Annotated in this window: 40 protein-coding genes and 1 tRNA gene (1 of these 41 running past the window's edge); 9 read left to right on the top strand and 32 right to left on the bottom strand. The window is 43.9% G+C overall.

What is annotated here, in order from left to right; all coding sequences use genetic code 11:
- Positions 1–108, bottom strand: the beginning of a protein-coding gene (locus tag QZL64_RS06855) for a glutamine--tRNA ligase/YqeY domain fusion protein (protein ID WP_021841272.1). 1563 nt of this gene lie to the left of the window's left edge; only the first 108 of its 1671 coding nucleotides appear in the window; its start codon is at positions 106–108; its stop codon lies off the left edge, out of view.
- A gap of 149 nt (positions 109–257) precedes the next feature.
- On the bottom strand, positions 258–1235 hold the full coding sequence (locus QZL64_RS06850; protein ID WP_021841271.1) for a 2-hydroxyacid dehydrogenase: 978 nt from the start codon (positions 1233–1235) through the stop codon (positions 258–260).
- A gap of 419 nt (positions 1236–1654) precedes the next feature.
- Between QZL64_RS06850 and QZL64_RS06845 the strand changes: the two genes are divergently transcribed.
- On the top strand, positions 1655–1957 hold the full coding sequence (locus tag QZL64_RS06845) for a hypothetical protein (RefSeq protein ID WP_021841270.1): 303 nt from the start codon (positions 1655–1657) through the stop codon (positions 1955–1957).
- Positions 1958–2246: 289 nt separating this feature from the next.
- On the top strand, positions 2247–3176 hold the full coding sequence (locus QZL64_RS06840; protein ID WP_021841269.1) for a fumarylacetoacetate hydrolase family protein: 930 nt from the start codon (positions 2247–2249) through the stop codon (positions 3174–3176).
- 273 nt (positions 3177–3449) lie between these two features.
- Here the strand turns inward: QZL64_RS06840 and QZL64_RS06835 are convergent, their stop codons facing one another.
- The 7 genes from QZL64_RS06835 to thrC all read right to left on the bottom strand — a co-directional run bounded on the left by QZL64_RS06835 (position 3450) and on the right by thrC (position 12051).
- Entirely contained in the window at positions 3450–4286 is an 837-nt protein-coding gene (locus tag QZL64_RS06835) for a nucleotidyl transferase AbiEii/AbiGii toxin family protein (protein ID WP_226974027.1), read from the bottom strand.
- A gap of 8 nt (positions 4287–4294) precedes the next feature.
- Positions 4295–4885 (bottom strand): type IV toxin-antitoxin system AbiEi family antitoxin domain-containing protein, encoded by a 591-nt coding sequence (locus QZL64_RS06830; RefSeq protein ID WP_021841267.1) that lies wholly within the window; start codon positions 4883–4885, stop codon positions 4295–4297.
- A 102-nt stretch (positions 4886–4987) separates the two neighbouring features.
- Positions 4988–6229: a hypothetical protein gene (locus QZL64_RS06825; RefSeq protein WP_021841266.1), complete on the bottom strand. Its 1242-nt coding sequence runs from the start codon at positions 6227–6229 to the stop codon at positions 4988–4990.
- A 98-nt stretch (positions 6230–6327) separates the two neighbouring features.
- Entirely contained in the window at positions 6328–7758 is a 1431-nt protein-coding gene (gnd, locus tag QZL64_RS06820; protein ID WP_021841265.1) for a decarboxylating NADP(+)-dependent phosphogluconate dehydrogenase, read from the bottom strand.
- A complete protein-coding gene (locus tag QZL64_RS06815; RefSeq protein ID WP_021841264.1) occupies positions 7748–9568 on the bottom strand; it encodes an ATP-dependent nuclease in 1821 nt (606 codons plus the stop codon). The genes gnd and QZL64_RS06815 overlap by 11 nt, the downstream gene beginning before the upstream one ends.
- Before the next feature lie 24 nt (positions 9569–9592).
- Positions 9593–10447, bottom strand: a complete 855-nt coding sequence (locus QZL64_RS06810; RefSeq protein WP_021841263.1) for a DMT family transporter — start codon at positions 10445–10447, stop codon at positions 9593–9595.
- A gap of 104 nt (positions 10448–10551) precedes the next feature.
- Positions 10552–12051 carry a threonine synthase gene (thrC, locus tag QZL64_RS06805; protein ID WP_021841262.1) on the bottom strand — a complete coding sequence of 500 codons (1500 nt, stop codon included), beginning with the start codon at positions 12049–12051 and terminating at the stop codon, positions 10552–10554.
- Between the two features lie 325 nt (positions 12052–12376).
- Between thrC and QZL64_RS06800 the strand changes: the two genes are divergently transcribed.
- Positions 12377–12452, top strand: a tRNA-Lys gene (locus tag QZL64_RS06800).
- Positions 12453–12637: 185 nt separating this feature from the next.
- Here the strand turns inward: QZL64_RS06800 and QZL64_RS06795 are convergent.
- From QZL64_RS06795 to QZL64_RS06785, 3 genes are all read right to left on the bottom strand, one after another.
- On the bottom strand, positions 12638–22783 hold the full coding sequence (locus QZL64_RS06795; RefSeq protein ID WP_021841261.1) for a YadA-like family protein: 10146 nt from the start codon (positions 22781–22783) through the stop codon (positions 12638–12640).
- A complete protein-coding gene (locus tag QZL64_RS06790) occupies positions 22726–23625 on the bottom strand; it encodes an ESPR domain-containing protein (RefSeq protein WP_021841260.1) in 900 nt (299 codons plus the stop codon). The genes QZL64_RS06795 and QZL64_RS06790 overlap by 58 nt, the downstream gene beginning before the upstream one ends.
- Before the next feature lie 571 nt (positions 23626–24196).
- Positions 24197–24829, bottom strand: coding sequence for a TetR/AcrR family transcriptional regulator (locus QZL64_RS06785; protein ID WP_021841259.1), 633 nt, complete (start codon positions 24827–24829; stop codon positions 24197–24199).
- A 310-nt stretch (positions 24830–25139) separates the two neighbouring features.
- Here QZL64_RS06785 and QZL64_RS06780 point away from each other — a divergent pair, with 310 nt between their 5' ends.
- Positions 25140–25823, top strand: a complete 684-nt coding sequence (locus tag QZL64_RS06780) for an isochorismatase family protein (protein WP_021841258.1) — start codon at positions 25140–25142, stop codon at positions 25821–25823.
- 150 nt (positions 25824–25973) lie between these two features.
- Here QZL64_RS06780 and larA read toward each other — a convergent pair whose 3' ends face one another.
- A complete protein-coding gene (gene larA, locus QZL64_RS06775; RefSeq protein ID WP_021841257.1) occupies positions 25974–27248 on the bottom strand; it encodes a nickel-dependent lactate racemase in 1275 nt (424 codons plus the stop codon).
- 230 nt (positions 27249–27478) lie between these two features.
- Complete coding sequence (locus QZL64_RS06770; RefSeq protein WP_021841256.1) at positions 27479–27619, bottom strand: hypothetical protein; 141 nt, start codon at positions 27617–27619, stop codon at positions 27479–27481.
- A 227-nt stretch (positions 27620–27846) separates the two neighbouring features.
- On the opposite strand from QZL64_RS06770, the gene QZL64_RS06765 reads away from it, so the two are divergent.
- Both QZL64_RS06765 and QZL64_RS06760 read left to right on the top strand, forming a co-directional pair.
- Positions 27847–29562, top strand: a complete 1716-nt coding sequence (locus QZL64_RS06765; RefSeq protein ID WP_021841255.1) for a sensor histidine kinase — start codon at positions 27847–27849, stop codon at positions 29560–29562.
- Between the two features lie 96 nt (positions 29563–29658).
- Entirely contained in the window at positions 29659–30579 is a 921-nt protein-coding gene (locus QZL64_RS06760; protein WP_021841254.1) for a LytR/AlgR family response regulator transcription factor, read from the top strand.
- 298 nt (positions 30580–30877) lie between these two features.
- On the opposite strand, the gene QZL64_RS06755 is transcribed toward QZL64_RS06760, so the two are convergent.
- The 16 genes from QZL64_RS06755 to QZL64_RS06680 form a co-directional block, all read right to left on the bottom strand.
- Positions 30878–32707 carry a carbon starvation CstA family protein gene (locus tag QZL64_RS06755; protein ID WP_021841253.1) on the bottom strand — a complete coding sequence of 610 codons (1830 nt, stop codon included), beginning with the start codon at positions 32705–32707 and terminating at the stop codon, positions 30878–30880.
- Positions 32708–32984: 277 nt separating this feature from the next.
- Positions 32985–33107, bottom strand: coding sequence for a hypothetical protein (locus QZL64_RS06750; RefSeq protein ID WP_021841252.1), 123 nt, complete (start codon positions 33105–33107; stop codon positions 32985–32987).
- 250 nt (positions 33108–33357) lie between these two features.
- A complete protein-coding gene (locus QZL64_RS06745) occupies positions 33358–34527 on the bottom strand; it encodes an iron-containing alcohol dehydrogenase (RefSeq protein WP_021841251.1) in 1170 nt (389 codons plus the stop codon).
- 110 nt (positions 34528–34637) lie between these two features.
- Positions 34638–35822: an aldose epimerase family protein gene (locus QZL64_RS06740; RefSeq protein WP_021841250.1), complete on the bottom strand. Its 1185-nt coding sequence runs from the start codon at positions 35820–35822 to the stop codon at positions 34638–34640.
- A gap of 114 nt (positions 35823–35936) precedes the next feature.
- A complete protein-coding gene (locus tag QZL64_RS06735; RefSeq protein ID WP_296309421.1) occupies positions 35937–37028 on the bottom strand; it encodes a GTP 3',8-cyclase MoaA in 1092 nt (363 codons plus the stop codon).
- Positions 37029–37177: 149 nt separating this feature from the next.
- Positions 37178–37615, bottom strand: a complete 438-nt coding sequence (locus QZL64_RS06730) for an MOSC domain-containing protein (RefSeq protein WP_021841248.1) — start codon at positions 37613–37615, stop codon at positions 37178–37180.
- 388 nt (positions 37616–38003) lie between these two features.
- Positions 38004–39338, bottom strand: coding sequence for a nucleobase:cation symporter-2 family protein (locus tag QZL64_RS06725; RefSeq protein ID WP_021841247.1), 1335 nt, complete (start codon positions 39336–39338; stop codon positions 38004–38006).
- A gap of 283 nt (positions 39339–39621) precedes the next feature.
- The gene (locus QZL64_RS06720; protein WP_296309417.1) at positions 39622–40956 is read right to left on the bottom strand and encodes a nucleobase:cation symporter-2 family protein; all 1335 of its coding nucleotides are present in this window, start codon (positions 40954–40956) and stop codon (positions 39622–39624) included.
- A gap of 108 nt (positions 40957–41064) precedes the next feature.
- The gene (xdh, locus tag QZL64_RS06715) at positions 41065–43620 is read right to left on the bottom strand and encodes a selenium-dependent xanthine dehydrogenase (protein ID WP_021841245.1); all 2556 of its coding nucleotides are present in this window, start codon (positions 43618–43620) and stop codon (positions 41065–41067) included.
- A gap of 32 nt (positions 43621–43652) precedes the next feature.
- Positions 43653–45341 carry an oxidoreductase pyridine nucleotide-disulfide family protein gene (locus QZL64_RS06710; protein ID WP_021841244.1) on the bottom strand — a complete coding sequence of 563 codons (1689 nt, stop codon included), beginning with the start codon at positions 45339–45341 and terminating at the stop codon, positions 43653–43655.
- Positions 45342–45479: 138 nt separating this feature from the next.
- On the bottom strand, positions 45480–46877 hold the full coding sequence (gene ssnA / locus QZL64_RS06705) for a putative aminohydrolase SsnA (RefSeq protein ID WP_021841243.1): 1398 nt from the start codon (positions 46875–46877) through the stop codon (positions 45480–45482).
- Positions 46878–46891: 14 nt separating this feature from the next.
- Positions 46892–47827 carry a carbamate kinase gene (gene arcC, locus QZL64_RS06700; protein WP_021841242.1) on the bottom strand — a complete coding sequence of 312 codons (936 nt, stop codon included), beginning with the start codon at positions 47825–47827 and terminating at the stop codon, positions 46892–46894.
- 84 nt (positions 47828–47911) lie between these two features.
- Positions 47912–49105: a knotted carbamoyltransferase YgeW gene (gene ygeW / locus QZL64_RS06695; RefSeq protein WP_021841241.1), complete on the bottom strand. Its 1194-nt coding sequence runs from the start codon at positions 49103–49105 to the stop codon at positions 47912–47914.
- 13 nt (positions 49106–49118) lie between these two features.
- Entirely contained in the window at positions 49119–50429 is a 1311-nt protein-coding gene (locus tag QZL64_RS06690) for a YgeY family selenium metabolism-linked hydrolase (protein ID WP_021841240.1), read from the bottom strand.
- 57 nt (positions 50430–50486) lie between these two features.
- The gene (dpaL, locus tag QZL64_RS06685; RefSeq protein WP_021841239.1) at positions 50487–51692 is read right to left on the bottom strand and encodes a diaminopropionate ammonia-lyase; all 1206 of its coding nucleotides are present in this window, start codon (positions 51690–51692) and stop codon (positions 50487–50489) included.
- A gap of 128 nt (positions 51693–51820) precedes the next feature.
- A complete protein-coding gene (locus QZL64_RS06680; RefSeq protein ID WP_021841238.1) occupies positions 51821–52516 on the bottom strand; it encodes a helix-turn-helix transcriptional regulator in 696 nt (231 codons plus the stop codon).
- Between the two features lie 409 nt (positions 52517–52925).
- On the opposite strand from QZL64_RS06680, the gene QZL64_RS06675 reads away from it, so the two are divergent.
- On the top strand, positions 52926–53894 hold the full coding sequence (locus tag QZL64_RS06675; RefSeq protein ID WP_021841237.1) for a YihY/virulence factor BrkB family protein: 969 nt from the start codon (positions 52926–52928) through the stop codon (positions 53892–53894).
- 134 nt (positions 53895–54028) lie between these two features.
- Here QZL64_RS06675 and QZL64_RS06670 read toward each other — a convergent pair whose 3' ends face one another.
- Entirely contained in the window at positions 54029–55219 is a 1191-nt protein-coding gene (locus tag QZL64_RS06670; RefSeq protein ID WP_021841236.1) for a M20 metallopeptidase family protein, read from the bottom strand.
- A gap of 197 nt (positions 55220–55416) precedes the next feature.
- Between QZL64_RS06670 and QZL64_RS06665 the strand changes: the two genes are divergently transcribed.
- Positions 55417–56157 carry a LysE family translocator gene (locus QZL64_RS06665; protein WP_021841235.1) on the top strand — a complete coding sequence of 247 codons (741 nt, stop codon included), beginning with the start codon at positions 55417–55419 and terminating at the stop codon, positions 56155–56157.
- Positions 56158–56308: 151 nt separating this feature from the next.
- Here the strand turns inward: QZL64_RS06665 and QZL64_RS06660 are convergent, their stop codons facing one another.
- The gene (locus QZL64_RS06660; protein ID WP_021841234.1) at positions 56309–56980 is read right to left on the bottom strand and encodes an NAD(P)H-dependent oxidoreductase; all 672 of its coding nucleotides are present in this window, start codon (positions 56978–56980) and stop codon (positions 56309–56311) included.
- A 219-nt stretch (positions 56981–57199) separates the two neighbouring features.
- On the opposite strand from QZL64_RS06660, the gene QZL64_RS06655 reads away from it, so the two are divergent.
- Complete coding sequence (locus QZL64_RS06655) at positions 57200–57586, top strand: winged helix-turn-helix transcriptional regulator (protein WP_021841233.1); 387 nt, start codon at positions 57200–57202, stop codon at positions 57584–57586.
- The last annotated feature ends 85 nt before the right edge of the window (positions 57587–57671 follow it).

Here is a 57671-nt window from a genome sequence, read left to right as displayed (position 1 = left end):
TTCCGGTGGGAAACGAGTATGCACACGTTTGCCGTACTTACCGGATTCGTTATCTTTATTTATAATCGCCTCTATAAAATTAACTGTTTCATTATTTGGAGTTTCCAACAACAATCATCCTCTCTGCGACTTAATGTCCGTTTATTTACATCTCTTTATTTTATCATAAATAGAGACTTATTGATAGCTAAAGTCCGACCGCAACGGACTTCGTATCGAAGTGGCCAAACAATAGTATCGAAGCGGTCAAACACTAATTACCCCTTATAGTTTACTTCCTTATTTACGCATGTTTTAAGCGGTTTTCCCTGCAAGCCCAGAATAATGTTATCGGCCGTAAGCATAGCCATGTCACGACGGGTACGGTCTGTGAAGGAGCCAATGTGCGGTACCACCAGCACTTTACCGGTCTGCAAAAGCGGATGATCAGCCGGTAACGGTTCCGGATCCGTTACATCCAAAGCGGCATAGTCGATTTCCCCTTCATTAAGAGCCCACACGAGCGCATCGGTGTCCACGATTTTACCGCGGCCCACATTGACAAACAGCGCATCATTTTTCATCTTTTTGAACGCCTCTTTGTCAAACATGTGATACGTTTCCGGCGTTAACGGAGCCATAACGAGGACCACATCGCTTTCGGCCAAGAGTGTATCGCGATCACGGTATTCAACCATGTATAAATGCTCATCCGCACGTTTATGACGATTGTTGTAAATAACGGTCATACCGAACGCCCGGGCACGGCGCGAAATGGAAATCCCGATGGCGCCAAGTCCGATAATCCCCAAAGTCGAACGACTTAAATCTTTACCTTTAATATTGGACGGACGTTGTGCCCACATACCGCTTTTGACAAAATCCGCATTTTCCACAATGCGACGGCTCGCCGCTGCCACAAGCGTAAAGGCCAATTCGGCTACCGATTCGGTCAAAACGTCAGGTGTATTGCCGTAAGGAATCTGACGGGCCGTCAAATCATCCACCGTCACATTATCGTAGCCCACCGAAGCTTGCGCGATAACTTTTAAATTCGGTGCATCGGCGATTAAATCGGCATCTACTTTGACAGTATTAATACTCCAGAGAGCATCGGCCTCCTTGAGCCATTCTTTCAAAGTTTCACGGGGCATTGGCGTCTTTTCCGTCCATTGCTTAATCGTCACATGTTCACCTAAATAGGCAAGCGCATCTTTACGAACCAAACCTGGTACAACTACAACTGGTTTACTCATTTGTGTCAACCTCCCGGACATATATAAAATCATTTGTATGTAAAAAATCTAAAACTTCGAAGAGTTATAAAAACTCTAAAAGCTGTTGCAACATATCTGAAAAAAACAGCCGAATTGTCAATCAAGTAAATTGATATCATCTCTCTCTTATTATATACAATTTGAGGCCATAGATAAAACAAAATCATAGATATTTTTAAATAAATAAATCTTTTGGTACTTTAGAATATTTTAATTGCTTTTTCATGGTAAAAAAATATCTCCTTTGTGCTCATGTTTTTCAGGAATATTACAACTATTTACTTTATCTATTCATCAATCTATGTTATAGTTAACTTATCGATAAATACAAACAATTAATCATTCTCCCAAGCTCGTCAATTACGTATTGTGAATTTATTTGAAAAGAGGAACTTCCTATGGCATATATCGACGCATTAACTGAACAAGAAGTTACACTACGTGATTTTAAATCTGTATTAAATCGACTCATGACCAATTACAATCCAAAGAAACCGGTTACGATTACCATCGAAGAAGACGGTGAATCACGTACATTTTCATTAGTACCGAAACGTACGCGCCGGCGCTCAAACGGTGAGGCATTTGCCATTAAGGAAATCCCGTTTGAAACGTTGGAAGAACCAAAAGAACCGGGTACTTACATGGCCATTGATACGTTGAAAACACACCGATTCCGTTTGTATACGGCTTGTATGTAGATTTTGACGGCATTCGGGATTTACGCTTTTTTAACGACCGTGCCAGTTGTCAAAAATGGCTTAACAAGAAGATCAAATTACTTGAAAAATAGGCGATGTATATAAAACTGTTTGATAAATATTCTAATGGATTCACCCGGCTTGAAATCCATTAAATTAGTTTTAAGCACATCGTATTTATTTAATATAAGCTCTTTTATATCGAAAAAAATATATTTATAATATTTACATGATTGTATAAAAACCGGCTTAGGTCGGTCATGAATCAGCATTACACTTGGGAGGACTTATGAAAATCGCAACCTTTACAACGCCATCCGGCTTCCGCCAATGGGGCGTTATCGACGACGAATCACAAACTATTCTCGGCAGTGCCGATTTGGAAGAAGCATACTTCTCCTTCCTACCGGAAACGATTGAAGAGCTCATCAGCTTAGGTGACGAAGGCGTGTTATTATTAGCTACAGCTTTGGAAAAACACAATGAATCACCTGTAGCCGTGCCTTACAATCTCAGCGATGTAACCATCGATACACCGTTCAGCCCACATCGCAACATTATCTGCGTGGGCAAAAACTACCGCGAACACATCGTTGAATTCGACAAAACGGCCGACGAACCGGAGTTCCCTATTTTCTTCAGTAAATTACCGACAGCCGTAACCGGCCCTAACCGCGTAATTCCGTTGCATCCGAATGCAACTTCACAAGTGGATTACGAAGGCGAACTGGCCATCATCATCGGCAAACGAGCCAGCAACATTCCGGAAGATGAAGTATATGATCACATCTTCGGTTACACCATTGTAAACGATGTAACGGCACGCGATTTACAGCGTCGTCACAATCAGTGGTTCTTAGGTAAAAGCCTGGACGGCTTCTGCCCAATGGGCCCTGCCATTTTAATCGGCAACAAACAACCGCGCGACTTTGAAATTCGCACCTATGTTAACGACGAACTTCGCCAATCGGGCTCCACAGAAGATTTAATCTTTTCCATCCCGACCTTGGTTAGCACCTTAAGCCGCGGCATCACCTTGGAACCGGGCGACATCATCGCCACCGGTACGCCATCGGGTGTAGGCGTCGGTTTCGAACCACCTCGCTTCTTGCAGGAAGACGATCTCGTATCCATCACCGTACCGGGCATCGGTACCTTATCTAACACCGTAAAACGATCCGCACCGATTACGGAAATCGAAGATTACGAAGATTTCTAAGACAAGAACTAAACAAAAGGGCTGCAACGAAATATCCCCCTAAGTCATTAACTTGACGCTTATAGCTTATTGCGTTAAGATATACATAAGACGAGCCGTCATAGTGATTAGTACCGCTAGGCTCATCTCTGGTGAAAATAGGAAATTGAGAAATAGCCTAGTCGTTACTTAACGATTAGGTCATTTTTCATGCAGAATTAAGACCACTAAGGTAGATAACTAAAAAATAAATTAAACAAGGTACTGTAACGAATTGATTTTTTATTCAATTCGTTACAGTACCTTTTCTTTATCCATTATAGTTTTTATCAAATCACATATATCATCAAATATTATATGCTGTGCATAGCTATACTCATATTGATATATCTCCCAACGTTTTTGCATTTCTTTACTATGTTTAACAGAATCCAAAATGTTAGGATAATCAGAAAAAATAAACACCGAATTTCTTCTCGTTGCCGTTTTATGTATTGCCTCAAATAATACTGAAAAATCAATCCGTTCCTCAAAGAGTTTTAAAAGTAAAAAGACATCGTAATAATCTCTCGGTCTTGTGCTCTGATCACCTCTGGATAATATGGTTTCAATTTTTTCTGCCAATACAGTAACAAAGCTATACGCCAAAATTGAGATACTTCTATTCTCAAATAATAATGGATATGAGTATTTAATCTCCTTCGGGCTGATACTATCACCGGTTGTAATATCTATTTTTAAATCTACAGCTAATTTCGAATTAGCATATTCTCCTTTTAAGGCTGCTCTATAACCAGCATAATCATCCGTTTCCCGTATTTCCTTAATTGAACTCAACACAAATGCAACTTCATCATTAAGCTGTATATCAATTATCTCTGATATCATAGATTCTATACTTTTTTGAGTAACTGGATATCCTTTAATTGTTGCATCCATATCCATTGTTGATCGTGCTGATAAACCGGCAATAGAAGCAATCAAAAATCCGCCCTTAAGAATAAACTTATCTTTATAAGATGATAAAGACATTCGTTCTAAAAATCGTTCTAACATAAAGTTTTGTAAAATAGATTGAGCTGTTATCTGTTTTTCCTTCGCAACTTTTTTGATTAATGCTTTAAATTTCATAACATTACTCATTGCAATACCTCTAAATAAGGTCTAATTCTCTTATCCACTTTTAGTATTTTGGCATAAAATGACAATAAGGGAATATTTTTAGACTTACTACTCATATATTGTTTGAAGGCATCTGTTATCACTTGAATTTCAACTCTATTAGTGACTTTCACAATATCACAAAGTGTTCTCTCAATATTATACGCTCTGACCAAATTACCTGATGGACTAGTCACCTCTTCAACACCTAACTCAAATACATCTTTCTTTACTTTATTGCATCTAAACCCACTTCTAATGGGGGCCGATGTATTATAACCTTCAGGAAATGTAAACTGTAATTGCATTGGTGTTCTATCTGTAAAACCATGTAAATACAAAGCTGTCCCTAATGAAAAAATTCCTCTTTTATAGCTAACTTGTGCGTTTAAAAACTCATCTTCCCATGCTTCCGGCAACGTATATACACCACGAGATACTTTCTCTAATTTATTATCCTTAACAAGTTGCGATAAATAATTTCTCGATAAATTGGCTTCTGAAACCATAGAGGAAGTAACAATACCATTATTTTCATAGGCCATTTTTATTACAGCACTTTTACTCATATAGCTCCCCCCTTAAAACAAAATAACTTTCTTGCTCTAATTATATAAATTTAGAGCAAGAAAGTCAAACCATGCCCGTATTTAATTTTAAATAAAGCCATCTTAACCGAGTTCTTTCGCCATCGCATCAATACGTCCTAATAAAGTCTGAATCAACCCGGGCACTTTTCGCTCGAGCACTGCCACCACTTCCCTACTCGTATCAACCGCCTCAAAGCGTGCCATCACTTCAATTAATCTTTTTTCAAAAATATCCGGCACTGCCGCTTTCAATGCAGCATAATCGATATCATGAACCCCTGTTACATAAGTAAGTTCACGGTCATGAGTACCGTTTTCAGCAAACGCTTTAGACAAATTATATGGTGCCGGCTGTGCTTCATAATCACCACTAAAAGAGTTATATGCAAAGGTTCGGCCATTATCAAAAATAGGCGCCAGACCTATAAACTCAAGTGTCTCACTGTTCCGTAAGATACCGAAATTCCCCCAATGACGATCATCGTTCATTGTCAGATAATCAATAATAATCATTTCTTCCAGCTGCTTACGAATTTCATCCGTTACGGCACAACCATTTTGTCGTAGAAATTCCAAATAATTATCTAACCCGTTTAAATGATTGGTTCTGGATTTTTCCAATTGCCAAGCCGGTATAAACTCGATGGACGCCGTCGTGAACGCATCACAAGCGGATACGACCGAGCCACCGAATGTTCCCAAACGATACAACACATGGTTAAAACCCAGTACATCCAATAAAACGGAAACCACCGCTTCATTAAAAGGCTCCTGCATAAACGGCTGATTACCTGTTTTATATAGAACCGGCGATTCATCTGTATGCAACCACATCTGCGGTAAAGTACCGTTATTCGAAGTATTCGGCGTATGACTATGAAACGAAATCAGCGTTCTATCGCCAATCTGTTTTTTCAACGTCGTCAAAGATGAGATAAATATCGAATCATCTTCAAATGAATTATCATAGAAGTTTACATCAGCCCAAGTTACTTTACTGTCGGCCGGTTTAATCCAATAATGATCGGACACGCTAAGCATATAGGAGCGCAAGGATAGTTCCAGCGAGGAATCACTGTCAAAGTAATCCTTAATGGCACTGATATTGGGCCGTTCTTTAGGAATAACTCGATGATCCAAAAATTTATTCAAATTATATTCGTAGCCACGGAAGTTATCAATCATATATGGTGGCAAATGAGCAATACTTAACACTTCATTAACCTGTGCCCAAAGCATCATATTATCAAAAGAAAATAAAATACAGGGCACATCCTTATGCATTAATAAACATGTGCTATCCATAAATTTATTATGCTTCATGATGTGCCCCTTTCGTGCAAGTTTTATTCAATTCAAACGAAGCCTAAAATATCTAATAAGAGCATTCGTGTAACGACAAACTTAACCCACCAAAAATTTTATTTCCCTTCCAATTCAGCTTCCCATTCGGTATGGAAAATACCGTCTTGGTCAACACGTTCATACGTATGTGCACCGAAGAAGTCGCGCTGCGCCTGAATCATGTTAGCGGACAAATTGGCACGACGATAGCTGTCGTAGTAATCAAGGGATGCGGAGAACGCCGGAGTCGGAATGCCGAAACGTTTGGCTTCGATAATCGCTTCACGCCATTTAGCCTGATGCTGTTCGATGGCTTCAATGAAGAACGGATCGAGAAGCAAGTTGGTAAGTTCCGGATTGCGTTCGAACGCTTTTTTAATATCTTCCAAGAATACGGCACGAATGATACAACCACCACGCCATAAGAGCGCCATATCACCAAAGTTGATATTCCAGTTGTATTCTTTGGCTGCTGCTTTAATCAACGCAAAGCCCTGTGCGTAAGAACAGATTTTGGATGCATACAATGCGGAATGAATAGCATCAATAAAGGCTTTTTTGTCGCCTTTGTATTCCCCTTCAGGACCTTTGAGCATCTTAGCCGCTTCCACGCGTTCCGTTTTGTAAGCCGACATGCCGCGCGCAAATACAGCTTCCGCGATAGTCGGAATTGGTACTCCTAAATCAAGGGCTTCCTGGCTCGTCCATTTACCGGTACCCTTTTGGCCCGCTTTGTCGAGGATTTTTTCCAATAAAGGCTCGCCCGTTTCTTTGTCACGTACGCGCAAGATTTTAGACGTGATTTCGATTAAATAAGAATCGAGTACGCCTTTATTCCATTCGGTGAACACTTCGGCCATTTCTTCGGCACTCATGTGGAGCAACTCTTTCATCATGAAATACGCTTCGGAGATGAGCTGCATATCGCCGTATTCGATACCGTTGTGCACCATTTTTACATAGTGACCGGCACCGTCATCACCAACATAGCTGCAGCAAGGACCGTCAGCCACCTGAGCGGCGATGGACGTGAAAATTTTTTCCACTTCTTTATAGGACGTTTCGTTACCGCCCGGCATGAGGCTTGGACCGTTAAGAGCCCCTTCTTCCCCGCCGGATACGCCAACGCCTAATAAGCGGAAGCCTTTAGCTTCGAGTTCCTGGCTGCGGCGACGCGTATCTTTGAAATACGAGTTACCGCCATCGATTAAGATGTCGCCTTTATCCAAATATGGCAAGAACGCTTCAATCATGTCATCTACCGGTTGGCCAGCTTTTACGAGGAACATGATTTTGCGAGGTTTAGCGAGCATGTTAACGAGTTCTTCAGGGCTGTGAGCGCCGCCGATGTTGCCTTCGTGACCGAATTTTTGCAAAAACTCATCCGTTTTCTGCGGCGTACGGTTATAAACAGCAATGCTAAAACCTTTGTGTGCCACATTACGCGCTAAGTTTTGACCCATAACGGCCAAACCGACTAAACCGAATTCATATGTCTTATTTTCCATATTTCGTCTCCTCTGCCACAGCCAGCCAGGCGTCCTGTTGTTGCGCCAGCTGCTGTGCTTTTTTTATAACTCTTACAAACGCAGGGGGAATATCCTCCCGCTCTTTTATATTATACGCAATACACTTGCCGATAGTAATTCCTTTTTGAAAAAACAGCCAACTGAAGTAATACACTTCCAATAGGTGTTCTTCCCGATTCGGAATCGAATTTAATTTGCGTTCGTGAAACGCCCGGTTCACCAGACCTTGAGCTGACTCATTTTGCGACTTGGCGTACTTAATCAGCTTATCCACCCCTTGGGTGATGGCTTTTTTGGACACCAGCTGTGAACCGCCTTCAAGACTGACTACCATGCGCACAATATTATCCAAAACGGACCGTTGGCGCCGGCGAATCAAGTGACTGACCAAATCATATTCATAGCAAATTGTATCCGTGAAATATACTTGCTTTTTACCCGCCCGTACGTCGGTACGCACATCCCTATCATATAGGGCAATGACGGGAATGTCAAAACGATTAAATAATTCAGCCAATCGGCTGATAGACCCTTGGCCGCGGGCATTGATAAGCCCGATGCCGTAAAAGTCGAGCGGAATACCGAGCGTTTTGGCAAACTGCCGAAAACTACTGTACTCTGTTTCGCCCTCTACTATCATAACACAACGTGTATAGAGGGCCTCTTTGACCGCTGAAAAATAAGCAATCAAATGTTCTTCCGCCTCCGACGACACTTCAAAGGTCACCCCGCAGGCAATCTTCAACGACCCCGACGGCTGGCGATAAAAGCGAATAATCTGCCGATAATCATCGGACAAAACTTCCGCCGAATGGGTAACGATAAAGACCTGGCCTAAAATACCGTCAATGCCGAACACATCTTTTAAGATGCGCAAAAATCCGATATTCTCATTGGCCATCATTTCTTTAAAATAATCTACCATGGCCCGCTGCATGAGCGGGTTCAAATGGGTTTCTACTTCATCGAGGCTGATAGCCAGCGGTAAATACCGTTTTCCCTTCATCACGACAATACGCGACTCGAGGCGATTTTGTTTTTTCAAACGAAAAATCTTCTGCACCAAGCGAAATACCACCATGGCCACGAGGCGTAGCGCATCAGGCGTATAAAAGCCGGCATAACGCTCGCTCTTATCAATTTTCGTATGCGTCATGGATCCTCGTTCCATAAGCGGCCATTGCGTCAACTGAGCCAATACAATAATCATGTAAATCGGCAAATGAGGCATGACCATTTGAAACTGCCGAATGCGCAGCGCAATGAGCGACATAGACTTCGTGACGGGCGAATCTTTTTTACAAATCGCCACATCGAGGGCCTCGCCCAACAAATCGCGGAGCTCTTCGTAAAAGGACTCCTCCTTCGTGTCGAAAGAATAAATGCCAATATCCTTCAAGGCAAAATAGGCCATGTAAGTGAGCGTTTTAAGCGGTACCGACCGCCGTGCCGTCGTAGTCAACACCTCATAAAGACGCGGCTTCGTCGCTACATTCACCTGCTCCCACTCGAGCAGAATACGACCGTTTTTAACCGCCTTAATCAATAAGGGAGGCAACTCTTCGTGCGGCGTCACCACGATTTCAAGGCGAACCTTGACGGGTTTTACGATATCAAAAAAATCCCCTTCCACCAGCCTTCTGCCGGATGTCATGATCTGAATCAAGGCCAACAAATTAGACTTCCCAATCGAGTTTTCACCAATCAGATAATTACAATGCTCGTGAAAACTCAACTTCGTTTGATTCAAGTTACGAAAATTCTCAATTTCCAAAGTTGCTAAGTACATATCGGCACCTACCTTTGTTAGGGCTTATACTTTGACGTGTTGCTCTTTTAAACGAGCAATCATAACCGATGCGACAAACATCATAATACCGGCCAAGACCGTCAGCCACGATAAGGTTTCGTCAAAAATCACAAAGCCCCACATGGCGTTGAAGAATACGCCGATATATTGTAAAAATTGTGCCACAACTGCATTGGTGGCCACAAATGCACCGGTCAGGAAGAATTGGGCAAATACGGAAATCCCGCCGATAATCCCAAGGATTACCCATTGCCGCAAATCAGGCCATACAAAATCAGGTCCCATCAAGATACCACCGACAATCATGGTGGTCACTAAGAAATAAAACATAATCTCATAATTACTGTGATGTCCCACTTGGCTGAGCTTGCGAATCGTAGTGTAGGCAGCGGCCGCAAAGGCAGCACCGGCGATGGCGTAGAGCGAATACCAATGGAACTCACTAAACGACCAAGGCTTAATCATAAGGCAAACAGCCGCCAAAATCAAAAGAAGCCATTTACCGGCCCCTTTCGGAACTGACTCTTTCAAATAGAGTGTGCTAAAAATAAACACGAAAATGCCGGACAACTGAAATAAAATCGCCGCGTCGGCCAACTTCATGTACGCCAAAGCAATAAAGTTACACAAGTTGCCTAAACCGCCGAAAATCCCGCGAACCGTAAGCATCCCGCGATTTTCCGTGGAAAAGGCAATGCCCTTGACCCGCATATAGATAAGGACTGCCACCGTGCCGATGAGGCCGCGGAAAAAGGTAATCTCCGCCGCCGGCATGGCTTGCCCCAGCATTTTTACAAATAAATTCATGATACTAAACGCCAAAGCGGATGCAATGGCATAGAAAAAAGCTTGTCTCACGTTGTCACTACTTTCTTAATGTATTACTACTATTTTGATTGCTATATAGTATCAACCAACAACTTATATCGTTAATAAGTAGGATGCGTCTGACTCAATATAGCTTATTTTTTAAAAGTATCGACAAAAGCAAGTATTTCTTTCCCCATTGATTCTTTATCAATGACTTTGGTAAAACGCAATTCCTTCGCCTGCAAAGCAGCCAGTTGTTTCGGGAACGCCACGCCCGTCACCGCACTGATGTGCTCAAGGCTTTCATATGGCGTATCGCCGGTCTGAATTTCCAAGGCTTCGCAAATCGGATTCGGGAACTTGAACGGATGGGCCGTCGCCGCAATCACCGTATGACGGCCACCATCTTCCGGATGCGCCTGCAATTCCTTCATGTAGGCCCCCATGGCCACCGCCGTGTGCGGATCCAACAAATAACCGTAGGAGTTATAAACCTGCGCAATGACAGCTTTCGTTTCTTCGTCGGAAACAAATTGACCGCTGAAATCCTTCTGAATGCGCTGTAACTCTTCGGCCGTTACCGACAAGGAACCGTTTTGTTTTAAATCCTTCATGCGGCTGTTGGTGGCTTCGTAATCCTCGCCGCTCACATAATATAAGAAGCGTTCAAAGTTGGAACTTTCCAAAATATCCATGGACGGTGAAATGGTCGTGTAGAATTCACGCTTCATATCATAGGTGCCCGTTTTGAAAAAGTCCGTCAACACATTATTACGATTGGAAGCACAAATCAACTTACCGATTGGCACACCCATCTTTTTCGCATAATAAGCGGCCAAAATATTGCCGAAGTTGCCGGTAGGGACCACCACATTAAACACTTCATCGCGATGAATAGCACCCTGGTTTACAAGTTCTGCATAGGCTGCCACATAGTAAACCACCTGCGGTGCCAAACGACCGACATTAATGGAGTTGGCACTGGAGAAACGAACTCCCTTAGCCGCCACTTTTTCAGCCATCGATTCGTCCACAAAGAGGCGTTTTAAAAATTGCTGCGCATCGTCAAAGTTACCGCGAATAGCCGTTACATTAACATTATCGCCCTCTTGTTTCTGCATCTGTTCTTGCTGCATCGGACTCACGCCATCGGTCGGATAAAAAACCTGAATGTGAGTGCCCGGCACATCTTTAAAACCTTCCAGCGCCGCTTTACCGGTGTCACCGGAAGTGGCCGTCAAAATAAGCACCTCATCCGTTTCTTTTTCCGCTTCTTTGGCGGCTACCAACAAATACGGGAACAAGGACAATGCCATATCCTTAAACGCCTGCGTACGTCCGTGGAACAATTCGAGCACCGATAAACGTTCCAAAATAGAATGCAACGGTGCAATTTCAGGCGTACTGAAATTTGCTTTGCTGTAAGCCGACGCAATCATGGAACGTAATTCCGCTTCATCAAAAGTTGTGAAAAGATTTTTTAATACGGTATACGCAATGTCCTCGTAGGATTTCTCCGCCACCATGTCATAAGTCAGACAGCGTTCCGGAAATAAGGCCGGCACATATAGACCCCCGTCACTTGCCAAGCCATGAAGCAATGCATACGTTTCACTTACCGTTTCTTCACTTCGTGTACTTCGATACTTCATCTCTCTACCCTCATACTTCTACTAATCTAAAATAATAATAGAAAATTTCTCTATTACTTCTTTCAATTAATTATACCGAAAATACACATTTTTTTCTACCTACCAACAGCGACGCTTTCCCCCTTAATTACGGCACCGTTATAAGTTATTACATTATTTTTACAAAATGTTGTAAAAAATAAAAATCTCCCGGCCCCTAAAAATAAACGAATATCGGAAACTTTTAAAAGCTTATGTTTTCTTTAAATTTTACATAATTTTTAAACTTTACTGCTATAAGGGTTTACATTTCGAAACAATAAGTATATAATAGCTATGTTGTTATGGACCACTAGCTCAGCTGGCAGAGCACCTGACTCTTAATCAGGGTGTCCAGGGTTCGAACCCCTGGTGGTCCACCATTTTTATGTCCAAAATTTGATATATTGCACTTAAAATCAAATAAAGAGCGATAGTAATACTAATCCCGGTGATCCGGCTATAGTTAGTACTATCGCTCTTTTTAATTATTCAGTTGTAAGCTCTATGCAGTTATAATGCAACATTTAACCTCTACACACTATTTAGCTGCAAATGTTCTCTACTCTTATTTGTTAACCAACGAATTTACGAGCTGAGTCAACTCTTCTATACGTTGTTTCTGTTCTTCCAATTGAGCGCTTTGCGTATCCAATTTTTGATTTTGCGACTGAATCATGGACTGCTGATCGTTAACTACACTACGGAGACTATCGATTTCCTGAGCCATCGCTTGGCTAGATCCGTAGTTAGTTGTCTGACCGGCACCAACACGCCAAGTTACACCGGCGTTAACCATGTTTTCACCGCCACCAAAGGAACTGCCGAGGCTGAACATCATGTCGCTATGTGGACGATAGAACGCACCAACTGCTACTGCATTCGCACCTTTGTAGTTACCCACACCGGCTGCAAATTCCCATCTTGTCGTCGGATTGTAATCTAACGGATGTAAAGCTGCAAGAGCTGCTGCACCGGCACCGACACGGTTCACACGGTTATCCAGTTTGTTAATCTGATTACCTAAATAGTTCATATTGGAACCGATATTCGTTACCGCACTATTTAACTGACCAACATTGACCGCATCAGTTTCAGCTTCACCGGCTACTACATCATGAATCTGATTTTTACCCATGCTGATAGTATCACTAGTGAGCTTAATATCTGATTTAGCTGCATCAGTAGTCTTAATCGTTACACCATCCGTATTAACCGTAGTATTACCCGTTACAAGTTCCGTAGTCGTTACACTATCAGTACCGATAACAGTTGCTGTATCACCAGAACCTACAGTAACACGTTCTAAACCGGAAAGTTTGGATGATAATTTAACTTTAAAACCTTTAGTTCCGTCATTCACGACACCAATATTGCCCTCAGTCAGAGGTTCCATCGCTCCACCGGTGATACTTAAGGTTTCAGCATTACCGACTTCAATTTTTTCTTCGGTATCGCTGATAAACTCACGTTTAGCATTTTGAATGGCCTCAATATCGGTATTAATGTCACCGATTTGAGTTCCAATATTATTTACCGCATCACGCAATTGTCCTTCAGTTGCGGCACGGTTTTCCACGATACCGTTCGTTTCAGGCTTCCAAGTCGTATTGTCGAGACCTGTAATATAGTGACCTGTCTTATCCGGATTAATCAGATTGCCCTCTTTGTCTTTCGCCGTATCACCTTGCTTACCAATAGTGAGCTGACTACCTTGGGCACCAATTGTTACTTGCCCATTAGAGCCATTAACTACTACTTGATTATTGCCTGTACCGGCAGTAATATTCGATGTCGTACCATCAACTACTACTTGTTGCCCCGGTGCAGCTGCGTTATTCAATGTAATTTTATCATTCAAATCAATAGTATTTGTCTTAACTCCATTATCATCAGTTGTTGTGTTAATAGTAATATTTTTACCGGAAGATAATTTACTGTTGGTAGCCTCTTGAGTTAATTTAGAAGATAACTCTTTAAGCTGTGCCACGTTAACGGCATCATAATCATCAGCACCACCGGCCACATTCGTAATACGACGACGATTAGCTGCTACAGTATCATCACCGATTGTGTATTCAGCATTGCCTACGGAAACCACACCATTTTCCGCTGCAAAAGCTTCGTTTGTTAAGTAGGCTTCCGTTTTCACACTATCAGGAATATATGCTAAAGAATTTTGCCCCAAAGCGACTGAATTATTAGAGGCAACACGCGCTTTCTGACCAATAGCAATACCATTATTTACCGTGCCTGTTCCATCCAAGGTATTAGTAATTGCATAGGATCCAATAGCAATTGCATTATCGCCGTACGCACGCGCCCAGTGCCCAAGTGCCGTTGCTTCATTACCATTAGCATACGCCTGTTTGCCTAATGCCGTTGCATAGTTACCTTTACCAATAGCCATTATGCCGACTGCCAAGCTATTCGTATCATGTGCTTCAGCTCCGGCACCTAAAGCAGTCGTCTGATAGCCAAATGCTTTAGCCGAGTTGCCAAGAGCAATTGAGTTCATTTGTTCTTTGCCTGCTTCAACCACAGTGTCATCATCTACAACTGATGTACTATTACCCGGCACACCTTGCACTGGGTCAGTAGAACGTATAGGACCCACATAAGCACTTACACCAATTGCTAAACCATTATTAGCACTACGTTCAGTAAGGGCTCCATAACCTAAAGCCATACTTTGATTGCCGTTAGCTTTTGTTTGAAGACCAATAGCTACCGTATTTAATTCATTTGCCTGCGTTTCACGCCCAATCGCTATCGAGTCATTTCTCGTTACTTTAGCCGAATAGCCGATTGCGACGGACTGATTAGCAGCCGCAGTAGCACCATACCCCATTGCTACTGCAACTGTGCCTGAAGCGTTGCTCCCAGCCCCTGCAGCAATACTCCAGCTGCCTGACGCACTCGATCCATTACCAATAGCTGTATCAGCTGACTTAGTAGCTTTAGCATTTACACCGGCAGCCAAAGCACCTGCCCCTGTAGCACCATCATTACCTCTATTTCCCGCATCAGTAGAATTTACCGAAAAATATCTTGTTTTATTAGTATCTAGTGCACTAGTTGATGCTAAACCACTTACTTTATAAGTCGTTCCATCATTACGAGTAAAGGTAATCGTATCGCCACTCAATGTAGCACTATCAGTTATTGTATCTTTTGCATTAACTTTGTACTGAGTATAACCCGCACTCGTATCTTTATCTATGCTGCTGATATTAGTGCCTGCAAGCACTTCAACTTTGGCAGCTTTAAGTTGGGCTATATTAACTGCGTCAGTATCAATTGTCCCGGCTGCCACATTAGTAATCTGACGGGTAAGACCTTCTTCACCATTACCAAGCGAGAGTGACCCCATGCCGGCCATCCACGGTGCAACCATCAATCGATACTTCATACCGGCATCCTTAGCCGCCTGTGCATTTTCCGGAGTTGGGTTCTGATAATATACAGCAGCCGCCGCATTCCATGCGTCTAACGCAGTCTGCATTTCAGGTGTAAAGTTAAAATTAGTTTCTGTAAGAGGATCATAACTAAGAATATTCTCTCTACGATCAGCAACAGAATAACTTCCCAAAGCAATGCCATTAGGAACTGTATTTCTCGTTTCTCGTCCAATACTTACACCGTTATCGGCCATCTCTGTTGCCGATGCCAAGTACCCAATTGCAATACTATCTATATTAGCAGCCTCAGTAAATCCACCAATTGCAATGCTCTGATAGTGCTTCGCCTTAGCTCCTCCACCTATGGCAATAGACTCTACACCGGTAGCACCATCATTATCTTTATTGCTTTCTGTTGAAGAATTTACAGAAAAATAAGAAATTTTATTAGCATCAACCTTACTATCTATCGCCTTCAACTGCGCTATGTTAACAGCATCCGTATCTTCGGTACCGGCTGCCACATTTGTAATTTGACGAGTTTCCTTACCTTTTATACCAACACTGACCGCACCACGATTACTGTTCCAAATAACAGAACCTGCGTTATCCGTCTGGAATTTAGTCAATTCATCACCGGTTAAGCCTGGTACATAGCCAAATAATTCACCGGCACCACGATCAGTTTTAGCATACGCACCTAGAGCAACAGCTGTATCTTTACTTGCATTGGCATAACTACCTAGACTCAGCGCATCTTCAGCAGACGCAATCGTACCTTCTTCAGCATTGCCTTTTGAGGTGCTTACAGACTGGTTAGCAATGTAGATGCCTTTACCATTTTCAGTTGTACCACCAATACGAACACTGTTGAGGTCTTGCAAGTCTTTGGCTAATCTTACTTTTAAGCCACTGTCGCTTGCTACAACACCGATATTATCTTCCGTTGTAAGTTGATCTGCCTTAGTGATGCCACCGGTAATTGACAAGGTTTCATTAAGCTTCTTAGCAATGGTTACATTTTCTGTGTCACCTGTGAAATTTAAACCATCATCCATGGTTGCAATTTCATGATCTGTACCGTCTTCATCTTTGTAAACAATACGTGTGATTCCATCTGTACCATCAAGTCCATTTTTCCCGTCTTTAACGGTAATATTGGCACTTGTGTTCTTTCCATCAGCACCATCTTTACCAGGTTCACCAATAATAGTAATACTACCGGCTTCGCCGTTTTTACCATCTGCACCAGGCTTAGTACCAGCTACTAGGTCTTTACTCATCTTCAAGTCGTAAACCTTCTGGCCGTCAACATCTTGCACAGCCATAGTAAGGTTGCTAGATCCGATGTACTCACCTAAAGCACCATTTGCACCTGCAGTCGGAGCATCGCCATTGAGGGTAACTTCAGTATGTTTTGCACCTTTAATAGCACTATTCAACTGACTTACGTTGACAGCATCTGTATCATCTGTACCCGCTACTACATTAGTAATCTTCTTGCTACCTGCATCAATGCCTGTTGTAGTAACAGATGGACCATTAGTGATTATCAAGCCTGTTGTACCAAGAGTTACCGCATTACCAACTTTAACACTATTTAAGCCTGTAAGGTCTTTAGCCAACTGTACTTTCAGTGCATTATCGCCGTCTTTTACAACGCCTATATTGTTATCAGTCAATAAGCTGTTGCCATCGGCATCAGTTGCTGTTGCACCACCGGTAATATTCAAGGTCTGACCATTGCCACGAGCAATAGTAGCTGTGGTATCATCACCTGTGAAGTTCAAAGTTGTCTTACCGGCATCTTCAGCAGCTTCAGCCACTTGTTTTAACTGTGCCACGTTAACGGCATCAGTATCAGCAGTACCAGCTGCCACATCAGTAATTTGACGGGTGATTCCTTTAGAAACATCGCCCACCGATACCGATCCGGCTGTGGACTGCCATGTATACAAAGCTTTACCTGCTTCAGCCAATGCACTTTGTTTGCTGTCCAAATCTGCCTGAGCTGTAGCTAACTGAGCCTGTGTTGATTCAAGAGATGCTTTTATTCCCTGATATCCCGCATCTTGTTCATACGAATTATCCGGATACATGGAAACAATCATATCAATATTAGCTTGATATTCAGCTGCCTTAGCGGTTAAATCATTTACCGTTGTTTGTGCATCAGTTACTTCCGTCTGTAAGCTCTGATACTGTGTATTACTACCTAAAATACTATCCGCATCGGTAATTCTACCGGATGGGTCATAACCTACAACACCCTTATCTGTACGAGCCACAGAGTTAGCACCAAGAGCTACGCCACCCTTAATAGTAACATTAGCATTTCGACCAACAGCTACTGCATCACTAACAGTTGTTTCAAGTGCGGAATCTGCGGATCCAATAACAACATTATTATTGACACCGGTTAATGTACGATTATCACCAATTACAACAGCAGTCGTTGTATCTTTTACAGTATTATTAGAACCGGTCACAGTTACGTTATCTACATTAGTTGCTGTATTATGATAACCGGTCAACGCATTAAACTGACTAATGTTGCTACTTGTCCCCTTCAAGGTATTGTTCACACCAATGATAGAAGATGTACGGGTGTAATCAGCCGTGTTAGCACCGCCGATAGCTAAGGTCGCACCACCACTTTTAGAGTCTTTAATCACAGTTTGGAGCTTATCCACCATAGCATCTACGGAATCAGCGCCACTCGTTGGCATAGAAATAGAGGTAATAGAGTTTGTGATCTTATTCCCGGCACCAAATACTAATGAACCGTTAGTATTATCCGTAATATTGCCTAAGCCAACAATAGTATTTGCAATACCCTGATAAGACGAACCTATTGGTACACCAAAAAATTCAGGTAACTTTTCATTAGATCTAACACTATTTAAAGAGCCCAATACAGTAGCACCAAAGTTTTGTGCCCCATAAGCACCGGTATTCAACCTACCACTACCATCAAAACCACCCGTAGCAATAGAGTAAGAGCCCATCATAGTCGAAAACAAGCCTTTATTATAGGTATTCGTACCCAAGGTAGTCTGATTTACATGAAAACTGGTGTTGTTATCAGTAATTTGTTTACCACCCATGGTGCCTCGGTATACACGATCCCCAATATCAATCGAACCCGTACGGCCAAAAGCATTTGTGCCGATAACGATAGATGTAGCTACTCGGCTAGCATCAGTCGGATTATCATATCCACCGGAACCACGCTTAGGCCAATTCGTTGGATCCATTCCCAATAAGGCTTCTTGTTCACCGCCACCGGTGAAGGCTACGGCTCCTTTACCGATAACAATGCTACCATCCAAAGCAATATTTTCCGAAACTTTAGCATCACTACCGATGACAATACTGCCCTTGCCGCCGGAATAGACATTGGTCCCCAAAGCTATGCCATTTTCACGTTGAGCTACAGCATTCGGGCCAATAGCAATTGAGTTTGTGCCTTTAGCTCCGTCATTATTCTGGTTAGCTGCTAATTCAGATTTTACAGAGAAGTATTTAACTTTATTAGCCGCCAATTCAGCTGTTGTAGCAATACCGGTTACGGTAATAGGAGCCCCTTCATTTTGAGTAAGTGTTAAAGTATTATTTTCTAAAGATGCTCCCGTAAGGTATGTATTTTTTAAACCGGTCACGGTAATTGGATTATTATCAGAGTCAGTCAAAACTAATGTACCATCGGCACCAACATATGTTACTTCGCCTTTAGCTAAAACTGTATTTGTATCTGTTGATTTAATTGTATACGTTGTTGCACCATCATCAGCCACATCAGTAGTAATCGTTACATTTTCGCCTTGTTTCAAGGTTACTTTATTTGCTTTCAACTGAGCTACGTTAACAGCATCTGTATCTTGAGTACCGGCTGCTACACCTGTAATCTGACGAGTAATATCATTGGCTGCATCACCAACAGATACGGAACCAACTGTAGAGGTCCATGTAGAACCGGTTAACGCTTTAGTGCTAGGATTATATCCATCTACGCCTTTATCAACGCTTGCCACAGAATTAGAGCCTAAAGCTACACCACCATCAATAGTTGTATTTGCATTTCGACCGATAGTAACCGCATCACTTGCACTCGATGTCATTACAGAATCAGCCGAGCCGATAACTACGCTATTAGCCGCATCAGATACCGTACGATTTGTGCCGATAATCGTTACATTATCTACATTAGTACCGGTATTTTTAAAACCTGTAATGTAGTTGTATTGGCTAATATTGTCACTAGCACCGGTCAAGGTGTTATTAACACCAAGGAGGGCAGATTGTTGAGTATAATCAGCCTTGTTGCCGCCACCGATTGCAAGAGTCGAGCCACCACTATTGGACGACTTAATAGAATTCATCAATGTTGTCTGTAAAGCTTTAGCAGAATCTCCTGCAGAGCTTGGTGCTGCTATTGTTGTAATGGAGTTAGTAATTTCATTACCAGCACCAAAGATTAAGGAACCATTGGAGTTAAAGGTTCTATTAGCCACACCTACAACACTATTAGCGATACCGGATGAATTAGACGCAGTAGCAGACTCTATGCTATTCAAAGAACCCATAATGGTAGCACCAAAGTTTTTCCCTGCACTAGAAGAAAAACCACCGCCATTATAGTTACTACTGGCAATCGAATAAGCGCCCGTAATCGTTGCAAATGCACCACCATTATAACTATTCGTACCTAATGTAGTACTATTAATATTTACACCTTGTGCTTTAGTATCAGCACTATCAACCGTTACATCACCTAATAATCCACGATAATTATGCGAACCAACCATAAGACTACCTGTACGAGCATAGGTATTTTCACCTATAGCAATACCAGTTGCTTCTTTGGATGGATCATTCGGTATTTGAAGAGTACCGAGCCAATTACCTGCAGTGAACGTTGTTTGTCCCATAGAGAATAGATACTCTTGCATACCTGACATGTTTTCAATTTTCGCATTTTGACCGATAGCAATACTTCCGCTTTGATCAACGTAGTTATTAATATTGGCACCATTACCGATAGCAATATCACCGCTACCTTTTTTACCATTACTATCTGAAATACTTGCTTTACCGATAGCAATACTATTATTAGCAGCTGTAGTCGATTGACCGATAGCTATACTATTAGCACCGGATGTACTGGATTTACCGATAGCAATTGCATCTGTACCGGTTGCGCCATTATTATTATAGTTAGTGCCATTAGCCGCAGAATTTACCTGGAAGTAATGAATCTTATTAGCTTCAACTTGAGCGGCTGTTGCTAAACCACTTACGGTAATAGGTGTACCTTCAGTCTGAGTGAGAGTTAATGTCCCATTGTCAAAAGCTGCACTAGTAAGATATATATTTTTATCTGTAGAAGCAATCTTATAATCTGTAGATCCATCAGTGCCAGTTGTAGTCGTAAGTGTGACATTATCACCTGCAGTTACCGTTACTTTATTAGCTTTCAACTGAGCTACGTTAACGGCATCTGTATCTGCAGTGCCAGCTGCTACGCCAGTAATCTGACGAGTGATATCATTTGCTGCATCACCTACAGATACCGAACCTATCGTAGAAGTCCATGCAGTACCGGATAATTCTTTTGTACTAGGATTATAACCGTCTACACCTTTATTAACACTAGCAACAGAATTAGATCCTAACGCTACGCCATCATCAACAGTCGCATTAGCATTGTAACCCATAACAACAACGTTATCTGCTGTTGTAGTTAAAGTAGTATCAGCTGCGGCACGAAGCGCAGTCGTAGTTTCTTTATTAGCACGACCTAAGATAACGCTATTATCGGAACCTGTTACAGTACGATTATCGCCAAGAAGAATAGTATTGTTAGAGTCTGCTACCGCATTTTCATTACCTAAGTTAACAATTGATGTAGAGCCACTAACCGTGTTATTACTACCTGTTACAGTTACATTAGTTACACCGGTTGCCGTATTGTTAAAACCGGTTAACGCGTTATATTGAGCTACGGAATCCTCAGTACCTTCTAAAGTATTATTAACACCGACGAGGGCCGATTGTTGCGTGTAATCTGCCTTGTTGCCACCACCAATCGCCAACGTGGATCCGCCACTATTAGCATTCTTAATACCTTCTATTAAACCAGTTTGTAAATCTTTTGCCGAACCATCAAGCGAAATATCTACCCCTTCAATTTTGCTTACAGAGTTAGTAATCTCGTTACCCGCGCCAAATATTAAAGATCCATTTGAATTAAAGGTACGATTTGCAAAACCAACAACGCTATTGGCTACACCTGATGTAGTATTTTCAGCAGTAGAGGATTCTACACTGTTCAAAGAACCTACAATAGTAGTTCCCAGATTTTTGCCGGCATTATTCTCATCACCACCGCTGGCATAGTTACCGCTTGCAATAGAGTATGAGCCTACAATAGTGGCAAAAGCTCCGCTGTTATAGCTGTTTGTACCTAAAGTCGTACTATTAACATTAACACCGGTAGCACGGATATTGGCACTATCTACATCAACATCGCCTAGAGTTCCACGATAATTATGCGTACCAATCATCAAACCACCGGTACGAACGAAGGTGTTTTCACCAATCGCAATGCCGGTAGCTACTTTCGAAGGATCTTCCGGAATAAATGCCATACCGCCACCAGGTCTATCAACTATATTATAATTAGTTTGTCCTAGCCCAAACATAAATTCTTGCATACCGGCCATGTTATCAATCTGCGCATTTTGGCCTATTGCAATACTAGCACTTTGGTCTACATAGTTATTGATTTTTGCACCGTTACCGATGACAATATCGCCACTACCCTTACCACCATTACTATCAGAAACGCTTGCACCGTTACCGATAGCAATGCTATTATCTGCAGCTGTGCTAGCTTTACCTATAGCAATAGAGTCTATCCCTTTAGCTCCATCGTTATTATAGTTAGTACCACTAGTGCCTGAATTAACTTGGAAAAAATGTACCGAACTTCCGCCCGAACTATTACCGGCAACAGCCATAAGCTGTGCCACGTTAACAGCATCAGTGTCTTTCACACCGGCTGCAACACCTGTAATCTGACGAGTTGCAGTTGCTGTTCCATCACTACCAAGTACACCAACAGATACAGCTCCCAAAGTAGATTTCCAAGTCGCTGATGTATCCGTAGAAGCAGCTTTTGTGGACGGATCATAACCTGCAACACCATAATCTACATTAGCCAATGAGTTAGAACCTAAAGCTACGCCATTATCTACGGTTGCATTAGCATTATGTCCAAGGATAGTTGCGTTGGATACAGTTGTTGCCATTTCTGCATCAGCAGACCCGATGACAACGTCATTAGTCGCCCCGTCAATTTACGTTTATCCCCAATTACAATATTGGACGTCCCATCTGACACAGTATTGCTGGAACCGATTACATATGTGCCATCCGTATTGGTCAAAGTATTTTTTGCACCGGTAATAAAGTTATAATCACTGGTATTGCCGTCTGCACCATTCAACTTATTGCTAACACCGGTAACAGCCGAGAAACGAGCATAGTCTACTGTATTAGCACCACCAACAACCAAAACTTGACCACCACTGTCACCTACCGAAGCAGCTAAAGCTTTAGCCGTAGCGATTGGATCAGTCGGATCAACATTACCAACATTAAAGGTTACATTACCATAAGAATTAGTTACCGCATTACCGGCACCAAAAATAAGTGTCGCATTGGCATTCTGCGTGGCATTAGCTGCACCAACAATAGAATTAGCAACTCCATCAAATTGTTGAGTTCCAGCTGCTACAGTATTCAAAGAGCCTACAACGGTAGCCATAGCACCTTGGAAACTACCGGAAGCAGATTCAACCTTAGCACCTGCACCGGCAGCTACAGAGCCAACACCTTGGGCTCCGTCGTTACTTTTATTCCCAAATTGTGATAATGCACCATTCATATCATTAACACTGTAATACTGATCAGCCGCACTTACCCCGGCTGTCATCCCAGCACACAGTGCCAACACAGAAAGAGCCACGCCAATTTTCTGGCCTGACTGGCTATGTGTAGATCCGGCTTTGCCATTACGTTTGGCCAACTCAGATACTACTACGTAACTGTTTTTTACTTTACTCCAAATGACTTTGTACTGCTTATTCATTACAGAACCTCCCCATGATAAAAAACTCACAGTAAATTCATTTTAAAAACCTTATTAATACCTCAAAAAAAGCAAAAAATATCACTTTTATTTATCTTAATTCTATAATTTGTGTTTATAACTGTCAATTCAATTCGTATATTTTCAATATTATTTTTTCATTTTAAACTCATTAATATAGTTCTTATTTCAAGTTTGATATAAGAAGGTTTATTATGTCCATCAACACGCAATATAAAAGGATTTATTTATTTTTTAGTTCCAATTTATTATAATCAAATCGCAATAATACGTCACAACTTTTATTCATTTACTACTTTAATCAGTAAATACGCATGAAAACTTCATGTTTTTAAAATGATAATTTTCAGAAAATATATTAATAAATAGTTACAATATATATTAATGAAAAGTTTTTACTATAAATTCACTAATCCATGTTAATTTCATTTTATTCATATTAATTCTCTATGATTTTTTCACAACAAAAAAACTCAATGTATAGCTTATAAATACGCTGGCTATACATTGAGCTTGTACACACACTATTTAATTGAATACTCCGAGCTTTTTAACTCCACTGGTCACATTTCAAACCGCCCAAAATAAATTGCAAAATCTTCTTTTGCAGGCGATACCACTCGTTCTCTTTTAACTCTAACAAACTGCGGTTAACCGAGCTGCTGCCATTAACGATAAATTTAAAAAGCAATTCCGCTTCATCCTGTTTCATATTTAGCTCTTTCATGAGCACCGGAACGATCTTAGGGCTTTCATACTGGTGGATTTTTTGAGCGATAATCGGAGCCACATCCGCATCTTTTACGAGGAATCTGTATTTTTCAAGTTCCAAATATTTATGACACGGCGGAAATAAAGAGCTGTCCTTCGGTAACTCCTCATCCCCCGTCTGATTTAACATAATTTGCAACTTCTTAAGCGATCCCTGCTTTTCTTTGGGCGTCATGGAATTGATAAGTTGCAGGCTATCGTTAATAATATCCTCCAACAAGTCATCAATGGTGTTGTAGTATAAATAAAACGTTCCTCGCGCAATATGCGCTTCCCGACAAAGCGCGGTAATGCGGATGGTCCGAAAATGACTGGTTTTCAGCATAAGCAGCAGTGTATCTTTTATATGTTCGCGAGTATCCGTTGATACGTGTCGTTTAGTTCCTGTTTTTTCATTCGAGCTTTCAATCAAGGTAAATCTCCATCTCCTTACTGTTGAAATCATAGCTATATTATTATCTCTTATTTTATCATGGAGACTATTATTTCTGTGAAAAACCCGGTCAACTATAAACACATTTCAATTTCTGTATATTTTTTACAAAAAACGCAATTTATGTACACTTTTTATTTTCTGTTCATTGCTTTCTAACAATCAGCCAAAATATAGACATATTTAAATTTCTGCATATTATTTCTAAATAGCCCGCTCACTATAATAGGATACACAAGGTACACCAGAGATGTACCAAGGTTTGTATTCCTTGAAAGGAGATTTCAAAATGGAACTTTACAAAAATTTTGACGGCAAAGCCCCTATGATTGACGTTAATGACACAGCTATGTTGCTTATTGACCACCAAAGCGGTCTCTTCCAATGTATTAATGACATTGATTTCTTGCGTATTCGCGACAGAGCGATTGCGTTAGCTGAAGCAGCTGCATTAGTAAATATGCCTGTTATTACGACGGCTTCCGTACCCCAAGGTCCAAATGGTCCGTTGATTCCGGAAATCCATGAAGTGGCTCCGCATGCAGTATATGTAGCACGTCGCGGCGAAGTAAACTCTTGGGATTGTAAAGATTTCGTAGATGCTGTAAAAGCAACCGGTAAAAAGACGTTAATCATCGCCGGTACGGTAACAAGTGTATGCATGGCATTACCGGCTATTTGTGCTGTTAATGAAGGCTATCGCGTATTTGCAGTGCCTGACGCATCCGGTACGTATTCCAAAGAAGCTGCTATGGCCACTATGATGCGCCTCACCCAAGCAGGGGTTGTGGTAACTGACGCCGGTGCTGTATTGGCAGAATTACAGCGCACATGGCATACACCTCAAGCCGACAAATGGGCTCAAATTTGGGGTCGTATTTTTACAAATTATCGTCTTCTTTTAGAAAGCTATGCTAAAGCTGTAGAAGTAACAAAATCCGGCGAACCAATGGACAACGAACGCGAAGATTAATTTTGCGCCGCCCCACTTATTAATCTATAGCAAGTATAAAAACACCTCCTCGTTGATTAATATATGGTAAGTCTAAAACAAAGTAAGGAGCAGTAACGAAATCGAGTTTTTAAACTCACATTTCAGTTACTGCTCCTTATTAATTTCCTTTTATTTCACTACAACCGATACTCCATCAGGAATGACAGTTATTGATGCATTCTTCCCTTTTATCTCCATAGCACGATTTAAAGCTTCCGCAAATGTAAAGGCATGTTCAATATGCATGTCTTTTAACATTTGAGGATCACACTGATCAGTCACAACAATGACTGTAAATTGGTCAAGAATTCGTGCTAGAATTTGCATTTCCCACTGATCCGGAATTGTTTCATTCCGTGGCACCTTAGCAATGCGGTCAAGCAGTTCTCTAGGGGTTTTGACCGCCTTTAAATTATCATATAGGGATTGACCGCCGTGCCCATCATTGCAGGCCGCAATCATAATAATAACGCCATCTTTATTGCATGTTGCTTCAGCGGCCGTCATCCCTTTAACCGCTTGATAAATATTCTGGTCCAACGGATAGCCGCCATTAGTGGTAACAACAATATCAGCGGGTGCCTTTGGTACGCTGGCAAGTTTTGAAACAAATTCACAGCCTACTTCATGGGCTTTTTCAGAATCGCCGGCAAAGGCATTGATAATATGCTTTTCAGAATCGATAACAACGTTTAGGATAAATGCTAAATTAGCAGCTTTAGCAGCGTATTTCATATCTTTATGAATAGGGTTGTTTTCCAATATACCGGTCCTGGCATTTGGGCTATTTATAAATTCAGCACAGTGATTGGCCATGACTGTAACCGCTGAGGCAATCCCCGGTAAAATACTCTTACGACCTCCGGAAAAACCGGCAAAAAAGTGCGGTTCAATGAAACCTTCGGCTATGAGTAATTCTGTTTCTACAGCTAATTTATTGATGATACACGCACCGCCTGACGGCAAAGTACCAATTCTCGCCATTTGCGAGTCATCACCGGATATATGATTTACAATCTTTTCATGGGCTACGATGTCCGGACCGAATTTATCGATCATTTCTTCCTTGGTTGTGGGTCTGTGAAAACCGGTAGCCACGAGAATTGTAATATCAATGGCAGGATTCACCTCACGGATTCGACGCAGCAAAATCGGCATGGTAATCTTACTTGGTACCGGTCTGGTATGGTCACTGGTGATGATGACCATGTTCTTTTTCCCTTTAACCAGGTCTTCTAATTTGACACTGCCAATCGGATTATCCAAGGCTTGTTCCACTAATGCTTCTTCAGGTGCCGTAGCCTTATATTCGGCTGAGCCGGATTCTAAAACGCCTTTGAGATTTGCTTCCGGCACCTGGATTGAAATGAAGTCTTTTGAGTATGGTACTTTAAATGTGCGCATATTATAGCCCCCTAATAGATATAAAACCTACGCCCTAAACCTCCATGTGATATGAGTGACAAATAATTTTTGAAAATATATTCATTTTTCTTATCACGAGTTAAATATATCACTCGTCAATCAAATTTGCAATAATTAAATCAAGTTTAGACCATAAAAATAAGCCCAATATACATCATTTCAACGAAATGAATATATTGAGCCTATGCAAAGTTTAAGTTAAACCGTTTTTATAATCCGAAAATCCAGAACACGCCCAAGCGCACAAAGCTGAGTGTGAGCACCCAGAACGCCAAGAAATGAAGGGTACCTTCGAGACCCTGACCTAAACGGTTTGCCCCGGATTTAAATACGATATCGCACCAACACATACTATGCCTCCTATCAAACTAAACTGTCACTGTGACAGGTAATCAATCATTCAATCTTGCCTAATCTCACCTATGTTTTAGATGGTTTTATTTTACTAAATTCGTCATCGTTTCACAATCGAAAAATGACCATTTTGCAATCTTAATATAACCCTATGGCTATCCTTTAGTATTTTGCATCTGTGATATAATAATAACAATAAATTGCATTAACGAAAGGATTTTTCATGGCTATCGACATACTTTTACTTGAAATGATAAAACGCATCAGCTATGCCGTCATACTGGGGCTCATCGTTTCAAGGCTCAAACTTTTCGACCGTCTCATGGTCAACAAACTATCGTGGTTCGACCGCATCGCCTTTACGGTCATTTTTTCCAGCATCGCCATCCTCGGCACCTACGGCGGGATTCCCATTCAGGATGCCCTTGCCAACTCGCGCATGATTGGTATCATGGCGGCCGGTCTCATTGGCGGCCCGTACCTCGGCACGTCCGTCGGTATCGTGTCCGGCTTGCACCGCTATTCGTTGGGTGGTTTTACGGCCCTTGCCTGTGCCATTTCCTCCATCACCGAAGGGTTCTTGGCCGGTCTTTTTCAAAAATACTACAAAGGCAAGCTCATTCCGTGGCCGATTGCCCTCGGTATCGGGTTCTTCGGCGAGATTCTGCAGATGCTTATCATCTTGCTCGTCGCTCAGCCCTATGACCAAGCATACGCCCTCGTAAACAGCATCGCTGTACCGATGACGATTGCCAACTCGTTAGGCCTTGCCCTTTTCATGTATATCATCAAAGCAGGCCTCTACCAACGGACGCAGCAAAAGGCGAATCAGAGTCAAAATATCTTGTCCATCGCCCGCGAAACGGTACGTTATTTCCGTAAAGGTCTTAATCCGGATTCGGCCAATGCGGTTGTGCAAATTATTAAAAAGCACAGCCCCTACGACGCGGTGTCTATTACGGATACGAAGCAGGTTCTCGCCTATATCGGGGCCGAAAGCAATCACCATGCGCCCGGCATGAATGACCATTTGACGCATGTAACCATCGATTCGTTGACGTCCGGTACGATTCATATCGCCTACTCGCCAGCTGAAATCGGTTGTACCCACCCGAACTGTACGCTCAGCAGTGCCATTGTGGTACCGCTCATGATAAAAACGCGTATCATCGGTACGTTGAAGATGTATTATACATCGCCGTCCTATCATCCGGATTCGTCGGATATTGCCTTCGCTCAAGGTCTGGCTGACTTATTTTCAACCCAGCTGGAGCTGACGGAAATCGACTACCAACGTCGTTTGACCGAGGCAGCGAAAATGCAGGCATTACATACCCAGATTAATCCGCATTTTCTGTTCAATACGCTGAACACGATTTCATCGTTGATTCGTACGAATCCGGAATTGGCACGCCGTTTGCTCATTAAATTCTCGCAAATGTTCCGTTTTACCCTGCAATATACGGGCCGTGTCATTACCATTGAAAAAGAATGGGCCCAGGTCAGTGGTTTCCTCGAAATCTCCATTGCCCGCCACGGCGATAAGTTATTCGTAACGCATAATTTGGACCCCGCTATTTTCAGCTACGGCATTCCGTCCTTAACGCTTCAGCCGATTATTGAAAACTCCATCAAGCATGGTCTCCAACCGCGCGAGGTGGGCGGTTCCATCGCCATCGAAGGAACCATGACGGACACGGATATTGTAATCACCGTTACCGATGACGGCGTCGGTTTCCAAGGCGATCCGGATTATTATCTGGAACATCCGCCCCAAGGTCACATCGGGCTAAGCAATGTGCATCACCGTTTGCGCGGTCTCTACGGGGCCCCGTACGGCCTTGAAATCACTTCGGTTCCTGAAGAAGGCACTACCGTTGTTATCCGTATTCCTAAAGTTCAACCGGAATCAGATCCGACACCGGAACGAACGGAGTAGACAATTAGTTCACCAGCCATTAAGCTAATAAAAACACACTTATACAAAATATAGCTATCCAGCTATATTTTGTACATCCCCTAGAAAGGAGATTCTATGATTCGCACCATCCTCATCGATGACGAGGCGCCGGCCCGCGACGAGCTGCGCTATTTGCTCACCACCAATCACAGCGATGTCATCGACATTATTGGCGAGGCCGACAACGCTACGGCTGCCATTTCTTTGATTACCCGTGAAAAACCGGCGTTAATCTTCCTGGATATTCACATGCGTGGTCTGTCCGGTTTGGAACTAGCCCAAGTCATCCACGATATTTCACCGGATAGTAAAATCATTTTTGCCACGGCCTATGATGAATACGCCCTCAAAGCCTTTGAATTACAGGCCTTAGACTATGTGGTAAAACCGATTGAAGATGACCGTTTAGCAAAAGCGGTTCAGCATGTGCAAAAATTGGTGGGAGACACCGGCCATACGCAGTCACACGGTACCGGAGGCGCCGGTAACACGGCCATAAGTAATGGTGCAGCCGCTAACCATGCAGCTACTAACAATGCGGCTTCAGTTGTGACCACCGGAGCCAAAAGTGCTCCCGAAGCTATCAGCGTAGCCGGTGCAATGCCAAACGACGCAAACGATCAAAGCATTAAGCCGGTTATCCGCACCAATAAACTGGCCGTTGATGACGGGGCTCACATCATGCTTATCGACATCGACAGCATCAACTACATCACCGGTGAATCGGGCCGTCTCGACGTTCATACCGACACCGGCAAATACGGATCCAACAAGACGTTGACGGAACTACAGGAACGCTTAAAAGGCACGTCCCTCTTCCGCGTTCACCGCAGTTACATCGTCAACTTAAACAAAGTACAGGAAGTCATCCCATGGTTCAAAGGCACTTATTGGTTACGTTTGCCCCAGCAGACTGCCAAAGGCCAAGAGCTCGTAGATATTCCGGTGAGCAAGGCACAGGTTAAGCTGATTAAAGAATTGTTGGGAATCAGCTAAGAAAACCTCAGACTATAAGACAAAGCCTTTGACTATACGACAAAGCCACGAATACTTAATAAGCTAGCACCAACAATCAGCTTCAAACATTTAAACAATATACGACAAATGCCATAGGCATCGTTACTGCGGTTTTCACCGAGCAACGTGTCTATGGCATTTTTTATCTGCTTAACAGCATAATTTAAAGGCGTACATTTATGTTTGTAAGCTATTAGTCGTTTACTTTTACCCTGATACTTCAGTCTTAACTTTTCAGCATAAAGCTTAAGTTTTACTTTTAGCTATTAACGTTCAATTAAACGTTTTCAGGTTCCATATCTTCGAGAGTTTCCTCTTCGATATCAGCTTCGGTACGGAAGTCTTGCGGCTGTTTTGCCAAACGAATCCAGCTGCGAACCGCTTCAACCATAACGACCGCTACCAAGATGAACATAACTACGCTAACGCCAACGAGCATCCACTGACCTTCCGGAATGTAGTTGCCGAATACGTTTTGATAGTCAGCCATAACTGTGATGATGGCGATGAAGAAACATGGAATCATCGTTACCCATGCATAGCGTTTGTGGCCAAGGTGCATGATAACCGTTGTGCCGATGGCGAGACCCATAGTCGCTAAGAGCTGGTTGGATACGCCGAATAATGGCCAAATGGTACCGATGTTACCTTGCAATACGAGGTAACCCCAAGTGAAACATACGAGGAAGGACGCGATGTAAACGCCCGGTAACCAGTGAGCGTCTTTCATTTTTGGCCAAGCCATACCCAATAATTCCTGCACCATGTAGCGGCTTACGCGAGTACCGGTGTCGATCAAAGTCAAGATGAACAAGGCTTCGAACATGATACAGAAGTGGTACCAGTAGCTCATCAAGTGAGACATGTTAGGAATTTTGGAGAAAATGTGAGCCATACCAACTGCCAAGGATACAGCGCCGCCCGGACGGTGCATCAAGTCTTCCCCTACCATCTGGGAAAGCATTGGCAATTCTTGAACTTGAAGACCCAATGCGGAGAACGTTTCCGTAGTGGAGTTAATTGCAAAATAATCGTTTGGATGTAAGCTGGTTGCTGCGATTAAAGCCATCATAGCGATGAATGCTTCAGTCAACATTGCCCCGTAACCGATTGGAAGCATTTCTTTTTCATTAGTAATCATTTTAGGAGTTGTACCGGTAGATACGGTCGCATGGAAACCGGACAACGCACCACAAGCGATGGTAATGAATACGAATGGAACTGCGGAACCGCTAAGAACAGGGCCGCCGCCGTTTACATAATCGGAGAAAGCAGGCATTTGAAGAACCGGCATAACAAGAATAATACCTAAGGCTAATGCGCCGATTGTGCCGACTTTCATGTAAGTGGATAAGTAACCGCGCGGAGCTAATAATAACCAAACCGGTAAAGCGGCTGCGAAGAAGCTGTAAACAGCCAACATGATTTGAATGGATTTACGATCCCAAGTGAAGTAAGGGGCCAAAGAAGAATGAGCGATGTCAGGACCGTATACAACAGCGGCCATGATAAGAGCTACACCGATAACAGTGGCTTCACGAATTTTGCCCGGGCGAATCCAACGAAGGTAAATACCGATGAATACGGCGATAGGAATCGTAGCACTTACTGTGAAAAAGCCCCATGGGGAGTTTTCAAGGGAGTTGGCAACTACGGCTGCCATGCCGGCCATCGTGATGATGAGCAAGAACAAAGTAGCAAGCAACGTGCCCATGCCGGCAACGCTGGAAATTTCAGATTTGGCAATATCCGCAATGGATTTACCGTTATAACGAACGGATGCAAAAAGCAACACGAAGTCGTGAACGGCACCGGCTAATACGGAACCGATCAAAATCCAAAGCACGCCCGGTAAGTAACCGAACTGAGCGGCAATTACAGGACCAACCAAAGGACCGGCACCGGCAATCGCTGCAAAGTGCTGACCGAAAGTCACCCATTTGTTGGTTGGTACATAGTCTACCCCGTCATTAATCGCTACCGCCGGGGTTGTGCGATATTGATTTACTGTTAATACTTTAGCCGCTACGAATGACCCGTACAAGCGATAGGCAATTACGAGTATGAGGGCCGAAGCAATGACTAAATAAAGCCCGTTCATTTCCATAAACATAAACCTCCTAAAATAAATGCAATAAACTATGCTGTAAGATATTTTATAACCTATCTTTATCTGATAGCATTGTATGTTATTTTAGAAAAGGCGTAAACGAGTTTTCGATGAATGGAACAAAAGAGGCGGTCAATAGAAATAAGACCGCCTGGAAGGAAATAGAATTTATTGAGTTTTATCTTTTTACAAACAGCTATTGTATTTACCATAAATACTTTCTGCCGCAAAAAGTCTATTTAATACTACATCTGCTCAAGCGAATTTGCTTTCGCTACTCCCCTTTATCTTTTAAATGGCGTGTCGCAATCTCAGCCAGCTTTTCTATCAATTCCATATTTTCCCGATCTTCATCACTAAGCGATTTTACGTAATCTTTGTAGTCATCCCATGTCATAGCTAATTCCCCTTACCCAATAATATCCGATTTGAATTTATCCCAAAAAAGCGACACTTTCGTGCCGCTTTCGGGTAGGTGATGCCGCCATCACCAAGAGCTCTTAAGAGCCATATGCTACTGTTATACTAACACTTCTATTTATTAATAGCAATGAACAAACAGTTCATTTATGTAAAGTTTCGGTATATATATTGTAATTTTCTTTAAACACTTGAAAAGCTCTTATCAATTAATTATCGAAAATTAATCATAACGCGCTCTGATAAATCGCCAAAATATCTTCCGTCGTAAAGTTGGTATAGGATGTCGGATATCTGTTAGATTTTTCAGCAATCTTAGGCAACGCTTCAGCCGGAATACCCACTTCGGTAAGAGTTGTGGGAGCCCCGATGGATTTGAAATAAGCGCGCAACGCATCGATACCGGCCAAGGCCAAGGTGGCTTCGTTGGCGTATTCGTCTTCGCTGAGACCCCATACATTTTTAGCAAAGCGAACAAAACGAGGTAAATGATCTTTGTAAATATAACGAAGTAACATTGGATGTACAATGGCGAGGCCCGCACCATGCGGAATGTCGTAAAAAGCGGACAACGCATGTTCAATCTGATGGGCCATCCAATCCTGTTTTTTGCCAAGCCCCATAATACCGTTCAAAGCTAACGTTGCACCCCACATGAGGTTGGAACGAGCTTCATAGTCTTCCGGATTTTTAATGGCAACAGCTGCGTTAGCCATGATGTTTTTAAAAGCCGCTTCAATGAGGGCATCGCTCAAGTTGTTGGTTTCCGGCAAGGAGAAGTACTGTTCCATCAAATGGGAGAGCATATCGCAAATACCGTTAATCATCTGATTATGCGGCATGGAATAGGTGTAGACCGGATCTAAATAGGAGAACTGAGGGAACAGCGCATCGCCGTAACCGCCCATTTTCTTCTGCGATTCCCAATTGGTCACAACGCCGCGATTGTTCATTTCACTGCCTGTGGCTGACATGGTAAGCACAACACCAAACGGTAACGCATCGGTTACGTTTTCACGCTTCATAAACATGTGCTCCCACCAGTCATAGCCGGGCTCTGTTTTAGCCACTGCCGCAATGAATTTGGAGCAATCAATAACGGATCCGCCGCCTACCGCCAAGATGAAATCTATCTTATGTTCACGGCACAAATCAGCCCCTTCCTGCACTTTTTCAGTACGCGGATTGGACATAATACCGCTTAGTTCAATGACGTTTTTACCGGCCGCTTTAAGTTGCGCCATGACGTCGTCATAGATGCCGTTGCGTTTAATACTGCCACCGCCATAGGTTAACAGCACGTTTTGACCGTATTTTGCCAAATCTTGCTCTAATTGAGCTACACAGTCCTTGCCAAATACGATTTTGGTCGGATTATGAAATGTAAATGCGTCCATAGGTCTTAACCTCCTTGGTAAACAGGTATATCAATATAAATAAAACCGGCTGTGCTTGGCACAACCGGTCAAGTATCATACTTTAATTGTAAAATATATTATCGTTTTTGTCAGCCATTGAGTAAATCTACTCTATAGGTAATATGCCGCTCATAAATGGTCCCCGCTTTTGTCAGCGATTCGCCGAAATTAGGCATGTTCACATCATTCGGGGCAAATTGCGGCTCTATGCACATGCCGCTGTAAGGCCCGTAATGCACGCCGTCACGGCCGGTCTCATCGAGCCAGTTACCGGTGTACAATTGAAAGCCCGGCGCATTGGAATATACTTCCAGGGCTAAATCAGCTACGTGCATAGTCCCACACAAAGCCAGGTGTTTGGTCATATCCTCCCTATCGCTGAAACGGTGATTAACGGGTAGCGCAAACATTTTGCTGGTCGTAGGCAGGCGCAAAACATACTGATGATCATAGCCTCTATATTCCGCCAATTCTTCCTTATAGGCATTCAAATTGTTCCCTAAGGTACGCCATACACTGAAATCAAAAGGTGTTCGTTCTACCGAAGCAATATGACCGGTAGGGATTTGGTTTTCACCAAACGGCATGTAACGAATCGCGTCTAAGCGCAATTGGTGATTCGTTATCAACGGCTGTTCTTTAGGGCCTTCATTAGTGGTCGACGCCTCTGGTGCCTCCTGCAGAGCGGCAAAATTACGATTCTTGGTCACGCTCGCTAAATCGGTGCCGTTCAAATTAAAATAACTGTGCCCCGTAATATTAACTACGGAATTACGGGATGTCATATAGCGATACGTTAAATTCACGTCCGCCCCATTGACGATAATATCCAGTTGTACTCGCAAGTCGCCGGGAAAGCCGTCTTCTTCACTGCGCAACATCGTGGCCAACGTGATTTTATCATAGTTAAAGGCCTGTTTGGCGCTTTGCGGCACTAAATGCCACACGTCAAAACTCAAGCTGTTTTCACCGCTATGAAGTAAGTTGGGCCCATTATTCGGCTTCCAATGATACTCGGTGCCGTCAATTTCGCAGCGGGCGCCGGCAATTCGATTGGCAACCCTACCAACTGACGCACCTAAATAGGCCGTTCCTTCTTCATAACCTTGTAAGGAGTCATAGCCCAACACAATGTTGCGCTCTAAGGGTTTTACAATAAAGTCGACGATGGTGGCCCCTCTGTCGATTACGCGCAGCTTAATTGTATCCGATTCCAATTCATACATAGTAACAGGTTCACCATTAGCCGTTGTGCCCCAATCAAATCGTTTCATTACACCACCTCATTTACTCTATTCAGGCTGACGACACCCTACAGTCAAGCCTAAACCGCATTTTACCTCATATAATGATTAAGTCTTGCCTTTTACACCCAATAAAAGCAATGACTAACCGCCGATGCGCCACATGGCACGCTTAGGCGCTGCCATATCCGGCTCTTCATGCTGCTCACGACGCAGCTGCAATACATCTTTAATGTGCTCAGCCAATTCTTCGGAAGATTTACCCTGTCGCACCAAGCTGACCAAATCTGCTTCATCGTCACGCAATAAGCAAAGACGCAAACGCCCGTCCGATGTGAGTCGCACGCGGTTGCATTCATGGCAATAGCTGTGGCTCATTGGGAAAATAAAGCCCACCACCGGACCTTGCGGCAATGCGTAATACGTAGCCGGACCGAAGCCGGTTACCGATTTGGATTTTTTAGCAGCGGTCGGTTTATCGGCATTGACTTTATCGGCGTTGACTTCATCAGCGTCAAGAGCATGACCGTTTCCGCTTTCAGCGCCCTTTTTAGCATCCTTTTTCGCTCCGTTCTTTTCAACCGGAATCAGCGGCCCCCCGCAGATTCTGGTTAATTGAGCCTGCCATTCTTCAAAAGTAGGGCCTCTAAATGTCTGGCCTTGGAACGGCATGTATTCAATAAAACGCCAAATTACGGGCCATTTTTCCATATATGCCAAGAGGGATCGCACCATGTCATCGGACATGGGCTCCATCAACACGGTGTTTATTTTAACGGACGTAAAGCCCGCGGCAAGTGCCGCTTCAATACCTTCTATAACGGCCGATAACTCACCGATTCGTCCGGTTCGTATGTCAAAGGTATCTTCATCAACCGCATCAAGGCTGATGTTTACGCGATTAAGACCAAGCTTTTGAAGCTCCTTGGCACGCTTCCCCAGCAAACTGCCGTTGGTCGTCATGGATACATCTTCAAACCACTGACGCTCCTGCAATTTCTGGAGTAATTCGTCTAAATGCGGATAGAGTAGCGGTTCACCGCCCGTAAGACGCAAGGCTCGCACGCCCAGTTGATGAAACGCTCCCAAAACGGTGAGCCATTCATCGGGCGTCAATAAGTTCGTCTGACTTTCCGGCGTAATCGCCTCCGGCCGACAATAAGGACAACAAAAGTTGCAGGCTTCGGTCAGCGAAAGACGCACATATTCAATTGTCCGTTGCCAATTATCCTGCACCATACAATTCTCCTTTACACACTTCTGTATTATCCGGTACCGAATCATTCGGTACAGACTTATTAACTACCGATTTATTAACTACCGATTTATTAACTACTGATTCGGTAGTTTCTGCTTGATTCAAATCTGATTTATTTAAAATAAAATTAGTCGTTACTGACGGTCACTTCATCGCCGACGCGAATCTTGCCGCCTGTAAGCACGCGGGCAAAAATCCCTTGAGTCGGCATAATACAGGAACCCACCTGTTTTTGGATTTCACAACCGGAATGACATTCCTTGCCGATTTGTGTCACTTCAAGGACAATACCGTCGCCCACATTGAGCTTCGTGCCGACCGGCAACTCGTATAAAACGAGACCTTCCACGGTGATGTTTTCAGCAAAATCGCCGGGATTCACATCGGCCCCTTTAGCGCGCATCAAGTCGATACTCTGAATGCCGAGCAAACTAATCTGACGGTGCCATTTGCCGGCATGGGCATCACCGGCCATGCCGAAATCGGTCAACAATTCCGCTTCCGGAATGTTGTGTTTTTTCTGACCCTTTTTTTCACTTATAGAAATAGCAATAATCTTTGCCATATATATGTAAATCCTTTCTGTTGCATACAAGAATACGTCTATCATTAAAACCATAGCCACCATAAATCTAAACATGCACCGGTTCTAATAATCTATGTCTAGTATGCCACTGCAGGCGCCGGTTTGTATGTTGCACCGGCAACGCCCGCATTGATTGTTTTCAATATTCTAAACTTTATTATAACATGCTATAATTGAATTTAATACTGTTTAACAAAATAATGCCATATTTATTCAACATAATACCATCGAGTTCGAAACCATGCTGAATACCACGTAGCGTTGAATAAACAACAAGGGACCACAAAGCAATGTGGTCCCTTTATTATGCAAAAATTCAGACGATTTTAACCATCATCTTTTTATGATTGCTCAGCCAATTAACCGATTAATCTTCCTCTTCCACCGCTTCTTCGTGGCCCACGCCGTTGAAAATAAGGTTCAACACAACGGCGGTCAAACTGCCAAGGGTGATACCGCTATGAAGAATAACGGACGTCCAGCTTGGGAAGTTATGATAGAAGTTCGGTTCGGTCAAGGTTACCATACTCATACCGATACTTACGGCTACGAGCATCAAGTTATAGTTGCCATCGAAGTTTACTTTGGAAAGTGCACGAATACCGCTGGCAATAATCATGCCGAACATGGCAATGCCGGCACCGCCCAACACGGAGTTCGGAATGCACGCAACAATGGCCGCCATCTTAGGCACTAAGCCGAGCACCACGAGGATAAGACCGGACGTTGCCACTACGAAACGGCTTTTTACACGAGTTACCGCCAAAAGGCCTACGTTCTGAGCAAACGCCGTGTATGGGAAGCTGTTAAAAATACCGCCGAGCATGGTGGATAAACCGTCGGCCCGCAAACATCTGGCGAGTCCTTTACGCCCCATCGGCTTCCCTACAATTTCACCGATAGCCACACAGTCGCCGGTCGTTTCTACCATAACTACAAACATAACGATAATCATGGAGATGATGGCGCCCACATCAAAGGTCGGATAACCGAAGGAGAATGGTGTAATAAATGCCACCCAATCCGCTTGACCTACTTTGCTGAAATCGGCTACGCCCATGATGGTGGCAATAATAGTGCCGCCAATGAGCCCGATCAACACGGAGATGTTACTCAAAAAGCCTTTACAATAACGATATACGATAATAACAATGGCTAAGGTAATAAAGGCCAAAAATAAACTCATAGGACTGGCAAATTCAGGTGATGTCGGCTTGCCATACCCTGTAATCCAACGCACGGATACCGGCAATAAAGTAATACCGATAATCGTGATGATTGTACCGGTTACCACCGGCGGGAATAAACGAATTAAACGACTGAAATACGGCGCTATCAGGAAGGTAAACAGGCCGGCCACGATTATGGCCCCATAGATGGCCGTCATACCGCCTTGCGTACCGATAACAATCATCGGTGTAACTGACGCAAAGGTAACGCCTTGAATCATCGGAATACGAGCGCCCACTTTCCAAAAGCCCAAAGTCTGAATCAGTGTGGCAATCCCACAAGTAAATAAATCCGCGTTAATTAAGTGAATTAACTGTTCCGCTGACAAATGCATGGCCTGAGCCACAATAATCGGTACGGCTACGGCACCGGCGTACATGGCCAATACGTGCTGCAAGCCATAGGCAAATAGTTGCGTAGGCGGCAGCATTTCATCCACGGGATGTAATGACCGTTTTGTTTCTTCGCTCATGAGAACCTCCTCATACTAACAACCTGCTTAATACCTACTGATAATTATATACCCTCTTATATAATTATATTTTATACAGTTTCTATCAATAAGACAAATATCCGTACAGCAAATTCATAACTATTTTATGTTGTTTAATAATTTATTCTTATTTAATGTTAACTATATATTTACCCTATTTATTAAACAATGATTGTTCCGTTTTGTCAAAATTATTTTTTTGAAAAAACAAAGCATCTCATATGAAAGTAATTTTGATAGCGGTCTCAAAAGAGTAAAGAAACTATTTAATCTTATCCGGCCGATCTGAAGGATGTCCTTCGCTGCCGTTCAAGAGCACGTTCATAAGCACGGCTACCAAGCTGCCCAAGGTAATGCCGCTATGCATTACGGTCTGAGCCCATTCAGGGAAGCGGGCAAAAAAGCTCGGATACACTAGTGTAATCATGCCCACGCTGATGCTGACTGCTACAATCATCAAGTTATAATTGCCTTCAAAGGATACTTTACCTAAGGCGCGAATCCCGCTGGCAATAATCATACCGAACATGGCAAGACCGGCTCCGCCGAGAACGGCACTCGGAATGGACGCAATCAAGGCCCCCATCTTAGGGAATAAGCCCAATACCAATAGAATAATACCGGAGCAAGCCACTACATAGCGGCTCTTAATGCCCGTTACCGCTACAAGCCCTACGTTTTGAGCAAACGCAGAATGTGGGAAGGTATTAAGTACACCCGCCAAAGCGGTGGAGATACCGTCAGCCCGGAGGCAGGCGGCGAGGTGCGGTTTATTGATCTTGCGCCCTACGATTTCACCGATAGCAATGCAGTCACCAGTCGTTTCCACCATAATAACGAGCATTACAATCAGCATGGACAAAATGGCGAACCATTCAAACCGTGGGAAGCCGAAGTAGAGTGGTGGCACGATGCCGACCCAGTCAGCGTGGCCAACGGCACTAAAATCGGTATAGCCCATAAAATACGCCACCATAGTGCCGCCCATGAGACCGATTAAGATTGATAAATTACTGATAAAGCCTTTAAATACCCGGTACACGAGCACCACGATAGCTAACGTAATTATGGCTAAGCCCAGATTATGAAGGCTTGCAAAATCCGCTGAATTCGGGTTGCCCCCGCCGGCCCAGCGAACGGCTACCGGTAAAAGCGAAATACCGATTAAGGTAATAATTGTCCCCGTTACAACGGGTGGGAAAAAACGAATCAATTTACTGAAATACGGCGAAATCAAGAACCCGATTAAGCCGGCCACGATAACGGCTCCGAAGATGGCCGTAAGGCCGAATTCTCGGCCGATAACCAGCATTGGTGCTACCGAGGCAAAACTAACACCTTGAATCATTGGGATTCTGGCCCCTATTTTCCAGACACCCAAGGTTTGAATCAAGGTAGCAATGCCGGCCGCCATGAGGTCGGCATTGATTAAACATGTCAAAAGTTCTGTGGAAAGGCCCAATCCTTGGGCGATAATAATCGGCACGGCTACCGCGCCGGCATACATGGCCAGTACGTGCTGCAAGCCGTAAGTAAACATCTGCCCCACCGGCAAAATTTCATCCACCGGATTCACGTGCTTGTTGCCGCCCGGCATTGTTACTTCAACCTCATCCGTTAGTGTTTCCGTAAGTTCGTCAACGCCTACAGCGTTCGACTGTACTACTTCGGTTCTATCCGTTGTCATACCCCTTCAACTCCTTGCCTATCGTTTATAGCCTGTATGTTGCAAAGGAAGTCGCCGACGTTCTTCTTTATCGATATGACGGTATGCATTGGATATAGCCGGAGCCATCGGAATGCTGGCAATTTCGCCAATCCCTTTGGCTCCGTACGCCATTTGGTCCGGCGTACCCTTTTCAACAAAATGTACGGTAATATCCGGCCGTTGTTTCGCTCTGAGTAAACCCAAAGTCCCATATTTAGTTACTGCACGACCGTTATCCATTTTAAAATCTTCGGTTACACCGTAGCCCATGCCCATCAAAGTACCGCCCTCAACCTGCCCCTCACAGGCTTTCGGGTTAATTACACGTCCTACATCAAAGGCTACGTCCATTTTACTTACAAAATTTTTCTCATCGATTGTGGCCACGCAGGCGCCATAACCATACGCCACATGACTTACCGGATGCGGTTTGTCACTGCCCATCGGGTCGGTAATACCGTGATATTCACCGTAATATTCACAACCTTCAAGGTCTTTTAACGTTTTCCCCGAATCAAGCACAGCTTTAAGCTCTTGGGCTGCCACATGCGTTGCCTCGCCGGTGAAAACCGTCTGTCTCGATGCTGTGGTAGTTCCCGAATCCGGCGTTCTATCCGTATCCGGCGCTTCAACGATGACATCATCCGGCGAAATTCCGGTTGTTTCACAAAGAATATGAGTGGCTACGGTGCCCAAACCTTGACCGATACAGGCGGCGGACGTACGAATACGCACTTTACCGTCCCGTACTTCAAGGCGAACACGGCCCGTATCCGGCAAACCTACGCCGATACCACTATTCTTCATACATACGGCGAGACCCGTTCTAGGCGAAGCATAGTAGGCCTCTTTTACCGCTTCCAAACATTCAACGAGCCCCGTTTCCGGTCCCGCCAATTGCCCATTCGGTAAGGATTCACCGGGGCGAACGGCGTTTTTATAACGGAACTCCCAAGGATCCATGCCCACCATTTCGGCTAATAAATCAATGTTAATTTCCTGACCGAATACGCTTTGCGTTACGCCAAAACCGCGGAACGCACCGCCCGGTACATTATTGGTATAGTAGCAGGTACCTTCCACCGAGAAGTTTTCATAGTGGTAAGGTCCGCCCGAGTGGGTGCAGGCCCTTTGTAAAACCGGACCGCCCAAGGATGCATAAGCACCGCCGTCTGACACAATGACAACCTTGCTGGCTACCAAATTGCCTTCTTCATCACAGGCCGTGGTAATATCCATTTCCATAGCATGGCGTTTCACATGAATATCCAGGCTTTCCTGGCGTGAAAACTTCACTTTCACCGGCCGCTTGGTATGCCAAGCCATGAGCGCCGCATGATGCTGCACGCTCATGTCTTCCTTGCCGCCGAACCCCCCGCCTACCAGCATGCTGTGAACATGAATTTCACTTTGATCGACTTTTAACATACGGCTTACTTCGCGCTGCTCATCATACACGCTTTGACCACCTGTATACAGGTTGAGTCCGCCGTCTTCACGCGGTTCCGCAATGGCACATTCCGGTTCCATGAACGCATGGTCCGTCTGTGGCGTCGAATAGTGACGCGTTACCACATATTTAGCCGCTTTAATGGCTGCGTCCGCATCACCGCGATTAAGCACTTGATGGGATAACATATTGCCGCCGCTATGAATAAGCGGTGCATCCGGTGCCATAGCCGCTTCCGGCGTTAGAATCGGGGTCAGTTCCGTATAGGTAACGTCCACCAAATTGCACACTTCATCAAGCGTGTCCTTATGTTCTGTCGCCACGAGGGCAATGGCATCGCCTATATAGCGCGTCGTATCGCCTTCGGCGATGAGCACGTCCCAATCCTGAATGATATGCCCCGTTTTATTGAATGGCACGTCTTTTGCCAATAATACCGTTACGCAATCGGGATGGGCTAAGGCCTTGGAAATGTCGATATGTTCCACCACGGCTCGCGGATATTTACTGCGCACCGCTTTGGCATAAATCATGCCCGGCAACACCATATCATCGGTGTATAAACCGGTGCCCAAGGTTTTTTCCTTCGCATCGACCCGATGAAGTAAAGTGCCGATTTTACCGGATCTGTCGCTCTCGGGAATGGGACTGTTTTCACGAAATAGTTTAGCTGCCAACAAAATGGCGTCTTCAATTTTTACATACCCCGTGCAGCGACAAATATTACCGTTAATCGCTAACTTTACATCGTCGCGGGTAGGATTTAAATTCTCATCTAACAATGCTTTGGCGCTCATAACCATGCCGGGAATACAAAAACCGCACTGCACGGCCCCACATTCGCCAAAAGCATACACATACACGTCTTTTTCTCGCTCCGTCAAGCCTTCGATGGTCACAACCGGCTTATCCGCCAACTGCGAAACCTTAAGTACACAGGCTTTTACCTTTTTCCCGCCGGCAATGACTGTACAAGCCCCGCAAGCTCCGGCTGCGCAACCGTCCTTCGTCCCCGTTAAGTGAAGGTCATCGCGCAAATATTGAAGCAATGTCTTGTCCGTTGCTGTTTCATGCCATTGTCCGTTAATTTGAAATTTAAACATAGGGTAAGCCTCCCTCCTTCAACATTGAAGGGTTATAGATAATAAGGCAGCTCCTTACTGAATGCACTTACTATCGACTGTAACGGGCTCGGTAATTTTTCAAGCGGAAGCACGGCTTCCTGCCCCTTAAAACGGAACCCCCATTCCTCACCGACTTTGTAGAAGCCGTCATTTTCACTTGCCTGTAACCGCGCTTTGTCTAAAAAGAAGGTCAATCTATCTTTGTACGGTTGGCAAGGTTCGATGCAATTACATGCACAGTTACCGCATTCATTGCACGCTTCATCAATGTGAATAATCAGTTTCTGACCATCCACCGTAACGAGTTCATTGGACCGGTTCGGGCAAACACGAACGCAAGTACCACATGTCACGCGACAGTGATAATCTTCACTGTGAGCCGCCTGAAAACCGGGTTGTTTCGCTCTTTTTACGCGCATAGCCTCGGTTTTGTGGAATTCCGGCGATAACGCCACGGTTTGAGCCAACTTTTCGATGGCCGGTACATTTAACGCGGTAATAGAATCATAGTCTTTACTTTCTACGCGTTTTGCCAAATCATCGAGTTGATCGTAACCGGCGCCTTGCAGCAAGGTAGTACATACCGTAATCGGCCAAATACCGGTTTCAAAAATATCCCCGATGCTCTTGCGGTCGGCACCGCCGCTATAGGAAATAGCAAGTTTACCGGCTAATGCGCGGCTGAGCTCGGCCGCCAAGGTAATCGTCAATGGCAACAAGGCTTTGCCGGCCATATACATTTGCTCGCCCGGCAGTTCTTTTTCAAGAATTTGAACCGGGAAGGTATTGGTGAGCTTAACGCCGAATTGCTTGCCGCACTTTTGACCTAACGCTTGTAAGCGCTCTATCATCGGCACGGCGTCAGCCATGGTGGGATCTACTTCAAATTGATGTTTATCAAATTTTACATAGGCAAAACCGGCATCGTCCAGTAAAGTTCGTACACGGTCATAGCCGAGTAAAGTAGGATTACATTTCAAATATAAGTTGAGACCTTTTGTTTCCAACAAATAACTGCAAATGGCTTCAATTTCATTGGCCGGGCAACCGTGCATGGTAGATAAGGTAATGGACTGACAAATATCTGAATTAATGTTTGCCACATAGGCTTCATCAATCTGTTGGAATTTATCTAAATTAGCCAGTATCCATGCTTTGCAAGCCTGCCAAGTTTCAGTCTTACCGGCGTCTTTTAAGTTTTCAATAAAAGCATCGATTAGAGGGTCTTTGATACCCGCTAAATTGTAGCCCACACTCATATTGAAGATAAAGCCATCCGGACTGCCCAAACCAAATTCTTTACTGATTAATTTGAGGGCAAACCAGGCTTTAATATATTCCGCCATGGCTTCATCCGCTCTGTATTCAGCGGACCATTCCACGTTGTACGATTCATCATTGGAGTAGATGCATGGTCTCGGAATACCGAGTTCTTCGCCGTACAGGGTTTGCACGGTTTTCAATTCGATAAACCGTGCGCCGCCCACATAGGCGGCAATAATATTCTGCGCTAACTGGGTATGCGGCCCGGCTGCCGGTCCCAATGGGTTTTCCAAGTTTTTGCCAAATAATTTAAGCCTCTTGGTTCCTTCGTAGCGGTGAATTTTAGTTACATTATAAATACGCTGATGAATGGCATATTCCTGAAGAATATGATTCATTAATTTATCAAAACTTACCGGGTACATAATATCGCTCATGAGGACTCACTCCTTTTTGCGAACATCGAATAAATTACACCTGTAATTTATACTTCTTATTTATGTCTGTAGTTTATGACTATAATGTCTGCTATAGCTTTCTGCCTATGATGTCTGCCGGAAGATTACGCTTCCAATTTAAGCCTTTAGTTGATGCCACAGTTCTTCGGCTATCTCACGTACTTCGCCGAGCAACGCCTGTTTATCGAGGCCCTGCCATTGGCGATCTTGGTACCGCACCACGCCGTTACTGATTGTCGTCACTACATTCATGCCGTTGGCACCGAATAGGAGATGACCGTTAATATTATCAGCGGTTAAGCGTGTCGGCGGTTCATAATCCATTACAATTACATCGGCTGCTGCGCCCGGCGCCAAAATACCGGCGGTGATGTTGAAAAACTGTTCTGCCATCTTGCGGTTCGTATCAAAGAGCATGGTCGGAATTTCAACCCACCCTTGATTTGGTAAACCACTGCGATGTTTAACGAGGCAATTGGCCGCTTTATAGGATTCCAACATATCGCTGGTGTATCCGTCTGTGCCGAGGCCTACGCGTAAACCCGCTTTAGTCATGGCCAAAATATCCGGTGCCCCTACGGCATTGCCCATATTACTTTCCGGATTATGGACAACCATGGTATCCGTCTTCTTAAGGATTGAACGTTCATCCGCATCAATATGAATACAATGGCCGGTAATCGTAGTCGGTCCTAAAATGCCTTCATCATAAAGGCGATTGACCACGCGTTTACCGTATTTAGCGAGGCTGTCTTCTTCATCGCTTATACCTTCGGCGACGTGAATGTGATAGCCCAAACCGTCCGTATTTTGCGTCCGTACATAATCAAGCGTGGCCGGACTCAATGTAAACGATGCATGGAGACCGAACATAGCCGCCAGTTCAACCGAATCCGCTGTTTTGTCAGCCTTTGCCGAACTGTCATCGGCTGCCCCGCTATGTGCGGTCTGCTTTTCGGCTGCTGCCTTAACGGCGCGACCGAAGCGCACATTTTCCGCTACGGCTGCTTCCATGGCTTCTTGTCCGTTTCGATCACTCACTTCATAGCAGAGACAGGAGCGAACACCAAACTCTTTGGCCACATCGCCGATAACACTGAGGCTGCCGGCCGTTTCACCATAACTGGCATGGTGGTCAAAAATCGTGGTAACGCCGTTTTCAATACAGGCCATATAAGTAGCCACCGCACTGGCCCACACGGAATTTCTGTTTAGATTATTGTCTAAATAAAACCACATGCCTTCCAAAATCTCGTTAAAGTTAGTAGGATTGTAATTCGGTAGTGCCAGCCCGCGTGCCAAAGCGGAGTAAATATGGTGATGGGCATTAATAAATGCCGGCATAATCAACTTGCCATGTGCATTAATTACGGTAGCGTCAGGATATTTCGCCTTCAACTCATCGTAAGCGCCCACCGCGATGATTGTCTTGCCGTCCATCACGACGGCACCGCGTGTAATCATAGGCTGAGCCGGATTTCTCGTAATAACCGTACCTTCGCCAAGTAATAACATAGTTAGCCACCTTTCTACCGGTGTATACGTGTACCGGTTTTGCCTTCAAGCCCTTCTTTGGCTTTTTCCAATAAGGTGATAATGGCTGTGCGGCCCGGTTTGCTGTCAGCAAATTGAATGGCCGCTTCTACCTTCGGCAGCATGGAACCGGCGGCAAATTGGCCGTCGGCAGCATATTGTTTAGCTTCCGCTACCGTCATTTCATCGAGCCACTGTTCATTCGGTTTGCCGAAATGAATCGCTACTTTTTCAATGGCTGTCAAAATTATAAATACATCCGCATCAATGGCCTGTGCCAAGACGCTGCTGGTCCAATCTTTATCAATAACCGCGGATGCACCGCTTAAATGATTGTCTTTTTTCACAACCGGAATACCGCCGCCACCGCAGCAAATCACCAATTGATGACCTACGAGTTGCTTAATGGCATCCAGTTCCACAATTTCCATAGGTGCCGGCGAAGCGACTACACGTCGCCAACCGCGCCCCGAATCTTCTACGCATTTGTAATCATAATGTTCTTCTGCGTAGCGCGCTTCTGCTTCACTCATGAAGTGACCGATAGGCTTGGTCGGATTCTTGAAGCCCGGATCGTTTTCATCGACCCGGACCTGCGTCACCATGGTGGACACTGCCAAATCACGAATGTTGCGATTTAACAGTTCTTCTCTTAGCGCATTCTGAAGGTCATAGCCGATATAGGCTTGACTCATGGCTACACAAACCGATAACGGTGTATTCGGTTGTTTCGGATTTTCTCGCGATAATGCAGCCATAGCGTTATTTATCATCCCCACTTGAGGACCGTTGCCGTGTGTGACAACAACTTCGTACCCCATTTCAACCAAATCAACGATGATTTTTGAGGTCCCTTTAACTGCTTGCATTTGTTCCGGTAGCGTATTGCCCAATGCATTGCCACCTAATGCAATAACTGCCCGTTTTGCCATACTGTATACCTCTGAAACTTATACCTTAGTACCGGGCTATAGGATAGTTTTGCTATGCTATAGCCACAGTACCTATGCTCCTGATTAACGATCGATGCGCGCTTTACCTTTAGCCTGTAAATCTTTCAATTTTTGTACAGGGTCTTTGAATTTGCTAAGGAAAATCATAGCGGCAATTACGTATGGTTTGTAGCTTGCTTCTTTATAAAGCGGTACACGATAGCGGTCAAATACAGTGGCGTCTACTTCACCGGTTTCACAGCTTACGCCGGTAATATCGGCCGGTAAGCAGTGTAAGTATAAGGCTTTGCCGTCTTTAGTGAGCTTCATCATCTCTTCGGTGCAAGCCCAATCTTTATGATTCGCATTCTGTTGTAATAATTCTTTTTCTAAGGTATCAATTCCTTCTAAATCGCCATCGCCATATAATTTGGTGCGTTTTTCCATGGCGGCGAACGGTGCCCAGCTCTTAGGATATACAATATCGGCGTCTTTGAAGGCTTCTTTCATGTCGTGGGTCTTTTTAAAAGAACCGCCCGATGCCGCTGCATTCTTCTTAGCTACTTCTTCCACTTCCGGCATTACTTCATAGCCTTCAGGATGGGCCAAAACAACTTCCATGCCGAGGCGTGTAAATAAGCCGATAACCCCTTGCGGTACGGATAAAGGTTTGCCGTAAGATGGGGAGTAAGCCCAAGTCATAGCCACTTTTTTACCCTTTAAGTTTTCAATGCCGCCGAATTCTTTAATGATGTGAGCTGCATCGGCCATAACCTGAGTCGGATGGTCGATATCACACTGTAAGTTCACAAGATTCGGACGCTGTTCCAACACGCCGTCTTCAAAACCTTCTTTAACCGCATCAGACACGGCATGCATATACGCATTGCCTTTGCCGATGTACATATCATCGCGAATACCGATTACATCGGCCATAAAAGATACCATGTTGGCCGTTTCGCGAACTGTTTCACCATGGGCAATCTGCGATTTACCTTCATCAAGGTCCTGTACTTCAAGGCCCAAAAGGTTACAAGCGGAGGCGAAGGAGAAGCGTGTACGGGTCGAGTTATCGCGGAATAAGGAGATGCCGAGACCGCTGTCAAACACTTTCGTGGAGATATTCTGTTCACGCAAGGCACGAAGCGCATCAGCTACGGCCCAAACGGCTTTTAATTCATCATCACTTTTTTCCCAGGTAAGGAAGAAATCCTCGCCGAACATATTTTTACAATCCAATTTGGCTAATTCACTAACTACTTTATTGAAATCTGTCATGATACTATCCCCTTTATTTACAATACATAGTTGGTAAAGCTGCATATACAGCGGCACAAGTTACGAGGTCCTGTTTCCAAGTCTTTTCATTCGGTGCATGAGCCTGTGCTTCTGCGCCCGGACCGAAACCGATACATGGAATGCCGTTACGGCCCATAATGGAAACGCCGTTAGTGGAGAATGTCCATTTATCCGTTAACGGACGTGCTTTACGCATGTCAACAGTCGTGCTGTCGCCGATGCGTTCCGTGCCGTATAAGCCTTTATACGCTTCTTCAAGAGCAACCGTTACCTTGTGGTCTTTAGGAATAACCCAGGTTGGGAAATAGCATTCAATCGGATATACAAGTCCTGTGTACGATGGCCGATCATATTGGTACATGGATACGGTCACATCATCGCCGTATTTCTGTACGGCCGGTAAAGCTCTGATTTCATCGAGACAGCTTTCCCACGTTTCACCGGCTGTCATGCGGCGGTCCAAGGATACGGCACAAGAGTCAGCTACGGCGCAACGACTTGGGGATGTGAAGAAGATTTCCGAAGCGGTAACCGTACCGCGACCGAGGAACCTGGCTTCTTCCCATTGATCGTTATATTCTTTATCGAGCATTTTTACGAGGCCTTTAATCTTCGTTTCTGCGGCCGCATCATTTTCATTAAGGGCTCTGATATCTTGTAAAATATCGGCCATTTTATAAATTGCATTGTCGCCGCGTTCCGGTGCGGAGCCGTGGCAGGAAACGCCTTTTACGTCGATGCGAATTTCCATACGTCCCCGTTGACCGCGGTAGATGCCGCCGTCCGTAGGTTCCGTAGATACTACAAATTCAGGGCGAATTTTGCTTTCTTTAATCATGTACTCCCAGCAAAGGCCGTCACAGTCTTCTTCCTGAACAGTACCGGTTACGAGCACGCGGTATTTATCGTTCAAAAGGCCTAAGTCTTTCATGATTTTAGCGCCGTAAATAGCGGAAACGATACCACCCAACTGGTCCGATACACCGCGACCGCCAATTTCGGTAGCCGATTCAAAGCCTTCATACGGATCAAAGGTCCAGTTTTCACGATTGCCGATACCTACCGTATCAATATGCGCATCATAGGCGATTAACGTTTTACCGGATCCCATATAACCCAACACGTTCCCTTGCGGATCAATCAGCACTTCATCAAAACCTACGGCTCGCATTTCCTCCGCAATGCGATCGGCATGGCCTTTTTCATCAGCACTTTCACCGGGAATTGCCACGATGTCACGCAAACATTTCGTCATAGCCGCTTCATAGCTCTGCGCTGCTTTTTTGATAGCTTCAAAATCCATAATACAACCTCCTCAATACCTACACATTCTTACTTATAATCATTTAATTGATTAACCCTATTTAGTCCCGTACCAAACGATGTCTTTATAGCGAATCGGATCGGTGTCGCCTTCGGTGGAGAAACATAATACCTTCGATGTTTCATCCAAACCTAGGATTTCTTTTAATTCCTTATATTCCGGACAAGTCATGATGGCTGCTACCGTCCCCAACGGTGCTGCGCCGGATTCTCCGGATGTAATCGGCGTATCGCCTTTTATCGGTGCTGCACTGATACGCATGCCCCACTCGGCTACCCAATCCGGTGCGGATACAAACACATCAGCGTGATTTCGTAAAATTTCCCAACTTATCGTATTCGGCTCGCCGCAAGCAAGACCGGCCATAATCGTCTGCAAATCGCCACCTACCATGCGCGGTTTGCCGTCACCGGCTACAGCCCCTTGATATAGGCAATCCGCCGCTTGCGCTTCCACTACGATAATTTTCGGTTGTTGCGCCTCATTTTTATATAAATTTCTAAAATAGCCTGTAACGGCACCGGCTAACGATCCTACGCCGGCTTGAACAAAAATGTGAGTCGGCATAGCACCGGCCGTCGCCAATTGTTCACCTGCTTCTAAGGCCATCGTACCGTAACCTTGCATAATCCAGCTTGGTACCTCTTCATACCCTTCCCAAGCTGTATCTTGCACAACTACGCCGTTTTTGACCTTAGCCGCTTCGGCTACCGCTTTACGCACACAATCATCATAATTGAGATCTTCAATGGTTACCGTAGCTCCTTCGCGCTGAATATGTTCCAAGCGAGATTTGGTGGTGCCTTTTGGCATAAATACAACGGCCTTTTGACCTAACTGACGAGCGGACCAGGCTACCCCGCGCCCGTGGTTACCGTCCGTGGCGGTGAAAAAGGTAATGTCGTCCATTTGCTTGTGCAATTCTTCGGATGTCATTACGCTATACGGCAAATCCGATACGTCTTTATGGAGCTGCTGCGCTACATATTTAACCATCGAATACGAGCCGCCCAATACTTTGAAAGCATTTAAGCCGAACCGATATGATTCATCTTTGACAAAAATGCTGCCCAAGCCCCAGAATCTGGCCAACTGCGGCAACTGCGTTAACGGTGTTGTTTCATACTGTGGAAAACTCTGATGAAACGCACGGGCTTTTTTGGCTTCCGCCACCGACATGATAGCTAAATTATCATCATTACCTTTAGGTAATGTATTAACTTGCCACTTCAACGAATCCATGTTATACCTCCCATACCTAATAACCTCTAAATCCATCCTATGTGTATCGGCTAACAAATTGTCAGACTGATTATTATCCCCTTAAGTGAGCGAATCAGCCGGTTCTGTAACCGATGTTTATGTCCCCATTATTTAGCTTTCGCTTTAATTTGCTCTTCCTTCTCTTTATCTTTAACAACGTTTAAATCGCTGTATAAAGTAAATCTTGAAATGCCGAAGTATTCCCCGATTTTGTCGGCCGCTTTAGATATTAAAAAGGCGCCCGCATCGTTTAGATACTTCAAGGCTTCACATCGTTCCGCCTTCGTCATGAGCTGCGCCGGCTTACCTACCTTAGCCACCGCCTGCTCAATTAAATCATCCAGCAAATCGGTTACGCTCGTCGTAATTCGTTCAGCTCCGTCGGCTTCTTTACTTGCCGAAGTGCTCGTCGCGAGCCCCACCGGTTCAGTGAGTTGATTTACCATTTGCTGCAAATGAATCAAATTGGTAATATCTGAATTAATACAGAACACATACGTAATTTGCCCTTTATCATCACGCATGTACATGGTACTGGAACGAAAAACGCGACCGTCTTTGGTTTTGGTTAAATAACCGTATCGGTCTTCCAAATCTTTACCGTCATTCTTAAGCGCATCGAGCACCACATGAGACGGTCCGTCACCTAACTTTCTGTTAGATATCTCGCCGTTTTCAATACAAACAACGGTACCTTCCATTTCCGGCGTCCGTACGTCGTGAATTACAATTTCACAAGTTTCGCCAAACTGCTGAGCTAACCCGTGAGCAATTTGTTTCAAATTTTCCAATTCATTTTTCATAAAAACCGCCCCTCACTTTTCACGCATATTGGCGTTATACAAACTAACTGTTTGGTGTCCCAACCAATTGTCTATTCAAATCGAATGGCCTCAACACCAACTTCCACCGGCATTTTGATTATTCATTCTTCATTTCCAAAATCTATTATGCTAACTAATTTTCTGTTAGCCTAACAATTTGTTTTGTTTCTATGATTAAATAGTATCATAACATTTCAAAATATGCAACTGTTAAAAATAAAATAATTAGAGTTATTTATAATTTATCTATTTTCATCTAAACACTATAATTTTCTTCGAAAATATGTTATAAATAAGTATATCGATAAAATCTAATATATAGATACATTGGCTCTTTGCCATATATGGGCCAACGCAAAACGAAATTATTTATAAGGAGTTAATAACTATGAAGTCATTTATTAATGGGGCAAAGCGCGTCGCCAAGGATTACAGCGAGCACAATATCGGTCGCCTGTCCGCGGAAGCAACGTACTATATTATTCTTTCCATAGCGCCCTTCTTAATTATTGCTTTAACGGCTATTTCCGTATTTCTTAGTCACAATACGGACATCCTCGATCAATTTTTGGCTCTCTTACCACCGGATTCACAACATACTCTGGAAAATCTTATCGATGATTTGACCAAAAACCAAAGCGGTACGTTGTTCTCCATCGGTATTATTACCGCTTTTTGGACTATGTCGGCAGGTACGCGTGCCTTAATTAATGCCCTTAACACCATGCTGGGCCTCGATCATGTGGAAGAAGGCATGATTAAGATGTACAGTAAAGCCTTCTTCTTCACCATTATCGGTACCGTAACCGGTCTCTTAGGGCTTATCCTTTCGGTGTATGGCCCGGCCTTCTTACAGGTGGCTCAGCGTTTTATCTTTATTCCAAAAGAAATTGTGAGCCTCGCCACTATGGCGGCTACCTTATTGCCGTTGATTTCTTTTACCCTTGTGCTCACCTTGTTTTATCACTATGCACCACGCAAAGAAACTGACAAGGACACGCCTGAAGCTACCAAGGAAAGTATCAACAAACTTATTTCTTGGAAGCGCTCCTTCGCGGGCGGGCTCTTAGCTACGATTCTTTGGTTAGCCCTTACCTATGGCTATCGTTTCTATGTTACGAATTTTGCAGGCAGTTCCTCCACGTACGGTCCACTGGTTGGTATCATGATTCTCTTCGTATGGATCAACTGGTCTGTCCAGGTTATCCTGCTCAGTGCCGAAATCGTACGCGACCGTTCCTTCGATGCTGAATTAAAAGCGGAAGCGGTTAAACTTAAAATGGAACAAATCGAGCAACTCAATAAAGAGGAGCAAGAAAAAAAGAGCAGAAAGAGCTTGAAGAAAAGAAAAAATTAGAAAAGAACAAAGCGTAGCATAAATTTTAAGCGGCAACGCAAAAGAGCTGCCACAAATGTCGGTCTGACATCTGTGACAGCTCTTATTTTTTACCTCGCAACTCTAGAGACGTTGCCTATCATTGCCTTATTATACTATTCGGCATGTTCTTCCAGCCATTGCAACGCATACTGCGCATACATGGCGGAGCCGATTGGCAATGCGCGTTCATCAATTTTGAAGAAATTGCTATGATGGGAATGAACCGCATCAATGTCAGGGTTAGCAATACCGAAGAAAGCAAAGCAGCCCGGTTTTTCTTCCAAATAGTAAGCAGAGTCTTCACCGGCCATTGTTTTTTCCATCAAGACCACATTATCTTCACCAACGAGTTCAGCGCCTACGCGATGAGCGAGTTCCGAGCTGGCCGGATCGTTGATCGTCGGCGGTACCATTTGACGGAAGGTTACCTTCGCCTTAGCGCCGTAAGCGGCGGCTGTTTCGTTGACCATATGAGTCATCGTCTGTTTCAAATCATCGCCGATGGCGTGTTTGAAATAACGCGCCGTGCCTTCCAAACGGGCAGAGCCGGAAATAACATTATAACGCGTGCCGCTGGTCATCTTGCCGATGGTAAGCACCACAGAATCGAGCGGACTGAAGTGGCGAGACACGATGGTCTGCAAATTCATCACGATGGCTGAAGCCACAACGGTGGCATCCACGGTCAAATGAGGCTGTGCCCCATGACCGCCCTGACCTTCAATATCGATACCGATTTCAAGCGCGGCCGCCATGCGTTCGCCGGCTTCGACGGAAATCTTGCCAACGGGCAAATCAATCCAAATGTGAGCGCCGAAGACACTATCCGTTTCTTCAAACCAGGTACCAAACTGTTTCATGTACTTAGCGCCTTCACCGCTTTCTTCGGCCGGCTGGAACACGAGGAATACCTTGCCTTGAATTTTGTCCTGCAATGTTTTCAGCATTTTAGCGGCACCCAATAAAATGGCCATATGTGCATCATGACCGCAGGCGTGCATCTTGCCGTCATGTTTGGACGCGAAGTCATACCCCGTCTGTTCATCAACGGTAAGTGCATCAATATCGGCACGAAGCATAATCGTTTTGCCCTTTTTAGGACCTTCAATCCATGCCACAATGCCCGTGTTTTTTTCAGGATTTATCACATAGGGAATACCCAATTTATCCAGTTCACCGGCTAAATATTTGGTCGTTTCCTGTTCTTCAAAACTAATTTCCGGATATTGGTGCAAATGACGGCGCCACGCAATAATCTCCTTCGTATATTCTTCTTGTAGTTTTTTTATTTCAGTTGAATTCATACATTCGCCTCCCAATCTCTTTGTTTTCATGGTAGTGTACCGGAAATGGTTTGTCAAGGTTTCCGGGGTAAAATTCCTATTTTATTACTATGATTTTAAAAATCGTGTGATTCTGCGTTTTTTCTTCTATGGCGAGTTTTGAAAATAATATGTTATACTGACTGTATGCATTTACCGATTGAAGGGAGTTACTCTATATGGATTTAGCCTTATTTCCTTACTTTTTAGTGTCATCAATACTCTTAACCCTGGCTCCGGGGCCGGATAATTTATATCTTTTAACAAAAAGCCTCGCCGACGGTGCCAAGGCAGGCATTACGCTAGCAGCGGGACTGTGTTCAGGTATTGTCTTTCACACGTGCCTCGTTATCTTAGGGGTGGCCGCACTGGTTAAAAGTTCACCAATCGCCTTTGCAGCCTTAAAATACGTAGGTGCTGCATATCTTTTCTATCTTGCTTACGGTGCCTTTACCGCTAAAGTTGCGGAACCACAACCGACTGAAGCAGCCGCCGGTCAAGCTACTGCTGCCGATTCAAACAGCACAACAAACGACACGACAAACAGCGTATCAAGCAATGAAACATCCAGCCAAGCTTCAAACGGTAAATCGTCAAGTCAAACTTCAAATGGTGAGTCATCAGCCTTGTCCATCTATCGCAAAGGTCTCATTATGAACATCTTGAACCCAAAAGTTCTGTTATTCTTCCTCGCATTCTTGCCACAGTTCGTGGATCCTAATAATGAATCACCGGGCCTGGCCATTGCCATGCTCGGTGCCGTTTTTAGCTTACAAGCATTCATCTTATTCTCCATCATCGCTCTTTGTGCCGGTAAACTCCGTGGCTTTTTAAATCAGGGACCTAAATCACAACGTATGTTAAATCGTATTCAAGGCGTAGTGTTGCTGGGCATTGGCGGATTGTTATTAGTCTTCTAAAAATATATATCCCTATAGCTTCCGGAATGGCTAGCGCTATACTTTGTCGTTTATGCTTAACAAAAACAAATGCTGAGGTGACTTTTAACTGTCATCTCAGCATTTTTAGTTCTATATTCTATTAGCCAAAGACTATCTTAGTGGAAAACTCTTATTTAACCCAAGTTACGATATCTTCCATAGGCTGACGAGTTTTTTCACGATGAGGCTGTTCATCACGATAGCCGAAGCCCACCATTACGGACACGCCGAAATGTTCTTTGTCGAGCACGCCTTCTTCGCTCAAGATTTCTTCCACTTTTTCAATATTGAAACCTTCGATTGGGCAAGAGTCAACGCCGAGCATAGCAGCCGTTGTCATCATGTTAGCCAACGCAATGTAGGTCTGTTTGCTGCCCCAATCGAACATAGCACGGTTGCTGTCGATCAATTTGAAATCGTTAGTCTGGAAGTTGCTGTAAGCGCCGCGCATCATGTTCTGCACGTCTTCCGGCATGTGTTTGATGTCTTTCATGATGTGTGTGATGTAGTCCGCATCAGCTACGGTATCCGCTTTTTTGCGAGCCAAAATAATTACGAAATGGCTGGCACCGTTCAAGCTGTTCTGAGCCCCCCAGGATACAGGGAACAATTTATCTTTAATGCTCTGTTTTTCAATAATGAGGAACTTCCAAGGTTCAAAACCGAAGGAGCTTGGGGACAAACGGCCTGTTTCCAAAATCGTGTTAAAATCAGCGTCAGACACCTTTTTATTAGGGTCAAACTTCTTCGTTGCGTAACGATAATTGTAAGCGTTTAAAATGTCTTGTGCAGAAATGCTCATGGGTATCATCCTTTCGAAATAATAATTTATTATACTGAATTTTGAATATCTATCTCATCTATCTTTCGACATGTTTAGTATAGCATATCTAAAAAAATAGTTGAAGAACGCAATTTTTTTATATATACTGTAAATAAATTAATTTAAGTATATTTTTTATACCTAAGATATTTTAGCCTACTAAGCACAGCAAATACATATAAACAGAGGAGAATCGTGATGAAACCCACCAGTAAAACAAACAAAGAAAATTTAAAACCTTGCCCGCGTACACTATGCCCGGTAGCCACGACGTTAGAGCTTATTAGCGGTAAGTGGAAAGGTATTATTTTATACCATCTTTTTACCGGCGACAAACGATTCAGCGAACTCAAAACATTAATCGAAGGCGTCACCCATCGCAGCCTGACCTTGCAACTGCGCGAACTCGAGGCCGACGGCCTTATTACCCGCACCGTATTTCCGGTAATTCCGCCACATGTGGAATACGCCTTATCCCCACTGGGACGAACCATGGAGCCGATTATCAACGCCATGTATGACTGGGGCGTGGCTTATAACACCCGGCAAGTTGATAATATGCCTACTGTTCAAGGTAATCAATAAAAGTATCTCTTAACCTCTCCGCAAGTATGCTCTGACACAAAAACACAACTGCTTAGCGGCTTATAGGACAAAAAGTGTGTGTGGC

The organism is Veillonella sp. CAG:933 (genome assembly GCF_000431435.1).
In the GTDB taxonomy this organism is placed as follows: domain Bacteria; phylum Bacillota; class Negativicutes; order Veillonellales; family Veillonellaceae; genus Veillonella_A.
This window is presented reverse-complemented; position numbering and strand designations above follow the sequence as displayed.

Excerpts from the sequence above, each read along its gene's own strand:
- QZL64_RS06850 (WP_021841271.1), bottom strand. The coding sequence starts at position 1,235 with ATGAGTAAACCAGTTGTAGTTGTACCAGGTTTGGTTCGTAAAGATGCG.
- QZL64_RS06845 (WP_021841270.1), top strand. The coding sequence starts at position 1,655 with ATGGCATATATCGACGCATTAACTGAACAAGAAGTTACACTACGTGAT.
- QZL64_RS06840 (WP_021841269.1), top strand. The coding sequence starts at position 2,247 with ATGAAAATCGCAACCTTTACAACGCCATCCGGCTTCCGCCAATGGGGC.
- QZL64_RS06835 (WP_226974027.1), bottom strand. The coding sequence starts at position 4,286 with ATGAAATTTAAAGCATTAATCAAAAAAGTTGCGAAGGAAAAACAGATA.
- QZL64_RS06830 (WP_021841267.1), bottom strand. The coding sequence starts at position 4,885 with ATGAGTAAAAGTGCTGTAATAAAAATGGCCTATGAAAATAATGGTATT.
- QZL64_RS06825 (WP_021841266.1), bottom strand. The coding sequence starts at position 6,229 with ATGAAGCATAATAAATTTATGGATAGCACATGTTTATTAATGCATAAG.
- gnd (WP_021841265.1), bottom strand. The coding sequence starts at position 7,758 with ATGGAAAATAAGACATATGAATTCGGTTTAGTCGGTTTGGCCGTTATG.
- QZL64_RS06815 (WP_021841264.1), bottom strand. The coding sequence starts at position 9,568 with ATGTACTTAGCAACTTTGGAAATTGAGAATTTTCGTAACTTGAATCAA.
- thrC (WP_021841262.1), bottom strand. The coding sequence starts at position 12,051 with ATGAAGTATCGAAGTACACGAAGTGAAGAAACGGTAAGTGAAACGTAT.
- QZL64_RS06795 (WP_021841261.1), bottom strand. The coding sequence starts at position 22,783 with ATGGCAACAACTGTATCCAACGCAACTATCCTTGGACATAATGCTAAT.
- QZL64_RS06790 (WP_021841260.1), bottom strand. The coding sequence starts at position 23,625 with ATGAATAAGCAGTACAAAGTCATTTGGAGTAAAGTAAAAAACAGTTAC.
- QZL64_RS06780 (WP_021841258.1), top strand. The coding sequence starts at position 25,140 with ATGGAACTTTACAAAAATTTTGACGGCAAAGCCCCTATGATTGACGTT.
- larA (WP_021841257.1), bottom strand. The coding sequence starts at position 27,248 with ATGCGCACATTTAAAGTACCATACTCAAAAGACTTCATTTCAATCCAG.
- QZL64_RS06770 (WP_021841256.1), bottom strand. The coding sequence starts at position 27,619 with ATGTGTTGGTGCGATATCGTATTTAAATCCGGGGCAAACCGTTTAGGT.
- QZL64_RS06765 (WP_021841255.1), top strand. The coding sequence starts at position 27,847 with ATGGCTATCGACATACTTTTACTTGAAATGATAAAACGCATCAGCTAT.
- QZL64_RS06760 (WP_021841254.1), top strand. The coding sequence starts at position 29,659 with ATGATTCGCACCATCCTCATCGATGACGAGGCGCCGGCCCGCGACGAG.
- QZL64_RS06755 (WP_021841253.1), bottom strand. The coding sequence starts at position 32,707 with ATGGAAATGAACGGGCTTTATTTAGTCATTGCTTCGGCCCTCATACTC.
- QZL64_RS06750 (WP_021841252.1), bottom strand. The coding sequence starts at position 33,107 with ATGACATGGGATGACTACAAAGATTACGTAAAATCGCTTAGTGATGAA.
- QZL64_RS06745 (WP_021841251.1), bottom strand. The coding sequence starts at position 34,527 with ATGGACGCATTTACATTTCATAATCCGACCAAAATCGTATTTGGCAAG.
- QZL64_RS06740 (WP_021841250.1), bottom strand. The coding sequence starts at position 35,822 with ATGAAACGATTTGATTGGGGCACAACGGCTAATGGTGAACCTGTTACT.
- QZL64_RS06730 (WP_021841248.1), bottom strand. The coding sequence starts at position 37,615 with ATGGCAAAGATTATTGCTATTTCTATAAGTGAAAAAAAGGGTCAGAAA.
- QZL64_RS06725 (WP_021841247.1), bottom strand. The coding sequence starts at position 39,338 with ATGAGCGAAGAAACAAAACGGTCATTACATCCCGTGGATGAAATGCTG.
- QZL64_RS06720 (WP_296309417.1), bottom strand. The coding sequence starts at position 40,956 with ATGCCGGGCGGCAACAAGCACGTGAATCCGGTGGATGAAATTTTGCCG.
- xdh (WP_021841245.1), bottom strand. The coding sequence starts at position 43,620 with ATGTTTAAATTTCAAATTAACGGACAATGGCATGAAACAGCAACGGAC.
- QZL64_RS06710 (WP_021841244.1), bottom strand. The coding sequence starts at position 45,341 with ATGAGCGATATTATGTACCCGGTAAGTTTTGATAAATTAATGAATCAT.
- ssnA (WP_021841243.1), bottom strand. The coding sequence starts at position 46,877 with ATGTTATTACTTGGCGAAGGTACGGTTATTACGAGAAATCCGGCTCAG.
- arcC (WP_021841242.1), bottom strand. The coding sequence starts at position 47,827 with ATGGCAAAACGGGCAGTTATTGCATTAGGTGGCAATGCATTGGGCAAT.
- ygeW (WP_021841241.1), bottom strand. The coding sequence starts at position 49,105 with ATGACAGATTTCAATAAAGTAGTTAGTGAATTAGCCAAATTGGATTGT.
- QZL64_RS06690 (WP_021841240.1), bottom strand. The coding sequence starts at position 50,429 with ATGGATTTTGAAGCTATCAAAAAAGCAGCGCAGAGCTATGAAGCGGCT.
- dpaL (WP_021841239.1), bottom strand. The coding sequence starts at position 51,692 with ATGGATTCGTTGAAGTGGCAAGTTAATACATTACCTAAAGGTAATGAT.
- QZL64_RS06680 (WP_021841238.1), bottom strand. The coding sequence starts at position 52,516 with ATGAAAAATGAATTGGAAAATTTGAAACAAATTGCTCACGGGTTAGCT.
- QZL64_RS06675 (WP_021841237.1), top strand. The coding sequence starts at position 52,926 with ATGAAGTCATTTATTAATGGGGCAAAGCGCGTCGCCAAGGATTACAGC.
- QZL64_RS06670 (WP_021841236.1), bottom strand. The coding sequence starts at position 55,219 with ATGAATTCAACTGAAATAAAAAAACTACAAGAAGAATATACGAAGGAG.
- QZL64_RS06665 (WP_021841235.1), top strand. The coding sequence starts at position 55,417 with ATGGATTTAGCCTTATTTCCTTACTTTTTAGTGTCATCAATACTCTTA.
- QZL64_RS06660 (WP_021841234.1), bottom strand. The coding sequence starts at position 56,980 with ATGAGCATTTCTGCACAAGACATTTTAAACGCTTACAATTATCGTTAC.
- QZL64_RS06655 (WP_021841233.1), top strand. The coding sequence starts at position 57,200 with ATGAAACCCACCAGTAAAACAAACAAAGAAAATTTAAAACCTTGCCCG.